This window comes from Streptomyces sp. NPDC002130 (genome assembly GCF_040296465.1).
Classification (GTDB): domain Bacteria; phylum Actinomycetota; class Actinomycetes; order Streptomycetales; family Streptomycetaceae; genus Streptomyces.
On record NZ_JBEOXI010000005.1, the window covers coordinates 1 to 57,671 of the forward strand.

42 protein-coding genes, 1 tRNA gene and 2 pseudogenes (1 of these 45 running past the window's edge) are annotated in these 57,671 nt (G+C 71.1%); 23 read left to right on the forward strand and 22 right to left on the reverse strand.

Going from position 1 to position 57,671, the window contains the following annotated elements; all coding sequences use genetic code 11:
* The 4 genes and pseudogenes from ABT116_RS01620 to lgt form a co-directional block, all read left to right on the forward strand.
* Positions 1–94: pseudogene (locus tag ABT116_RS01620) on the forward strand (phosphoribosylaminoimidazolesuccinocarboxamide synthase); the annotation flags it as partial.
* A gap of 2 nt (positions 95–96) precedes the next feature.
* Positions 97–594, forward strand: a pseudogene (gene trpA / locus ABT116_RS01625) (tryptophan synthase subunit alpha); the annotation flags it as partial.
* Between the two features lie 86 nt (positions 595–680).
* Entirely contained in the window at positions 681–1,457 is a 777-nt protein-coding gene (locus ABT116_RS01630) for a DsbA family protein (RefSeq protein WP_351626276.1), read from the forward strand.
* Between the two features lie 84 nt (positions 1,458–1,541).
* Complete coding sequence (gene lgt / locus ABT116_RS01635) at positions 1,542–2,510, forward strand: prolipoprotein diacylglyceryl transferase (RefSeq protein ID WP_351626279.1); 969 nt, start codon at positions 1,542–1,544, stop codon at positions 2,508–2,510.
* Positions 2,511–2,571: 61 nt separating this feature from the next.
* Here lgt and ABT116_RS01640 read toward each other — a convergent pair whose 3' ends face one another.
* From ABT116_RS01640 to ABT116_RS01665, 6 genes are read right to left on the reverse strand one after another with little or no spacing between them, the layout of a single operon-like run.
* Complete coding sequence (locus ABT116_RS01640) at positions 2,572–3,384, reverse strand: HpcH/HpaI aldolase/citrate lyase family protein (RefSeq protein WP_351626282.1); 813 nt, start codon at positions 3,382–3,384, stop codon at positions 2,572–2,574.
* A complete protein-coding gene (locus ABT116_RS01645; protein WP_351626284.1) occupies positions 3,381–4,580 on the reverse strand; it encodes a CaiB/BaiF CoA transferase family protein in 1,200 nt (399 codons plus the stop codon). The genes ABT116_RS01640 and ABT116_RS01645 overlap by 4 nt, the downstream gene beginning before the upstream one ends.
* Positions 4,577–5,938, reverse strand: a complete 1,362-nt coding sequence (locus ABT116_RS01650) for an ADP-ribosylglycohydrolase family protein (RefSeq protein ID WP_351626286.1) — start codon at positions 5,936–5,938, stop codon at positions 4,577–4,579. The genes ABT116_RS01645 and ABT116_RS01650 overlap by 4 nt, the downstream gene beginning before the upstream one ends.
* Positions 5,926–7,095: an ADP-ribosylglycohydrolase family protein gene (locus ABT116_RS01655; protein ID WP_351626288.1), complete on the reverse strand. Its 1,170-nt coding sequence runs from the start codon at positions 7,093–7,095 to the stop codon at positions 5,926–5,928. Before ABT116_RS01655 ends, ABT116_RS01650 begins: the two co-directional genes overlap by 13 nt.
* 7 nt (positions 7,096–7,102) lie before the next feature.
* The gene (locus ABT116_RS01660) at positions 7,103–8,341 is read right to left on the reverse strand and encodes an ADP-ribosylglycohydrolase family protein (RefSeq protein WP_351626291.1); all 1,239 of its coding nucleotides are present in this window, start codon (positions 8,339–8,341) and stop codon (positions 7,103–7,105) included.
* On the reverse strand, positions 8,338–9,363 hold the full coding sequence (locus tag ABT116_RS01665; RefSeq protein WP_351626293.1) for an ADP-ribosylglycohydrolase family protein: 1,026 nt from the start codon (positions 9,361–9,363) through the stop codon (positions 8,338–8,340). Before ABT116_RS01665 ends, ABT116_RS01660 begins: the two co-directional genes overlap by 4 nt.
* Before the next feature lie 226 nt (positions 9,364–9,589).
* Here ABT116_RS01665 and ABT116_RS01670 point away from each other — a divergent pair, with 226 nt between their 5' ends.
* The 3 genes from ABT116_RS01670 (at position 9,590) to ABT116_RS01680 (ending at position 16,756) form a co-directional block, all read left to right on the forward strand.
* Positions 9,590–10,321 carry a VIT1/CCC1 transporter family protein gene (locus tag ABT116_RS01670; RefSeq protein WP_351626294.1) on the forward strand — a complete coding sequence of 244 codons (732 nt, stop codon included), beginning with the start codon at positions 9,590–9,592 and terminating at the stop codon, positions 10,319–10,321.
* A gap of 380 nt (positions 10,322–10,701) precedes the next feature.
* Complete coding sequence (gene gltB, locus ABT116_RS01675) at positions 10,702–15,300, forward strand: glutamate synthase large subunit (RefSeq protein ID WP_351626297.1); 4,599 nt, start codon at positions 10,702–10,704, stop codon at positions 15,298–15,300.
* On the forward strand, positions 15,293–16,756 hold the full coding sequence (locus tag ABT116_RS01680; RefSeq protein ID WP_351626300.1) for a glutamate synthase subunit beta: 1,464 nt from the start codon (positions 15,293–15,295) through the stop codon (positions 16,754–16,756). The genes gltB and ABT116_RS01680 overlap by 8 nt, the downstream gene beginning before the upstream one ends.
* Before the next feature lie 103 nt (positions 16,757–16,859).
* On the opposite strand, the gene ABT116_RS01685 is transcribed toward ABT116_RS01680, so the two are convergent.
* Positions 16,860–17,228, reverse strand: coding sequence for a hypothetical protein (locus ABT116_RS01685; RefSeq protein ID WP_351626303.1), 369 nt, complete (start codon positions 17,226–17,228; stop codon positions 16,860–16,862).
* Positions 17,229–17,502: 274 nt separating this feature from the next.
* Between ABT116_RS01685 and ABT116_RS01690 the strand changes: the two genes are divergently transcribed.
* Together ABT116_RS01690 and qcrB are read left to right on the forward strand one after the other, a co-directional pair.
* Positions 17,503–18,243, forward strand: a complete 741-nt coding sequence (locus ABT116_RS01690) for a vWA domain-containing protein (protein WP_351626304.1) — start codon at positions 17,503–17,505, stop codon at positions 18,241–18,243.
* 101 nt (positions 18,244–18,344) lie between these two features.
* A complete protein-coding gene (qcrB, locus tag ABT116_RS01695) occupies positions 18,345–20,000 on the forward strand; it encodes a cytochrome bc1 complex cytochrome b subunit (protein ID WP_351626307.1) in 1,656 nt (551 codons plus the stop codon).
* 54 nt (positions 20,001–20,054) lie between these two features.
* Here qcrB and ABT116_RS01700 read toward each other — a convergent pair whose 3' ends face one another.
* Complete coding sequence (locus ABT116_RS01700) at positions 20,055–20,942, reverse strand: hypothetical protein (RefSeq protein ID WP_351626310.1); 888 nt, start codon at positions 20,940–20,942, stop codon at positions 20,055–20,057.
* A gap of 176 nt (positions 20,943–21,118) precedes the next feature.
* On the opposite strand from ABT116_RS01700, the gene ABT116_RS01705 reads away from it, so the two are divergent.
* The 5 genes from ABT116_RS01705 (at position 21,119) to ABT116_RS01725 (ending at position 28,476) form a co-directional block, all read left to right on the forward strand.
* Complete coding sequence (locus ABT116_RS01705) at positions 21,119–21,469, forward strand: chorismate mutase (RefSeq protein ID WP_351626312.1); 351 nt, start codon at positions 21,119–21,121, stop codon at positions 21,467–21,469.
* 137 nt (positions 21,470–21,606) lie between these two features.
* The gene (locus tag ABT116_RS01710) at positions 21,607–22,158 is read left to right on the forward strand and encodes a response regulator (protein WP_351626313.1); all 552 of its coding nucleotides are present in this window, start codon (positions 21,607–21,609) and stop codon (positions 22,156–22,158) included.
* Between the two features lie 67 nt (positions 22,159–22,225).
* On the forward strand, positions 22,226–24,718 hold the full coding sequence (gene pepN, locus ABT116_RS01715) for an aminopeptidase N (RefSeq protein WP_351626315.1): 2,493 nt from the start codon (positions 22,226–22,228) through the stop codon (positions 24,716–24,718).
* A gap of 954 nt (positions 24,719–25,672) precedes the next feature.
* Positions 25,673–27,067, forward strand: coding sequence for a pyridoxal phosphate-dependent decarboxylase family protein (locus tag ABT116_RS01720; RefSeq protein ID WP_351626317.1), 1,395 nt, complete (start codon positions 25,673–25,675; stop codon positions 27,065–27,067).
* Positions 27,064–28,476, forward strand: coding sequence for a lysine N(6)-hydroxylase/L-ornithine N(5)-oxygenase family protein (locus tag ABT116_RS01725; protein WP_351626319.1), 1,413 nt, complete (start codon positions 27,064–27,066; stop codon positions 28,474–28,476). Before ABT116_RS01720 ends, ABT116_RS01725 begins: the two co-directional genes overlap by 4 nt.
* Positions 28,477–28,489: 13 nt before the next feature.
* Here the strand turns inward: ABT116_RS01725 and ABT116_RS01730 are convergent, their stop codons facing one another.
* On the reverse strand, positions 28,490–30,286 hold the full coding sequence (locus ABT116_RS01730) for a bifunctional metallophosphatase/5'-nucleotidase (protein ID WP_351626322.1): 1,797 nt from the start codon (positions 30,284–30,286) through the stop codon (positions 28,490–28,492).
* A gap of 161 nt (positions 30,287–30,447) precedes the next feature.
* Between ABT116_RS01730 and ABT116_RS01735 the strand changes: the two genes are divergently transcribed.
* Both ABT116_RS01735 and pyk read left to right on the forward strand, forming a co-directional pair.
* A complete protein-coding gene (locus ABT116_RS01735; protein WP_351626333.1) occupies positions 30,448–31,164 on the forward strand; it encodes an SIMPL domain-containing protein in 717 nt (238 codons plus the stop codon).
* Positions 31,165–31,328: 164 nt separating this feature from the next.
* Positions 31,329–32,750 carry a pyruvate kinase gene (gene pyk / locus ABT116_RS01740; RefSeq protein WP_351626338.1) on the forward strand — a complete coding sequence of 474 codons (1,422 nt, stop codon included), beginning with the start codon at positions 31,329–31,331 and terminating at the stop codon, positions 32,748–32,750.
* Between the two features lie 5 nt (positions 32,751–32,755).
* On the opposite strand, the gene ABT116_RS01745 is transcribed toward pyk, so the two are convergent.
* The gene (locus ABT116_RS01745; protein WP_351626345.1) at positions 32,756–33,502 is read right to left on the reverse strand and encodes a helix-turn-helix domain-containing protein; all 747 of its coding nucleotides are present in this window, start codon (positions 33,500–33,502) and stop codon (positions 32,756–32,758) included.
* 106 nt (positions 33,503–33,608) lie between these two features.
* Positions 33,609–33,683: transfer RNA gene (locus ABT116_RS01750), tRNA-Leu, on the reverse strand.
* Between the two features lie 102 nt (positions 33,684–33,785).
* Here ABT116_RS01750 and ABT116_RS01755 point away from each other — a divergent pair.
* Positions 33,786–34,442 carry an ANTAR domain-containing response regulator gene (locus ABT116_RS01755; RefSeq protein WP_351626347.1) on the forward strand — a complete coding sequence of 219 codons (657 nt, stop codon included), beginning with the start codon at positions 33,786–33,788 and terminating at the stop codon, positions 34,440–34,442.
* A gap of 69 nt (positions 34,443–34,511) precedes the next feature.
* Here the strand turns inward: ABT116_RS01755 and ABT116_RS01760 are convergent, their stop codons facing one another.
* From ABT116_RS01760 to ABT116_RS01795, 8 genes are all read right to left on the reverse strand, one after another.
* The gene (locus ABT116_RS01760; protein ID WP_351626350.1) at positions 34,512–35,228 is read right to left on the reverse strand and encodes an ABC transporter ATP-binding protein; all 717 of its coding nucleotides are present in this window, start codon (positions 35,226–35,228) and stop codon (positions 34,512–34,514) included.
* Positions 35,225–36,088, reverse strand: a complete 864-nt coding sequence (locus ABT116_RS01765; RefSeq protein WP_351626353.1) for an ABC transporter ATP-binding protein — start codon at positions 36,086–36,088, stop codon at positions 35,225–35,227. Before ABT116_RS01765 ends, ABT116_RS01760 begins: the two co-directional genes overlap by 4 nt.
* A gap of 5 nt (positions 36,089–36,093) precedes the next feature.
* Positions 36,094–37,908 (reverse strand): branched-chain amino acid ABC transporter permease, encoded by a 1,815-nt coding sequence (locus tag ABT116_RS01770; RefSeq protein ID WP_351626355.1) that lies wholly within the window; start codon positions 37,906–37,908, stop codon positions 36,094–36,096.
* 4 nt (positions 37,909–37,912) lie between these two features.
* Positions 37,913–38,842 carry a branched-chain amino acid ABC transporter permease gene (locus ABT116_RS01775; protein ID WP_184564175.1) on the reverse strand — a complete coding sequence of 310 codons (930 nt, stop codon included), beginning with the start codon at positions 38,840–38,842 and terminating at the stop codon, positions 37,913–37,915.
* 139 nt (positions 38,843–38,981) lie between these two features.
* Positions 38,982–40,211: a branched-chain amino acid ABC transporter substrate-binding protein gene (locus ABT116_RS01780; protein WP_351626436.1), complete on the reverse strand. Its 1,230-nt coding sequence runs from the start codon at positions 40,209–40,211 to the stop codon at positions 38,982–38,984.
* Positions 40,212–41,008: 797 nt separating this feature from the next.
* Entirely contained in the window at positions 41,009–41,881 is an 873-nt protein-coding gene (locus ABT116_RS01785; RefSeq protein WP_351626359.1) for a trypsin-like serine protease, read from the reverse strand.
* Between the two features lie 169 nt (positions 41,882–42,050).
* Complete coding sequence (locus tag ABT116_RS01790; protein ID WP_306924122.1) at positions 42,051–42,539, reverse strand: PaaI family thioesterase; 489 nt, start codon at positions 42,537–42,539, stop codon at positions 42,051–42,053.
* 56 nt (positions 42,540–42,595) lie between these two features.
* On the reverse strand, positions 42,596–44,875 hold the full coding sequence (locus tag ABT116_RS01795; protein ID WP_351626363.1) for an FdhF/YdeP family oxidoreductase: 2,280 nt from the start codon (positions 44,873–44,875) through the stop codon (positions 42,596–42,598).
* A 189-nt stretch (positions 44,876–45,064) separates the two neighbouring features.
* Here ABT116_RS01795 and polA point away from each other — a divergent pair, with 189 nt between their 5' ends.
* Together polA and ABT116_RS01805 are read left to right on the forward strand one after the other, a co-directional pair.
* Positions 45,065–47,791 carry a DNA polymerase I gene (gene polA, locus ABT116_RS01800; RefSeq protein WP_351626366.1) on the forward strand — a complete coding sequence of 909 codons (2,727 nt, stop codon included), beginning with the start codon at positions 45,065–45,067 and terminating at the stop codon, positions 47,789–47,791.
* Between the two features lie 322 nt (positions 47,792–48,113).
* The gene (locus ABT116_RS01805) at positions 48,114–48,746 is read left to right on the forward strand and encodes a hypothetical protein (protein ID WP_351626369.1); all 633 of its coding nucleotides are present in this window, start codon (positions 48,114–48,116) and stop codon (positions 48,744–48,746) included.
* Here ABT116_RS01805 and ABT116_RS01810 read toward each other — a convergent pair.
* Positions 48,715–49,572, reverse strand: coding sequence for a DUF4184 family protein (locus ABT116_RS01810; RefSeq protein ID WP_351626372.1), 858 nt, complete (start codon positions 49,570–49,572; stop codon positions 48,715–48,717). The genes ABT116_RS01805 and ABT116_RS01810 overlap by 32 nt on opposite strands.
* A 341-nt stretch (positions 49,573–49,913) precedes the next feature.
* On the opposite strand from ABT116_RS01810, the gene ABT116_RS01815 reads away from it, so the two are divergent.
* The 3 genes from ABT116_RS01815 (at position 49,914) to pgfA (ending at position 52,971) form a co-directional block, all read left to right on the forward strand.
* Complete coding sequence (locus ABT116_RS01815) at positions 49,914–51,668, forward strand: lytic transglycosylase domain-containing protein (protein ID WP_351626375.1); 1,755 nt, start codon at positions 49,914–49,916, stop codon at positions 51,666–51,668.
* Between the two features lie 150 nt (positions 51,669–51,818).
* Positions 51,819–51,953: an SPW_0924 family protein gene (locus tag ABT116_RS01820; RefSeq protein WP_351626377.1), complete on the forward strand. Its 135-nt coding sequence runs from the start codon at positions 51,819–51,821 to the stop codon at positions 51,951–51,953.
* Positions 51,954–51,978: 25 nt separating this feature from the next.
* Entirely contained in the window at positions 51,979–52,971 is a 993-nt protein-coding gene (gene pgfA, locus ABT116_RS01825) for a cell envelope lipid trafficking protein PgfA (RefSeq protein WP_351626380.1), read from the forward strand.
* On the opposite strand, the gene hrpB is transcribed toward pgfA, so the two are convergent.
* Both hrpB and ABT116_RS01835 read right to left on the reverse strand, forming a co-directional pair.
* The gene (hrpB, locus tag ABT116_RS01830; RefSeq protein ID WP_351626383.1) at positions 52,961–55,501 is read right to left on the reverse strand and encodes an ATP-dependent helicase HrpB; all 2,541 of its coding nucleotides are present in this window, start codon (positions 55,499–55,501) and stop codon (positions 52,961–52,963) included. The two genes, pgfA and hrpB, sit on opposite strands and share 11 nt — an antisense overlap.
* A 117-nt stretch (positions 55,502–55,618) precedes the next feature.
* Positions 55,619–56,605, reverse strand: coding sequence for a class I SAM-dependent methyltransferase (locus ABT116_RS01835; protein WP_351626386.1), 987 nt, complete (start codon positions 56,603–56,605; stop codon positions 55,619–55,621).
* Positions 56,606–56,828: 223 nt separating this feature from the next.
* Between ABT116_RS01835 and rpsA the strand changes: the two genes are divergently transcribed.
* A protein-coding gene (gene rpsA / locus ABT116_RS01840) for a 30S ribosomal protein S1 (RefSeq protein ID WP_161368364.1) crosses the window boundary here: on the forward strand, positions 56,829–57,671 show its 5' portion. 654 nt of this gene lie beyond the right edge of the window; the window shows 843 of its 1,497 coding nt (coding positions 1–843); the start codon lies at positions 56,829–56,831; the stop codon falls past the right edge of the window.

Consider the following 57,671-nt stretch of genomic DNA (forward strand, 5'->3'; position numbering starts at 1 on the left):
CACCGTCTGCGGCCTCGCCCTGCCGGAAGGCCTGACCGACGGCAGTGAACTGCCCGCCCCGATCTTCACCCCGGCCACCAAGGCCGAGGTCGGCGCCCCATCGACCGCTACGGCGTCGAGCGGTTCACCGCCGAGCTCGCCGAGGCGGGCGGCGCCGGGTGCATCCTGCCCGACCTGCCCGTGCAGGAGTCGGCACTGTGGAGGGAGCACGCCGAGAAGCACGGTCTCGCCACCGTCTTCGTCGTCGCGCCCAGCAGCCAGGACGAGCGGCTCGCGCAGATCACCGCGGCGGGCAGCGGCTTCGTCTACGCCGCCTCCCTCATGGGCGTCACCGGCACCCGCGCAACCGTCAGCTCGCAGGCCCAGGGCTTGGTGGAACGCACCCGGACCACGCGCGCCGACCTGCCCGTCTGCGTCGGGCTCGGCGTCTCCGACGCCACCCAGGCCGCCGAGGTCGCCGGCTTCGCCGACGGCGTGATCGTCGGCTCGGCCTTCGTCAAGGCGATGCTGGACGCCCCGGACGACGCGGCCGGCCTGGAAGCCGTGCGCGCGCTCGCGGGCGACCTCGCCAAGGGCGTGCGCCGACAGGCGTAAGAAACCAGGAAGTCATACAGGTCCCTCGTACGGGTGGACCTGGGGCCGGGGAGGCGCGGTGCGCCTCCCCGGTTCGTTTCCGGGGTGTGAGCGAGAAGAACCATGAGGGAAAGCGCACCGCCCGGGAGAAGCTGGCGGTCGAGCGCGAGAAGCAGAAGTCCGCGGACAAGCGCCGGCGCGCGCTGATCGTGGGCGGGGCCGTCGTCGCCGTCCTGGGACTCGCGGCGGTGATCGGCGTCGTCGCGGCCAACGCCGGCAAGGACGACGGCAGCGAGGCCTCGGGCCCGGTGGTGACGCCCTCCGGTGCCCAGGGCAAGGACAGCCTGGCCCTCCCGGTCGGCAAGGACAGCGCCAAGTCCACGCTCACGGTCTGGGAGGACTTCCGCTGCCCCGCGTGCAAGTCCTTCGAGACGGCGTACCGGCCGGTGATCCACGAGCTGACCGACGCCGGCGAGCTGAAGGTCGAGTACCACCTGGTCACCCTGATCGACGGCAACATGCGCGGCACCGGCTCCCGCAACGCCGCCAACGCGGCGGCCTGCGCCCAGGACGCCGGGAAGTTCCCCGCGTACCACGACGTGCTCTTCGACAACCAGCCCTCGGAGGTCGACGACGCCTACGCGGACAACGCCAAGCTGATCGAGCTGGCCGGCAAGGTCGACGGTCTGGACACCCCCGCCTTCCGCACCTGTGTCGAGAAGGGCACGTACAACGGCTGGGTCGCCAAGTCCCACCAGGCGTTCAACAAGGGCGGCTTCTCGGGCACACCGACCGTGCTGTTCGACGGCGAGAACATCTACCAGGACCGGACGATGACGCCGGCCAAGCTGAAGCAGATGGTGCAGGAGGCGAACAAGGGGTGAGGGTCGTTCTCACGCCCCTGTTATGGACCCGTAGCCGGGCCGCCTGCCGCGGGCCCGGTGCGGCACGGTAGCGTCGACCTTGCCATGGAACTTGCCTTCATTCCCAGCCCGTCGCGCGGGGTGCTGTACCTCGGCCCCATTCCGCTGCGCGGCTACGCGTTCTGCATCATCATCGGCGTCTTCGTCGCGGTCTGGCTCGGCAACAAGCGCTGGATCGCCCGGGGCGGGCGGGCCGGCACGGTGGCCGACATCGCGGTCTGGGCCGTGCCGTTCGGCCTGGTCGGCGGCCGGCTCTACCACGTGATCACGGACTACGAGCTGTACTTCAGCGAGGGCCGTGACTGGGTGGACGCCTTCAAGATCTGGGAGGGCGGCCTCGGCATCTGGGGCGCGATCGCGCTGGGTGCGCTGGGCGCATGGATCGGCTGCCGTCGCCGCGGCATCCCGATGCCGGCCTACGCCGACGCCGTCGCCCCGGGCATCGCCTTCGCCCAGGCGATCGGCCGCTGGGGCAACTGGTTCAACCAGGAGCTGTACGGCAAGCCCACCGATCTGCCCTGGGCCCTGGAGATCACCTCCTCGTCGGACGGGCGGGTGCCGGGCACCTACCACCCGACGTTCCTGTACGAGTCGCTGTGGTGCATCGGTGTGGCGCTCCTGGTCATCTGGGCCGACCGCCGCTTCCGGCTCGGACACGGCCGGGCGTTCGCGCTGTACGTCGCCGCGTACTGCGCGGGGCGTGGATGGATCGAGTACATGCGCGTCGACGACGCCCACCACATCCTGGGTGTCCGGCTGAACGTCTGGACCGCGATCCTCGTGTTCCTGCTCGCGGTGACGTACCTGGTGCTGTCGTCGAAGAAGCGGCCCGGCCGGGAGGACGTCGTGGAGCCGGGTGCGGATGCCTCCGGCGGCGAGACCGACAGTGCCGAGTCGGCCGATGCGGCGGGCAAGGCCGACCGGGCCGAGGACGCCGGTGAGGACGACGAGCCCGCGGGCGAGGCCGAGGCGGACGGTTTCAGGAACGAGGCCGGGTCGGGGAAGAAGGCCTGACGGTCCGCCGCATGTGACGCACCGAGGGCGCCCGGGACTTTCCCCGGGCGCCCTCGGTGCGTCAGTGGTGGCGGGTCATGGACAGGGTGCGTCGGGCCGCCGTGACCATCGCCGCGTCGATGAAGCGGCCGTCCGGCAGGGCCTGGGCGCCCTGCTCGGTTGCGGCCGCCTTGAGGACCGTTTCCGCCTGCTCGATCTCCTCCTCACCGGGCAGATAGGCCCGCTCGATCACCGGCAGCTGGCGGGGGTGGATCGCGGCCCGGCCAAGAAAGCCCAGGGCGCGGCCGTGCGCGCAGGACGCGGCCAGGCCCTCCTGGTCGTGGATGTCCGGGTGGACCGACTGGGCCGGTGGCGGCAGGCCCGCCGCGCGGGCGGCCACGACCACCCGGGAGCGGGACCAGTCCAGGCCCGTGCCGTCGCGAACGCCGAGGTCGGCACAGAGGTCGGCCTCCCCGAGGGAGATGCCCCGCAGACGGGGGTGGGCGGTGGCGACGGCGTAGGCCTGCTCCACACCGAGGGCCGTCTCCAGGAGCGCGTACAGGTCGGTCCGGGCCGCGCGGCGGGCCACCTGGACGATCTCGGCTGCCGAGGTCACCTTGGGCAGCCGCAGGCCGGACAGGCCCGGCGCTCCCACGAGGGCGGCGATGTCCTGCTCGCCCCAGCCGCCCGGCGCGTTGACGCGGACGTGGACCGGCACCGGGGGCCGGTCCGTGAGCAGCTCCGCGGTGGCGGCGCGGGCGTAGGCCTTGCGGTCCGGGGGGACCGCGTCCTCCAGGTCGATGACGACGACGTCGGCGCCGCTGGTGAGGGCCTTCGCCACCACGTGGGGGCGGTCGCCCGGGGCGTAGAGCCAGGTGAGCGGGTACGCCGTCACAGGGCGCCCTCCGCGCGCAGCGCCGCGAGGTCGTCCGCGGTCAGGCCCAGTTCGGTGAGGACCTCCTCGGTGTCGGCGCCGTGCGGGCGGCCGGCCCAGCGGATCGCGCCGGGCGTGGCGGAGAGCCGGAAGAGGACGTTCTGCATGCGCAGCGGGCCGAGTTCGGGGTCGTCGACGGTGGTGATGGTGTCCAGGGCCTGGTACTGCGGGTCCGCCATCACGTCCCGGATGTCCTGGACCGGGGCCACCGCCGCCTCGGCCTTCTCGAACGCGGCCAGGACGTCGGTGCGGGTGTGTGCGGCGATCCAGCCGCCGACCGCCTCGTCCAGGACGTCGGCGTGGCGGGCGCGGTCGGCGCCCGTGGCGAACCAGGGCTCGTCGATCAGTTCCGGGCGGCCGACCAGGTGCATCACGCGTTCCGCGACCGACTGGGCCGAGGTCGAGACGGCGACCCAGGTGCCGTCCGCGGTGCGGTAGACGCCCCGCGGGGCGTTGTTGGGGGAGCGGTTGCCGGTGCGGGGCTGGACGTGCCCGAGCTGGTCGTACCAGAGGGGCTGGGGGCCGAGGGCGGCCAGGATCGGCTCGATCAGGGCCGTGTCGACGACCTGGCCCTCGCCGGTGCGCTCGCGGGCGGCGAGCGCGGTCAGCACGGCGTACGCCGTCGTCAGGCCCGCGATGGAGTCGGCCAGGCCGAACGGCGGGAGGGTCGGGGGCGCGTCCGGTTCGCCGGTGATCGCGGCGAAGCCGCTCATCGCCTCGGCCAGGGTGCCGAAGCCGGGCCGGTGGGCGTAGGGGCCGAACTGGCCGAAGCCGGTGACGCGGGCCAGGACCAGGCGGGGGTTGGCCGCCGACAGCTCCGGCCAGCCGAGGTCCCACTTCTCCAGGGTGCCGGGGCGGAAGTTCTCGATGATCACGTCGGTGCGGGCGGCCAGGCGCAGGAGGGTGGCGCGGCCGCCGGGCTTCGACAGGTCGAGGGTCATGGTCCGCTTGTTGCGGCCGAGCATCTTCCACCACAGGCCCACGCCGTCCTTGGACGGTCCGTGGCCGCGGGAGGGGTCCGGCTTCCTCGGATGCTCGATCTTGACGACCTCGGCTCCGAAGTCGCCCAGCAGGGTGGCGGCCATCGGGCCGGCGAAGAGGGTGGCGAGGTCGAGGACGCGGAGGCCGGTGAGGGGCGCGGTCGTGGACGCGGTCATGGGCGGCGGGTCTCCCGGTGCGTGAGGTGGGCGAGGGTGTCGAAGCCGATGCCGTTGAAGTCGCCGATGGATGTGGCCAGCCGGTTCTTCAGGGGGGCCGTCCAGCGGTCGGGGAGCGCCGCGGGGTGTCCGGCGAGCAGTCCGGTGATGCTGCCGGCCGTCGCACCGTTTGAGTCGGTGTCCCAGCCGCCGCTCACCGCGCGGCAGACGGAGCCGGTGAAGTCGCCGTTCGCGTGGGTGAGGGCGGCGGCGATCAGAGCGGTGTTGGGGACGGCGTGCACCCAGTGTTGGGTGGCGGCGTGGGTGGCGTGGAGCGCGTCGACGACGGTGTCGAAGTCCTCGTGCTCGTGCGCGATTCGGACCGCTTCGCGGACGGCCCGGGCGAGGCGGGAGCGTGGGGGCACGACGGTGAGGCCGGTGCGCACACAGGTGTGGATGTCGTGGTCGCCGGCCGCGGCCGTCGCGATGGTGGCCGCCGTGAACATCGCGGCGTAGACGCCGTTGGCGGTGTGCGTGAGGGTGGCGTCCCGGTGGGCCTGCTCGGCCGCCGCGGCCGGGTCGCCGGGGTTGGTCCAGCCGTGGACGTCGGCGCGGATCAGGGCACCGATCCATTCGCGGAACGGGTTGCGGTGGCGGGCGGTGTGCGGGGGCTCCAGGCCGGTCAGGAGGTTGCGGTAGGCGACGCGTTCCGCGGTGAAGGTGCGGCCGGCGGGGAGTTCGTCGAGCCAGGTCCGGGCCACGTCCGTGGTGGTGAAGGCCCTGCCGTGCCGCTGGAGCAGGACGAGGTTGAGCAGGGGGTAGTCGAGGTCGTCGTCCTCGGGCATGCCGTCGATGTTCTCGGCGAGGGAGGTGGCTGCCGAGCGGCGGTTCCAGGGATGCCGTTCGAGGAGTTCCGCCGGGACGCCCCGGGCGGTGAAGTAGGTGGTGAGCGGCCAGTTGCCGGTGGAGCGGGCGAGTTCGCGGATGGCGTCGAGGGGGAGCTTCTCGACCGGCTTGCCCAGGAGGCAGCCGGCGGCGCGGCCGAGCCAGGCGGCTTCAAGGTGGTGCGGCGTGGTGGCCGGGGTGCCCACGGGCTCGGGCCAGTCGGGGCATGCGGACCTGATGCTCTCCAGGTCCGTGGGTTCGTCGTCGGACAAGGTGCTGGGAAGGTCCGCCAGTTCGTCCAGGAGGTCTGCGGCCAGCCGGCGCAGGTAGCGGGACGCGGGGGTGGGGGACGCGCCCGCGGTGGCCGGGGCGTCCGGGCCGCCCGCCGCTCGCCAGCGGGCCGCGACCGCTCTCGGCTCGCGTCCGTCCAGGGCCGCCTGGCGGAGTTCGTGGCCGATCAGGTCCTCCGGCTGGACCCAGGTCAGTCGGAGCATTCCCGGCCTCCGAGGGACGCGAAGGCCTGCTCGTGGGCACGGCGGCGGGACAGGTCCCGGGTGAAGATCTCGCGGGTCACGGCCGTGAGGGTGGCCGCCGGTTCCCAGAGGTCCAGTCGGCTCGCCTCCGCGACCGTCTTGGCCCAGTCCTCCGGGACCGGTGAGCCCAGGGCACCCGCCAGGGCGCCGGCCATCGTGGCGATGGAGTCGCAGTCGCGGCCGTAGTTCACCGCGCCGAGGACCGCGTGGCGGTAGTCGCCGCGTGCCACCAGCAGCATGCCCAGCGCGATGGGCAGTTCCTCGATCGCGTGCAGGCGGGACGGGCGGCGGGCGCCGAGTGACGGGGCGCGGTAGTCGGCGCCCACCGTGTCGTAGGGGGCCACCGCCTCGCGCAGCGGCCGCAGTGCCGACTCGAAGTCCGTGTGGCGGGAGGCCTCCTCGCAGACGCGCTCGATCGCGGCCCGGGTGCCGTCCTTCGCGAGGGAGAGGCACGCGGAGACGACCGAGTCCGGGGTCGCGCCGGGCGTGCACGCCGCCGCCACGGCCGCGGCCAGGACGCCCGCCGCCTCACGGCCGTACGACGACTGGTGTGCGCCGGCGATGTCGAGGGCCTCGGCGTAGGCCGCACGCGGGTCGGCCGCGTTGACCAGTCCGACCGGGGCCATGTACATCGCCGCCCCGCAGTTGACGATGTTGCCGGTGCCGGCCTCGCGCGGGTCGGCGTGGCCGTAGTGGATCCTGGTCACCAGCCACTTCTCCGCCAGGAAGATCCGCTGGAGGGGGAGTGCCTCGGTCTCCAGTTCCGGGATCCAGCGGGGCTCCGTCATCAGGTCCGGGACCAGGTGGTCGGCGATCGCGTAGGCGTCGAGGTGGTCGCGGACCCGGGCGTAGACGCGGACCAGGGCGTGGGTCATCAAGGTGTCGTCGGTGACGTGGCCGTCGCCCTTGTGGTACGGGGCGAGGGGGCGGGCGGTGCGCCAGTCGTCGCCGTGCCAGGGGCCGACGACGCCGTGGACGCGGCCGCCGTGGCGTTCGAGGATCTGCTCGGGCGAGTAGCCCTCGACGGGGCCGCCGAGAGCGTCACCGACCGCCGCCCCGACCAGGGCTCCGGTGATGCGCTCGTCCAGAGGGGCGTTTTGATGGGTTTTGGGCTGCATGGCCGCATCATCCACCCGGACGGGCCGGTTGTACGGCTTCCAGGAGTTCGGCGAGTTCGACGAGGTCCGTGCCGGTGAGGCGGGGCAGGACGCAGCCGGAGAGGGTGCGGCAGGTCTCCCTCCAGGACTCGGGGACGGACGCGCCGCCGCCCAGCGCGCCGGTGAGGGCGCCCGCCAGGGCCGGGGCTGAGTCCGCGACGCGGGACAGGCAGGCCGCCGCGGGGATCGCCTCCGCGATGCGGCCGCGGGCGGCGACGGCCAGGGCGAGGGCGACCGGGACGGTCTCGGCGGCGGCGATGCCGTAGCTGTAGACGTGGTCGACGATCTGGTGCTCCAGGGGTGGGACCAGGGCGAAGGCGCTGTCCGCGGCGGCGGCGAGCCGCAGGGCGTGCCGGGCGTTGCGGCCGATCTCCGTCTCCTCGGGGAGTTCGGCGAGAGCCGCGGTGACGCAGGCGTCGACGTCCGCGCCGGCCAGGGCGAGGGCGAGCGCGGCCGCCATCGCGCGGGCGCCGTGGACGCCGTCGTCGTCCTGGGTGTAGCGGGCGTCGAACTCCGCGAGGTCGGCGGCGCGCCGGGGGTCGCCGGGGTGGGCCACGGCCAGGACGCAGGCGCGTACGCAGGCGGCGTCGTCGAAGTAGTGCGGGTTGTCGTGGCCGGTGGCGGGCGGGCGCAGGCCGGTGGCGAGGTTGCCGAGGCCGGCGCGGACGGAGATACGGGCGCGCAGGGGCAGGACGGCGGATTCGATCTCGGGGGCGCGGTCCGCCGCGGCGGCGACCTCGGCGGCGAGGGCGTTCCAGGTGAGGTCGATGGCGGCTCGGGTGCGGCGTTCGCGGCTGAGGTCGTTCAGGACGGTGTCGTCGCCTGCGCGCAGGAGGGCTTCCGCGGCGAAGGCCGCCCATTCGGCGTCGTCGGAGGGGCCGAGGCGGAGGGGCTCGGGGGGCTGGTTCAGGGCGATGGGGACGGGGAGGGTGGTGGTGGCGTTGTGTTCGGCGAAGGTGTCCAGTTCGCGGGTGAGGCGGCGGGTCCAGTCGGGCATGCGGGCGGCTCTGTGCCGGGCTGCGGGCCAGCCGGCGGCGTCGCCGGCGGCCAGTCCGAGCAGCAGGCCTTCGACCTTTCTGGCCGCCTCGGCTTCGCCCTCGGCCCGTTTGTCTCCCGCCCGCGCACCGCCCGTAACCGTCACCCGAGGGGTCCTGGTCTCCCGTGGGGCGCTGTCGCCGTCGGTGGCTGCCCGTGTGTGCGTCGTCATGCAGGGGTCTCCGATCCGTCGCCCGCTGCCAGGGCGAAGTCGCTCGGGCAGGGCCCCTCGCCGGGGTCCGCCGGTGTCAGCAGGTCCGCCACGTCCAGGACGTGGTAGCCGGCCATGGCCGGGAGGCATCTGCCGTGGACCGGGCCGATGGGGGTCGCCCAGGCCTGCGGGATCGCCGACACGCCTCGCGTCGCGCCTGCCAGTGCCCCCGCCACCGCCGCCGTCGTGTCCGCGTCGCGGCCCATGTTCACCGCGGTCAGGACCGACTGCTCGAAGTCGCCGTCGGCCGCCGCGTACGCGCCGAAGGCGAGGGCGACCGCCTCGGGGGCCAGGTCGGTCCAGGGGTAGCCGCCGATGACGACAGCGGAGCGGACCGCGCGTTCGCCGCGGTGGGCGACGGCCACCGCGCGGCGCAGGCTGCGGGCCGTCCAGGAGTCGTCGGGGACGACCGCGAGGGCCGCTGCCACCACCGCGTCCGACGGCGCGCCCGCCATCGCCGCCGCGACGCCCGCGGCCACCGCCCGGCCGCCGTGGATGCCCTCGCCGTCATGGCTCACGGAGCCGTCGATCGCGACCAGCCGCGCCGCCTCCGCCGGGCGGCCCGCCGCGAACACCCCGAAGGGGGCCGCGCGCATGGCCAGGCCGTCGCTCCAGGCGTGCCGGTGCTGGGCGGAGATCGGGGCGGCCAGGCCCCGGCGGAGGTTCTCCAGGGTGCCGCGTTCGCTGAACCCGGCACCCCGGAAGGGGCCCTCGTCTCGGTCGGCGATCCACTCGTGCCAGGCCGCTTCCACATGGCCCGGGGTGAGTGCGGAGCCGTGCCGGGCCAGCAGCAGGCCGGAGAAGATCGCGTACTCGGTGTCGTCCGTGCCCGCCGGGTGCTCGGCGACGTACCCGGTGATCCGGCCCCACCGGGCGCGGATCTCGGAGGGCTTCATGTTCTCGGCCGGGGCCCCGAGCGCGTCCCCGACGGCCAGGCCCAGCAGTGCGCCCCGTGCCCGTGCCCGGAGCCCGATCGATGCCATGGGGGATGTGTCCCACTCCGGTGACTCCGCCGAGCCTCACGAGCCCCAGCATCACCCGGTCGACATCTGCGCGCAGTATTGATCAAGTGAGCGGAAAAGGGTAAAGCCGCAGGTTAGCGCAGCCTTTCCTTGCTGGCGGGGACGGAATTCGGGGCGTAGTTTTGGTGTTGTAAAAGTCTGGAACGTGTCCAAAGACAGTCCGTGGACGGGGAGTGGGGTTCTTTTCATGGCCATCATCGAGACCGAGGCGACGCTGCACGAGGCGCACCGGGACAACCACACGCACCGGGACGTGAACGGCGGCTGGCTGCGTCCCGCGGTGTTCGGTGCGATGGACGGCCTCGTCTCCAACCTCGCCCTGATGACCGGTGTCGCGGGCGGGGCGGTCGGCCAGCACACCGTCGTCCTCAGCGGACTCGCGGGCCTGGCCGCCGGCGCCTTCTCCATGGCCGCCGGCGAATACACCTCCGTCGCCTCGCAGCGCGAGCTCGTCGAGGCCGAGCTGGACGTGGAGCGCCGCCAGCTGCGCAAGCACCCCAAGGACGAGGAGGCCGAGCTCGCCGCGCTCTACGAGTCGAGGGGGGTCGAGCCGCGGCTGGCCCAGGAGGTGGCCCGGCAGCTGTCGAAGGATCCCGAGCAGGCCCTGGAGATCCATGCCCGGGAGGAGCTGGGCATCGACCCCGGCGACCTGCCCTCGCCCACCGTGGCCGCGGTGTCCAGCTTCGGCTCCTTCGCGCTCGGCGCGCTGATTCCCGTCGCGCCCTATCTGCTGGGGGCCAGCAGCATGTGGCCGGCCGTGCTGCTGGCGCTGCTCGGGCTCTTCCTCTGCGGCGCGTTGGTGGCCAGGGTGACGGCACGTACCTGGTGGTACAGCGGGCTGCGGCAGCTGTTCCTGGGAGGCGCGGCGGCCGGTGTGACGTACGCCCTGGGCACCGTGTTCGGAACGGCCGTAGGATAGCGCGGCTCGGACTTATGCAAGGGACTGCATAAGTAGTCGTTACTGGTTGGTTTCGGATGTGCGACCACCGGGCATGAGCCGTAAGCGCTGCGGGCAACGACGCTCGCCGCGCACCCCAGCGGGTCGGGCGAAGACGCCTGCCCCGCTCCTCGGGCCGACGCAGACCGATCTGACCCGATCGTTTCGTGCGGCCCCTCCACAGCTTCCACTGCTGGTGCGGTACCCCCGCCGCGAACCCGCAGTGTCCGCATGCTGGAACGGATTATCCCGGTTCCCGAGAACCGCTCCATCATGTAACCTGCACGAAATTTTGCGATCACGCGAGGGCCAACGTCGTCCCTCGGCACTTGCAATGCCACTTGACGACGACGGGAGAGCCGATGCGTACGCCGCGCCAGCCGTCCCAGCATTCCGCGAATGGCCAGAACTGGTCGTTCATGGATGCTCGCCCTGCTGCGCAGGGTATGTACGACCCCCGCAACGAGCACGACGCCTGCGGCGTCGGCTTCGTCGCCACCCTCACCGGCGAGGCGTCCCACACCCTGGTCGAGCAGGCTCTGACCGTCCTGCGCAACCTCGAACACCGCGGCGCCACCGGCTCCGAGCCCGACTCCGGCGACGGCGCCGGCATCCTCTCGCAGGTCCCGGACGCCTTCTTCCGCGACGTGGCCGCATTCGAACTCCCCGACGCCGGTTCCTACGCCGTCGGCATCGCCTTCCTGCCGGAGGACTCCACCGCCGACGCCGTCTCGCAGATCGAGACGATCGCGGCCGACGAGGGCCTGACCGTCCTCGGCTGGCGCGAGGTGCCGGTCGCGCCCCAGCTGCTGGGCGCCACCGCCCGGTCGACCATGCCGGTCTTCCGCCAGATCTTCGTCAGCGACGGCGTTTCGGAGGGCATCGCCCTCGACCGCAAGGCCTTCGTGCTGCGCAAGCGCGCCGAGCGCGAGGCCGGCGTCTACTTCCCGTCGCTGTCGGCGCGGACCATCGTCTACAAGGGCATGCTGACCACCGGCCAGCTGGAGCCCTTCTTCCCGGACCTGTCCGACCGCCGCTTCGCCTCCGCGATCGCGCTCGTGCACTCCCGGTTCTCGACCAACACCTTCCCGTCGTGGCCGCTGGCCCACCCCTACCGGTTCGTCGCGCACAACGGTGAGATCAACACCGTCAAGGGCAACCGCAACTGGATGGTGGCCCGCGAGTCGCAGCTCGTCTCGGACCTGTTCGGCTCCGACGACAAGGCCATCGACCGGATCTTCCCGGTCTGTACGCCGGACGCCTCCGACTCCGCGTCCTTCGACGAGGTCCTCGAACTCCTGCACCTGGGCGGCCGTTCCCTGCCGCACTCCGTGCTGATGATGATCCCGGAGGCGTGGGAGAACCACGACTCCATGGACCCGGCCCGGCGCGCCTTCTACCAGTTCCACTCCACGATGATGGAGCCCTGGGACGGCCCGGCCTGTGTCACCTTCACCGACGGCACCCAGGTCGGCGCGGTCCTCGACCGCAACGGCCTGCGCCCCGGCCGCTACTGGGTCACCGACGACGGCCTCGTCGTCCTCGGCTCCGAGGTCGGCGTCCTGGACATCGACCCGTCCAAGGTCGTCCGCAAGGGCCGCCTCCAGCCCGGCCGCATGTTCCTCGTCGACACCGCCGAGCACCGCATCATCGAGGACGACGAGATCAAGGCCGAGCTCGCCGCCGAGAACCCCTACGCGGAGTGGCTCGAGGCCGGCGAGATCGAGCTCGAGGACCTGCCCGAGCGCGAGCACATCGTGCACACGCACGCCTCGGTCACCCGCCGCCAGCAGACCTTCGGCTACACCGAGGAGGAGCTGCGCGTCCTCCTCGCGCCGATGGCCAAGGCGGGTGCCGAGCCGATCGGCTCGATGGGCACCGACTCGCCCATCGCCGCGCTGTCGGACCGCCCGCGCCTGCTCTTCGACTACTTCACCCAGCTGTTCGCGCAGGTCACCAACCCGCCGCTGGACGCCATCCGCGAGGAACTGGTCACCTCCCTGCGCTCCTCGCTGGGCCCGCAGGGCAACCTGCTCGACCCGAGCGCGGCCTCCTGCCGCAGCGTCCTGCTGCCCTTCCCGGTCATCGACAACGACGAGCTGGCCAAGCTCATCCACATCAACGCCGACGGCGACATGCCCGGCTTCAAGGCCGCGACGCTCTCCGGCCTGTACCGGGTGCACGGCGGCGGTGACGCGCTGGCCGCGCGCATCGAGGAGATCTGCGCCGAGGCCGACGCCGCCATCGACAACGGCGCCCGCCTGATCGTCCTGTCGGACCGCCACTCCGACGCCGAGCACGCGCCGATCCCCTCGCTGCTGCTCACCGCGGCCGTCCACCACCACCTCATCCGCACCAAGCAGCGCACCCAGGTGGGCCTGCTGGTCGAGGCCGGTGACGTCCGCGAGGTCCACCACGTCGCCCTGCTCATCGGCTACGGCGCCGCCGCCGTCAACCCGTACCTGGCGATGGAGTCCGTCGAGGACCTGGTCCGCGCGGGGACGTTCCTCCCCGGCATCGAGCCCGAGAAGGCCATCCGCAACCTCATCTACGCCCTCGGCAAGGGCGTGCTGAAGGTCATGTCCAAGATGGGCATCTCCACCGTCGCCTCCTACCGCGGGGCCCAGGTCTTCGAGGCCGTCGGTCTCGACGACGCCTTCGTCGAGAAGTACTTCAACGGCACGGCCACCAAGATCGGCGGTGTCGGCATCGACGTCGTCGCCAAGGAGGTCGCCGCCCGGCACGCCAAGGCCTACCCGGCCTCCGGCATCGCCCCGGCGCACCGCGCCCTGGAGATAGGCGGCGAGTACCAGTGGCGCCGCGAGGGCGAGCCGCACCTGTTCGACCCGGAGACGGTCTTCCGCCTCCAGCACTCCACGCGCTCCGGCCGGTACGACATCTTCAAGAAGTACACCGAGCGCGTGAACGAGCAGTCCGAGCGCCTGATGACGCTGCGCGGCCTGTTCGGCTTCAAGTCGGACCGGCAGCCGATCTCCATCGACGAGGTCGAGCCGGTCTCCGAGATCGTCAAGCGCTTCTCGACCGGCGCCATGTCGTACGGCTCCATCTCCCAGGAGGCGCACGAGACCCTCGCCATCGCCATGAACCAGCTGGGCGGCAAGTCCAACACCGGTGAGGGCGGCGAGGACCCGGAGCGTCTCTACGACCCGGCCCGCCGGTCGTCCATCAAGCAGGTCGCCTCCGGCCGCTTCGGTGTGACCTCCGAGTACCTGGTCAACTCCGACGACATCCAGATCAAGATGGCCCAAGGTGCCAAGCCCGGCGAGGGCGGCCAGCTGCCCGGCCACAAGGTCTACCCGTGGGTCGCCAAGACCCGTCACTCGACCCCGGGCGTCGGCCTCATCTCCCCGCCGCCGCACCACGACATCTACTCCATCGAGGACCTGGCCCAGCTGATCCACGACCTGAAGAACGCGAACCCGCAGGCGCGGATTCACGTCAAGCTGGTCTCCGAGGTCGGCGTCGGCACGGTCGCGGCCGGTGTCTCCAAGGCGCACGCGGACGTCGTCCTCATCTCCGGCCACGACGGCGGCACGGGCGCCTCGCCGCTCACCTCGCTGAAGCACGCCGGCGGCCCCTGGGAGCTGGGTCTCGCCGAGACCCAGCAGACCCTGCTGCTCAACGGTCTGCGCGACCGCATCGTCGTCCAGACCGACGGCCAGCTGAAGACCGGCCGTGACGTGGTCATCGCCGCGCTGCTCGGCGCCGAGGAGTTCGGTTTCGCGACCGCGCCGCTCGTCGTCTCCGGCTGCGTCATGATGCGCGTCTGCCACCTCGACACCTGCCCGGTCGGCATCGCCACGCAGAACCCGGTCCTGCGCGAGCGCTACTCCGGCAAGGCCGAGTACGTCGTGAACTTCTTCCAGTACATCGCCGAAGAGGTCCGCGAGATCCTCGCCGAGCTGGGCTTCCGCTCCATCGAGGAGGCCGTCGGCCACGCCGAGACGCTCGACGTGACCCGCGCGGTCGACCACTGGAAGGCACAGGGCCTGGACCTGGAGCCGCTGTTCCACGTGCCCGAGCTGCCCGAGGGCGCGGTCCGCCACCAGCTGATCGCCCAGGACCACGGCCTGGAGAAGGCGCTCGACAACCAGCTGATCAAGCTGGCCTCGGACGCGCTCGCCGCTTCCGGCGCCACCGACGCCCAGCCGGTGCGCGCCCAGGTGCAGATCCGCAACATCAACCGCACGGTCGGCACCATGCTCGGCCACGAGGTGACGAAGAAGTTCGGTGGCGCGGGCCTGCCCGACGACACCATCGACATCACCTTCACCGGCTCCGCGGGCCAGTCCTTCGGCGCCTTCGTGCCCAGCGGTGTCACCCTGCGCCTGGAGGGCGACGCAAACGACTACGTCGGCAAGGGCCTGTCCGGCGGCCGGATCGTCGTCCGCCCGGACCGCGCGGCCGACCACCTCGCCGAGTACAGCGTCATCGCCGGCAACACCATCGGCTACGGCGCCACCGGCGGCGAGATGTTCCTGCGCGGCAAGGTCGGCGAGCGGTTCTGCGTCCGCAACTCCGGCGCGACGGTCGTCTCCGAGGGCGTGGGCGACCACGGCTGCGAGTACATGACCGGCGGTCACGCGGTGGTGCTCGGCGAGACCGGCCGCAACTTCGCGGCCGGCATGTCCGGCGGTATCGCGTACGTGATCGACTTGGACCGCGACAACGTCAACGTCGGCAACCTGGACGCCGTCGAGCCGCTGGACGACACCGACAAGCAGTGGCTGCACGACGTGGTCCGCCGCCACCAGGAGGAGACCGGCTCGACCGTCGCCGAGAAGCTCCTGGGCGAGTGGGACGCCGCCGTCGAGCGCTTCAGCAGGATCATCCCCAGCACGTACAAGGCAGTGCTCGCCGCCAAGGACGCCGCCGAGCGAGCCGGTCTCTCCGAGACCGAGACCCACGAGAAGATGATGGAGGCGGCGATCAATGGCTGACCCGAAGGGCTTCCTGAACCACGGGCGCGAGCTCGCCAAGTCCCGCCCCGTCGAGGAGCGCGTCAAGGACTGGAACGAGGTCTACGTCCCCGGCTCCCTGCTGCCCATCATCAGCAAGCAGGCCAGCCGCTGCATGGACTGCGGCATCCCGTTCTGCCACAACGGCTGTCCGCTGGGGAACCTGATCCCCGAGTGGAACGACTACGCCTACCGCGAGGACTGGGCGGCGGCTTCGGAGCGTCTGCACGCGACGAACAACTTCCCGGAGTTCACGGGCCGCTTGTGCCCCGCTCCCTGTGAGTCGGCGTGTGTGCTCGGCATCAACCAGCCGCCGGTCACCATCAAGAACGTCGAGGTCTCGATCATCGACAAGGCGTGGGAGACCGGGGACGTCGCCCCGCAGATCCCCGAGCGCCTGTCCGGCAAGACCGTCGCCGTCATCGGCTCGGGCCCGGCGGGTCTCGCCGCCGCCCAGCAGCTGACCCGCGCCGGCCACACCGTCGCCGTCTACGAGCGCGCGGACCGCATCGGAGGCCTCCTCCGCTACGGCATCCCCGAGTTCAAGATGGAGAAGCGGCACATCAACCGCCGTATCGAGCAGATGCGCGCGGAGGGCACCCGCTTCCGCACGGGCATCGAGATCGGCCGCGACCTCAAGGCCACGGACCTGAAGAAGCGCTACGACGCGGTCGTCCTGGCCGTCGGCGCCACCACGGCCCGTGACCTGCCGGTGCCCGGCCGCGAGCTCAAGGGCATCTACCAGGCCATGGAGTACCTGCCGCTGGCCAACAAGGTCCAGGAGGGCGACTACGTCACCACTCCGCTGTCGGCCGAGGGCAAGCACGTCGTGGTCATCGGCGGCGGCGACACCGGCGCGGACTGCGTGGGCACCGCCCACCGCCAGGGCGCGGCCTCCGTCACGCAGCTGGAGATCATGCCCCGCCCGGGCGAGGACCGGCACCCGACGAACCAGCCCTGGCCGACCTTCCCCATGCTGTACAAGGTCACCTCGGCGCACGAGGAGGGCGGCGAGCGGGTCTACTCGGTCTCGACGACCCACTTCGAGGGCGACGAGGACGGCAACGTCCAGTGGCTGCACCTCACCGAGGTGGAGTTCATCGACGGCAAGCTGACCCCGAAGCCGGGCTCCGAGCGCAAGATCCCCGCGCAGCTGGTGACCCTCGCCATGGGCTTCACCGGCACCGACCGGGAGAACGGCCTGGTCGAGCAGTTCGGCCTGGAGCTCGACGAACGCGGCAACATCGCCCGCGACGCCGACTTCCAGACCAACGTGCCGGGCGTGTTCGTCGCCGGTGACGCCGGCCGCGGCCAGTCGCTCATCGTCTGGGCCATCGCCGAGGGCCGTTCGGCGGCGCGCGGAGTGGACCGGGCTCTCACGGGCGCGAGCGAGCTGCCGGCGCCGATCCGTCCCACGGACCGCGCGCTGATGGTCTGACCGCACCGCACAAGACGTCCCGTACAAAGGCGTACGGAACACTGACGGCGCCTGCCCCACAGTCCCCGACCGGACGACCGGGCAGGCGCTGTCGCATGTCCGCCTACCTGCCGGGGGTCACCCAGGTGACGATGACGGCGGATGCGACGGAGAGAACCCCGAGCAGGGCGAGCCAGCGGGCCCACTCCACCAGGAGCCAGACCGCCCTGGTCCGCTCCTTCTCGTAGCGCAGCAACCGGCCCGCCTCCAGCAGGATCTCCTCACCGGGCCGCCCGTGCACCGCGATGACGCCCAGCCACGACGCCGTGACGAGGGCGACGAAGCCGGTGATCAGCAGCCCGATCACCCACCAGCGCGGCGTGTCCGCCAGCTTGCTCAGGTCCTCTTGGCCCTTGAGCACGAAGACGGCCGTGAGCAGACCGGTGAGCGAGGCCAGGAAGTTCCGGTACCCCTCCGCTTGCTGTATCGCCATCTGCAACACGAGCGGCCTCCGGCCGGGTCGGAACGGCCCGGTTGCGCATCGGCGGGCAGGATGTGGTCCCGCCCCCTCACCGTCGTGCCGTGACAGGACAGGTAGAGGAACGCGGTGTCGCCGGCCATGCATGTGTCGAAGAACTCCTGGAGCTCGCCCAGCAGTTTGAAGCCACCCGGGTTCATCGCAGAGCAGACATCTTCCGAGTCTCCCTTTGCCGTACTCTCTGGCCCAGCCCCGGGGATCGAGAGCCGGGCGGTAAGGGGACCCCCGCATGGCCGCGATCACGTTCACCAAGGTCCAGGAGACCGCTCCCGCGCTGGTGAACCTCTACAAGAGCGCCGGAGTGTCCCTCGCGAAGCACGGGCTGGACGGGCTGCGGGCCGCGGTCTACCTCGTGGTCGACTACTCCGGCTCGATGAAGCCGTACTACAAGGACGGCAGTGTGCAGGCGCTGGCCGACCGGGTGCTCGGGCTGTCGGCGCACCTGGACGACGACGGCAGCGTGCCGGTCGTGTTCTTCTCCACCGACGTCGACGTCGACGCCGAGACCGAGATCGCCCTGGACGGCCACCAGGGGCGGATCGAGCGGATCGTGGCCGGGCTCGGGCACATGGGGAAGACCAGCTACCACCTGGCGATGGACGCCGTGATCGACCACTACCTCGACAGCGGCTCGACGGAGCCCGCCCTGGTGGTGTTCCAGACCGACGGCGGGCCCATCAACAAGCTCGCCGCGGAACGCTACCTGTGCAAGGCGGCGAAGCTGCCGCTGTTCTGGCAGTTCATCGGGTTCGGTGACCCGGGCAGCAAGCAGTTCGACTTCCTGCGCAAGCTGGACGAGCTGGCCGTGCCGGGCAAGCGGGTCGTCGACAACGCCGGGTTCTTCCACGCGGGGCAGGACCCGCGGAAGGTCCCGGACGCCGAGCTGTACGACCGGCTGGTGGGCGAGTTCCCGAAGTGGCTCGTGGCCGCACGGGCGCAGGGGATCGTGCGGCACCCCGCCGGCCGCTGAACCGGCCGCTGGTCCCCTTGGCCCAACCCTTCCCACGCCCCGTTTGCACGGCCGCGACACCGTGCCACGCTGGGAAGGATCCCACGGGGAGGCGACGACGTATGGGCGACGACGGCGCACGACGGGTGTACGGGACGGACTCCGCCCACCGAAGGCCGCCCGCAGGCAAGGGCGAGAAGCTCGCCGACTGGGCCGACGGACGGCTCGGGCTCTACGCCCTGGCCAAGGCCAACATGCGCAAGGTCTTCCCGGACCACTGGTCCTTCATGCTGGGCGAGGTCACCCTCTACAGCTTCGTCGTGCTGATCCTCACCGGCGTCTACCTCACCCTGTTCTTCGAGCCCAGCATGCACGAGGTCGTCTACGACGGCTCCTACACGGAGCTCAACGGCGTCCTGATGAGCAGGGCGTTCGAGTCCACGCTGGACATCAGCTTCGATGTGCGCGGCGGGCTGCTGATCCGGCAGATCCACCACTGGGCGGCGCTGGTCTTCATCACCGGCATGCTGGTGCACATGATGCGGGTGTTCTTCACCGGAGCCTTCCGCAAGCCGCGCGAACTGAACTGGCTCTTCGGCTGGACCCTGCTGATGCTCGGCATCATCACCGGCCTGACCGGCTACTCCCTCCCCGACGACCTGCTGTCCGGCACCGGCCTCCGCTTCGCGCACGGCGCCATCCTGTCGATCCCGATCGTCGGGACGTACCTGGCGTTCTTCCTCTTCGGCGGGGAGTTCCCGGGCGACGACATCATCTCGCGGCTGTACCCCGTCCACGTCCTGCTGCTGCCCGGGATCATGCTGGGCCTGGTCACCGCCCATCTGATCCTGGTCTTCTACCACAAGCACACCCAGTTCCCGGGCCCCGGCCGCCAGGAGAAGTCGGTCGTCGGGATGCCCTTCCTGCCGGTCTACATGGCCAAGGCCGGCGGCTTCTTCTTCCTCGTCTTCGGCGTCCTGACGGTGATGGGCGCGATCGCCCAGATCAACCCCGTGTGGGCTTTCGGCCCCTACCGCCCCGACCTGGTCACCACCGGCGCCCAGCCCGACTGGTACCTGGGCTTCTCCGAAGGCCTGATCCGGGTGATGCCGGGATGGGAGATCAACCTCTGGGGGCACACCCTCGTCCTCGGCGTGTTCATCCCCTTCTCGCTCTTCCCGCTGATCCTGCTCGCCCTCGGTCTCTACCCCTTCCTCGAGGCGTGGATCACCGGCGACAAACGCGAGCACCACATCCTGGACCGGCCGCGCAACGCACCCGTGCGCACCGGCCTGGGCGTGGCCTGGCTGACCCTGTACGCGGTGCTGCTGATCGGCGGCGGCAACGACATCGTCGCCACCCATCTGCACCTGTCCATCAACGTGATCACCTGGTTCGTGCGGATCGGGGTCTTCGTCCTGCCGGTCGCCGCCTTCATCGTCACGAAGAAGATCTGCATGGGCCTGCAGCGCCGCGACCGCGCCAAGGTGCTGCACGGCAGGGAGAGCGGCACCATCAAACGGCTGCCGACCGGTGAGTACATCGAGCTCCACGAGCCCCTCACCCAGGGCGAGCTGTTCACACTCACCCAGCACGAGCAGAACCCGCCCTACGAGATCGGGCGTGAGGTCGACGCAGGAGGAGTCCGCCGCCGTGTCAAGCGATCCGAGCGGCTGCGCGCCCGGCTCGCGAAGGCCATGTACGGACCCGACGCGCGGATCGAGAAACCTACCGTGGAGCAGTACCGGGAGATCACCAGCGGCGAACACCCGCACTGACGACCGGGGCTGGGCGCCGAAAGCGCAGCTTCCGGGCACGCCCGCGCACACCCCTTACGTATCGCACTCCAGCACGCTCCGGCACAGCGCACACCGCGCCCTGACCCGCCCCCGCACCGGCACCCTGATCCGCTGATGGCACGTGGGGCAGGGGAACGACACCCGCAACCGCCCGCCCCCGTCGGGCGAGAACGCGTACGGCACCCCCGGCTGGGGCGGGCCCGCCGGCGCGTGCCGCCGGTCCCGGGCGTACCGCCGCCGTCCCGCCCACCCCGCCGCCGTCAACGGCGGTTGCTGCTCGTCACGGCGAGCCAGCTCCATCCCCTTCACATACGCCGTGTACGCCTGCGCACTGGTGAACCACACCGCCGGGTCCTCCCCGAAAGCCAGCGCCCGCTTGGCCAGCACGTACCCGAACTCCTCCGGCGTGAGATACCCCAGCTTCTGCGACGACGCCCCGTCCTCGCGGTACGCGTCCAGCAGCAGCCACCCCGCGCCCAGATACGTCGTCACCGTGTCCGTGAGGATCTCGTTGTCCCGCACGCCGGGGAAGGACAGGTCCAGGCGGTGCAGGTACACATGCGTCACCTCGTGCGCGAGGGCCGCCCCGATGTCCCGCCGATGCGTACGGAACCGGTCGTTCAGCTCCACGAAGTACTCCGGCCCGGCCGTGAGCTCCACGTTCGCCGCTTGTCGCATCTCCCGGAAGCTCACGACCAGCCGCGCATCCGGCAGCCGGTAGTGCCGCACCAGCTCGTGCGCCACCCGCTGCGTCCCCAGATACAGGTCGTCGGTGTCGCAGAAGGCCACGTCGACGGGGAGCACACTGGTCGCGAACGTCCGGACGGTGTCGTACGACAGTCGCTTGTACAGCGCCGTGACGGCGGCCCGCACCGTCTCCAGATGCGGGTAGCCGTGCTCGACCGGCCCGTCGTTCGCCACGCCTCACCCCCAAGACGCCCCTGAACCCGGTTCCACTGTACGAGGACGCGCCCCGCCGCGGACGGGCCCGGCACGGCTGCAGCGACACGATCGTCCCCCCGCACAGCCTCCAGGCACCCGCCGAGGGATGAGACGGCCTTCGGCCACCCCACGTGATCCCCGTAGGCTGACGCCCCATGACCACCAGCAACACCGGTTCCCGTGACGTCGACCCCGCCGTCCGTGAAGAGCTCGCCCGGCTGCGCGACAGCATCGACAACATCGACGCCGCCGTCGTCCACATGCTCGCCGAGCGCTTTAAATGCACCCAGCAGGTCGGCCACCTCAAGGCCCGGCACCAGCTGCCGCCCGCCGACCCGGCCCGCGAGGCCCGCCAGATCGCCCGGCTGCGCGCCCTCGCCGAGAACGCCAAACTCGACCCGGCCTTCGCCGAGAAGTTCCTGAACTTCATCGTCGCCGAGGTCATCCGCCACCACGAGCGCATCGCGGACGAAGCGCTCAACGGCGCCGCCCCGGGCGGCAACTGACGTCCCCCGCGCCCCGGGGGAGTGACACGACGGCCCGCTCGGGGCATGCTGCGCTGTACACAGCATGTCAGCTGACGAGCACTGCGCGTCAGCGTCCCGGACTACTCTGGTCCTCCACGAGGGAGGGGCGTGGGGCCATGCCGTCGGATACCAGGATCCTCATCGTCGACGACCATGAGGACACGCTGTACGCGCTCGAAAGCGCCCTGGCCCCGCTGGGCTACCAGCTCGGCCGGGCCACCAGCGGCGACGAGGCACTCAAACAGGTGCTCCGCGGCCAGGTCGGCCTGCTGCTGCTCGACGTACGCATGCCCGGCGTCAGCGGACTGGAGGTCGTGCGCTACATGCGGCGCGTGGAGCAGACCCAGCACATCCCCGTGATCCTCCTCACCGGCTTCGGCGCCGACCACGAACTGACCACCACCGCCTTCCGGCTCGGCGTCGCCGACCTCGTCATGAAGCCCGTCGACCCCTGGGCCCTGCGCACCAAGGTCCGCTACCTCTACGACTCCCACCGGCGCCATCTCGCCCTGCAGAGGGAGGTGCACCGCCTGCGCTCCCTCGCCGGGGAGCACCCCGAGACCGCCGCACACCCCGCGCGCCCCGGACTGCCGCATCCCGACGCGCGCGTGCCCACGCAGCGGCCCATGGGGGCGCACGCCGGGGAGCTCGAAAAGGACCGCACCTAGACAGGACATTGGGCACGTACCGATCCGCCTCTGTGCCTTGTCCACGCCATCAGGCAGCATGTCTCGCATGTCCGTACTGACGCGCGACGAAGCGCAGACCCGAGCAGAGCTCCTCGACGTCCACCACTACACGATCGAACTCGACCTGACCGGCGGCGACGACACCTTCGACTCCCGCACCCTGATCAGGTTCGCTGCCCGCGTGGACGGGGACACCTTCGTCGAGCTCAAGCCCGCCGAGCTGCGCACCGTCACCCTCGACGGGCACCCCCTCGACCCCGAAGCCCTGGACGGCAACCGGCTCGCCCTGCCGAACCTCACCGCCGGCGAGCACGAACTGCGTGTGGACGCCCGGATGCGCTACTCCCGCACCGGCGAGGGCATGCACCGCTTCACCGACCCCACCGACGGCGAGACCTACGTCTACACCCAGTTGTTCATGGACGACGTCCAGCGGGTCTTCGCCGCATTCGACCAGCCCGACCTCAAAGCCGTCTTCGAACTGTCGGTGACGGCCCCCCAGAACTGGACCGTCCTCGCCAACGGCATCACCGAACAGACCGACGGCGTATGGACCGCGGCCCCCACACCGCTCATCTCCACCTACCTCGTCGCCGTCGCCGCAGGCCCCTGGCACTCCGTGCGCACCGAGCACCGCGGCCTGCCCTTCGGCCTGCACTGCCGCCGCTCCCTCGCCCCCTACCTCGAAGCCGACGCCGACGAACTCCTCGACGTCACCCGCGCCTGCTTCGACCGCTACCACGAGAAGTTCGACGAGCCCTACCCCTTCGACTCCTACGACCAGGCCTTCGTCCCCGAGTTCAACGCCGGCGCCATGGAGAACCCGGGCCTGGTCACGTTCCGCGACGAGTTCGTCTACCGCTCCGCCGTCACCGACACCGAACGCCAGACCCGCGCCATGGTCATCGCCCACGAGATGGCCCACATGTGGTTCGGCGACCTCGTCACCCTCAAGTGGTGGGACGACATCTGGCTGAACGAGTCCTTCGCCGAGTACATGGGCTACCAGACCCTCACCGAAGCCACGCGCTTCTCCGACACCTGGACCGACTTCGGCGTCACCCGCAAATCCTGGGGCTACGACGCCGACCAGCGCCCCTCCACCCACCCCGTCGCCCCAGAGGCCGTCGACGACACCGCCTCCGCCCTGCTCAACTTCGACGGCATCTCCTACGCCAAGGGCGCCAGCGCACTGCGGCAACTGGTCGCCTGGCTCGGCGAGAAGGACTTCCTCGCCGGCATCAACGCCCACTTCGCCCGGCACAAGTACGGCAACGCCACCCTCGCCGACTTCATCGACAACCTCGCCGGCGCCACCGACCGCGACGTCCACGCCTGGGCCGACGCCTGGCTGCGCACCACCGGCGTCGACACCCTCACCCCGCGCATCACCCCCGGCGAGCACGGCACCTGCGCCCTCACCGTCGACCGCGCCGGCAGCCGCCCGCACCGCATCGCCGCCGGCCTCTACGATCGCGACCTCGGCGACGACGGCGGCCAGCTCGTGCTGCGCGAACGCCTCCACCTCGACCTCCCGCACACCGAAGCAAACCCCATCGGCAAGCGGCCCGCCCTGCTCCTCCTCAACGACGGCGACCTCACCTACGCCAAGGTCCGCTTCGACCCCGAGTCCTTCGAGACCGTCCGCAAGGAACTGTCCGGACTGCCCGAACCGCTCACCCGCGCGGTCGTCTGGAACGCCCTGCGGGACGCCGTCCGCGACGGCGAACTCGCCCCCGCCGCCTACCTGGAGACCGCCCGCGCCCACCTCCCGCTGGAGACGGACCTCGCCGTCGTCCAGGGCGTGCTCGCCTTCGCCTCCACGTACATCGCCGACCGCTACCTCACCCCCGAGGAGCGGCCCGCCGCCCTCGCCACCCTCTCCGAACTGTGCCGCGACCTCATCCGCCGCACCGAGGACGGCGACAACCCCGGCCTGCGCCTGATCGCCGTACGCCACCGCATCGACGTGGCCGCCCACCCCGACACCATCGCCGCCTGGCTCGCCGACGGCACCGTCCCCGGCGGCCCCGAGCTCGACCCCGAGCTGCGCTGGCGCGTACTCGCCCGGCTCGCCGTCCTCGGCGCGACCGACGAGGCCGCCATCGCCGCCGAACTGGAACGCGACCCGAGCGCCACCGGCCAGGAGGGCGCCGCCCGCTGCCGCGCCGCCCTGCCCGACCCCGAGGCCAAGGCCCGCGCCTGGGAGGCCATGTTCGGCTCCGACGACCTGTCCAACTACCTCTTCACCGCCACCGCCCGCGGCTTCTGGCAGCCCGAACAGGCCGACCTGGTACGCGAGTACGTCGGGCGCTACTACGCCGACGCGGTCGCCGTCGCCGACCGCCGCGGCCCCGCCATCGCCGACGCCGCGGGCCGCTGGGCCTTCCCCGCACACGCCGTCGACGCGGACACCCTCCGCCTCGGCGAGGAATGCCTGCGCGACGCCGACCCGATCCCCGCACTGCACCGCAAGCTGGTCGACCAACTCGACGACCTGGCAAGGGCACTGCGAGTCCAGCGAGCAGGGGAGAAGTAGGGGCGGCGAGAGCCCGCAGCGGCGACAGCTGGCAGCGGCGAGAGCTGGGGGCGGCGGCAGCTGTGGCGGCGTGGGCTGTGGCGAGCGAGGGCTCGGAGCTGCGCGGGCTGTGGCGGACGTGAGCTAGGAGCAGCGAGAGCTGGCGGCGGCGAGAGCTGGGGGCGGCGCGGTTCTGTGTCCGGCGCGAGCTAGGAGCTGCGCGGGCTGGGGCTGGCGAGCGCTAGGAGCTGCGCGGGCTGTGGCGGACGTGAGCTAGGAGCAGCGACAGCTGGCGGCGGCGACAGCTGGGGGCGGCGGCAGCTGTGGCGGCGCGGTTCAGTGTCCGGCGCGAGCTAGGAGCTGCGCGGGCTGGGGCTGGCGAGCGCTAGGAGCCGCGCGGGCTGGGGCCGGCCACAGCTGTGGCGGGCGAGGGCTAGGAGCTGCACGGACCGGGGCGGGCGAGAGCTAGGAGCGGCGAGAGCTGTGGCCGGCGACAGCTGGGGACGCGGGCTGCGGCCGGCGCGAGCCCGGAGTGGCCAGAGCTGGGGACGGCGGCATAGAGCCCCCGACGGGCGACCGGCCGCCTCCGCCGCTGCGGCGGGCGCCCGCCCATCACCGGGCAGTCCCGCCTGTGCATTACCGGGCAGTCCCGCCGCCCATAACGGGCAGTCCCGCCTGTCCATCACCGGGCAGTCCCGCCCGCCCGTCACGGGCAGTCCCGCCCGCCCGTCACGGGGGCAGCACGCCCGCCCGTCACGGGCAGTCCCGCCCGCCCGTCACGGGGGCAGCACGCCCGCCCATCACCGGGCAGCCCCGCACGCCCCTTTGTCGCGGCCGGGAACCACTCCGCCCCATCGGGAACCAAGGCCGGTGGCCGTGCCGCTCAGGCCGGGTTTGCCGTACGGGAGATACCTCCACCCGGGTCGGGTCGTTGAGCCGTACGGGCGTGTCGCCCCGCGCCCCGGAGGTCACCCCATGAGCACGCCGCCCCTCGCCTCAGGCCCCGAAGGCCCCCGTGCCCTGCGCCCGTTGCTCAACACCGTCCTCGAAGCGCTGGACACCGGCGCCCGGGCCCGGGGCGGGCCGCTGCCGACGGGCGGGCCCGACGCGGTCGCCGCCCGCCTGCGGGAAGCGGTGGGGGAGCTCCTGCCCGACCAGGGCGACCCCCACGCCCTGCGCACCCTGGTCCGGGCCTTCACGGAAGGCGCCGCCGACCCGGCCCACCCCCTGTGCGCGGCCCACCTCCACTGCCCGCCCCTCGCCGTCGCCACCGCCGCCGACCTCGCCGCCTCGGCCCTCAACCCGTCCCTGGACTCCTGGGACCAGGCCCCGGCGGCCTCCGAGCTGGAAGCCCTGGCGGCAGGCGTGCTGGCCCGGGAGATCTACCCGGGAAACGGCACGGCCGACGCCCTCGTCACCACCGGCGGCACCGAATCCAACCAACTCGCCCTGCTCCTCGCCCGGGAAGCCCACGGCGGATCCGTACGGCTCGTGTGCGGGGCCAACGCCCACCACTCACTGCCCCGCGCCGCCTGGCTGCTCGGACTGCCCGACCCCGTCGTCGTACCCGCCCCGGGCGGCACGCTCGACCCCGACGCGCTGGACGAAACCCTCACCGGCCTGCCCGGCCCGCTGCTCGTCGCCGCCACCGCCGGCACCACCGACGCCGGACGCATCGACCCGCTGCCCGAGATCGCCGCCCGCTGCGCCGCCCACGGCACCCGGCTGCACATCGACGCCGCCTACGGCGGAGGCCTCCTCTTCAGCGACCGGCACCGCGCACGCCTCACCGGACTCGAAGCCGCCCACACCGTCACCCTCGACCTGCACAAACTCGGCTGGCAACCGGTCGCCGCCGGCCTCCTCGCCGTCCGGGACCCCCGCGACCTCGCCGCCCTGCGGCAGCACGCCGACTACCTCAACGCCGACGACGACACCGAAGCCGGACTCCCCGACCTGCTCGGCCGGTCCCTGCGCACCACCCGCCGCCCCGACGTCCTCAAACTCGCCGTCACCCTCAAGACCCTGGGGCGCAGCGGCCTCGGAGCCCTCGTCGACCAGGTCTGCGCCCACGCCCGGCAGTTCGCCGCCCTCGTCGACGCCCACCCAGGATTCGAGCTGCACGCCCCGCCCGTCATCAGCACCGTGCTGTTCCGGCCCACGGGCGCCACCGACGCCACCGTGGCCGCCGTACGCCGCGCGCTGCTCACCGACGGCCGGGCCGTCCTCGGCCGGGCCCGCCTCGACGGCCGGCTCTGGCTCAAGGCCACCCTCCTCAACCCCGCCACCGGGCCCGACGACCTGGCCACCCTGCTGCACCTCGCGGCAGCGAGCCGAGCGACACTCGTGGAAGGACACACCCCCCGATGAACCCCGCACAGACCCCCGACCCCGACGCCCCCCGCGACCTCGTCGGCATCGGCATCGGCCCCGCCAACCTCTCCCTCGCCGCGCTCGCCCACCCGCTCGGACGCCTCGACACCGTCTTCTACGACCAGAACCCCGCCTTCGGCTGGCACCCCGGCCTGCTCATCGAGGGCGCCACCCTCCAAGTCCCGTTCCTCGCCGACCTGGTCTCCCTCGCCGACCCCACCAGCCCCTGGACCTTCCTCAACTACCTCAGGTCCCGCGAGCGGCTCTTCCCCTTCTACTTCGCCGAGCGCTTCCACATCCAGCGCGCCGAGTACGACGCCTACTGCCGCTGGGTCAGCGAGAACCTCCCCGGGCTCCACTTCGGCCACCAGGTCGACGCCGTCCGCTGGAACCCCGAACGCGACGTCTTCGAGGTCGACTTCACCCAGCTCGACGGCGACGGAGAAGCAGAAGCCCTCGGCCGGACCTACACCCGCGACGTCGTCCTCGGCATCGGAACCGAGCCCTACGTCCCCGACCCCCTCAAGCCCCTGGTCGAGGCACCCGGCGTGCCCGTCGTGCACGCCGCCGACTACCTCGACCACCGTGCCGCCCTGCTCGCCGCCGAACACGTCACCGTCGTCGGCATCGGACAGTCCGGCGCCGAGGTCTTCCTCGACCTGCTGCGCAACCGGCCCGCCGGCCGCGAGAAACTGCACTGGCTGGGCCGTACCGAGGCCTTCGCGCCCATGGAGTACTCCAAGCTCGGCCTGGAGCACTTCACCCCCGACCACACCCGCTACTTCCACGCGCTGCCCGAATCCACCCGCGACCGGCTCGTCGAGGGCCAGTGGCAGCTGCACAAAGGCATCGACGCCGCCACCATCGCCGCCGTCCACGACGAGCTCTACCGCCGCACCCTGCACGGCGGCTGGCCCGACGCCGTCCTCACACCCGGTGTGCGGGTCCGCACCGCCGGCCGGGTCGCCACGACCAAGGTGGAACTGCACCTGGAGCACGACCTGCAGAACACCCGCTCCCGCCTCACCACCGACGCCGTCGTCCTCGCCACCGGCTACCGCGAACGCCCCCTCGACCGGATCCTCGCGGGCCTCGACCCCTACATGCGCCGCGACAACCAGGAGCGGCCCCGCATCGACGAGGACCACCAGCTCGTCCTCGACCCGTCCGTCACCGGCACGGTCTTCGTCCAGAACGCCGAAACCCACACCCACGGCGTCGGCGCCCCCGACCTCGGCCTCGCCGCCTGGCGCGGCGCGGTCATCCTCAACACCCTGACGGGCGGGGAGGCCTACCCACTCCCCGCCCGCACCGCCTTCACCACCTTCGGCCTCACCCGGCGGGCGCACGTCCCGCCGCCCCGCGAGGCACCGGCACTGACCCCGCTCGTCGACGACCGAAGGTGACGAAGCGCGCGGCTCAGAAGACGGGCGTGCCGTTCCGCGTGAGCTTCCAGTCCACCCCCGCGAAGGCGGCCGGGTCGATCGACCCCTTCGCCTTCACCCAGGCGATCATGGTGTTGCGGATCTCGTCCGAGTTCGACCACAGCATCCGGGCCGCGGCGACGTGCGGGAAGTTCCCGCCGCCGTTGGCCCGGTAGTTGTTCACCGCGAACACGAACTGCGCGTCGTCCGCGAGCGGCTGTCCCTCGAACCGCACGTTCGTCACCCGCGACCCGGCCGGCTTCGCGATGTCGATCTCGTACGCCAGACCGCTCACCACGTCGTAGTTGTAGTCCGGCGTGCCGTTCGCGTTCGTCAGCTTCGCCGGATCCACCGGGGCATCCGGGGCGGTCTGCACGAAGTAGTTCGCCGAGTACTCCAGATACGCCTTCATCTGCGCACCCGTCATCAGACGCGCCTCCAGGGTGTTCTCGAAGACGTACAGACCGGCCACGTCCCGGATCGTCACCTGGCCCGCCGGGATCCGCGCGCTGCGCGAGAAACACGCCGCCTGCGACAGCACCGGCAGCGCGGCGTGCTCCGTGCCCGCCAGCGCCTGCTTCACCGTGTCCGCCTGGATGTGGTTGATCAGATCGATGATCGGCACGTCCTTGTACGGCGCCTCGGCCGACGTCATCTCCGCCGCGTTCGTGCCGATGACCTGGTTGACGTACGCCACGACCTTCTCGTGCTCGTCCCCGAGCAGCTTCGTGATCTTCGGGTCCTCCTCCACCGTGTTGGAGTTGAGGACCTTCGCGCCGACCTTCTCGACCTTCCAGCAGCCCTTCTCCCAGACCAGCTCGAAGTCGAACAGCGTCAGCCGCTGCCCCCACTTCAGCGGCTCGGACAGCACGACCTTCTTGTCCGTCTTCTTGTTCGCGACGAAGTACTCGGGGATCTCCGTGTGCGCGTGCCCGACCAGGATCGCGTCGATGCCCGGCACCTGCTCGGCCACCAGAGCGGCCGCGTTCTCGATGTACGGCAGCTGGTCACCGTAGGACGACGTCCCCGACGAACCGCTGTGCGCCGACACGATGACCACGTCCGCGCCCATCGACCGCAGCTTCGGCACCCACTTCGCCGCCTGCTCCTCCAGACCCGGGAACGTCATCTTCCCCTGCACGTTCGCCTTGTCCCAGATCGCGATGCCCGGGTTCGTCAGCCCCAGCACCGCCACCTTTACATCCCGCCCGTGCGGCGTGCGCAGCCGGTGCATGCTGTACGGCGCGAACGCCGGCCGCAGCGTCTTCGCGTCCAGCGCGTTGGCGCCCAGCAGCGGGAAACGGCACTGCTGCTCGAACTTCCGCAGCACCGGAATGCCGTAGTTGAACTCGTGGTTGCCGAGCGCCGCCGCGTCGTACTCCATGGCGTTCATCGCCTGCGCCATCGGGTGCACCGGGCCGCCCTGGGCCGTGATCGGGTCGACCTTGGCGTAGTAGTACGACAACTGCGTGCCCTGGATGGTGTCGCCCGCGTCGATGAGCAGCGTGTTGCGGCGGCCCTTCTCCTCGCGGACCCGGTTCACCAGCGTAGAGACCTTCGCGAGGCCGACGTCGTTGTGGTCCTTGTCGTCGAACTCCTTGTCCGTGAAGTAGTCCCAGTTGAAGACGTTGCCGTGCAGGTCCGTCGTCCCCAGCACGGTGAACGCGTACCGCTTGGCGCCCCGCTTCGCCTCGGCCGCCTGCGCACCCGGCGCCGAGACCGCACCGGCCAGCGCCACCCCCGCTCCGGTCACGGCGGACTTCTCCAGGAACTTCCGGCGGTTCAACGGCATGTCTGGCTCCTCGCGGAATCTGTGAACGACGCGCGTAGATAACGCGCGTAGATTCTGACCCGTCCATGACCGGCCGCAACAGACCCGCCAGGTTGCGATCTGATGACTCGGCCCCCCGATCCCGGACCGCCAACCAGACCGGACATGACAGAGTGGGGCGTATGACCGCGGCCACCCCAGACGCCTCCCAGCCCGCCGTCCCCTACGGCACGCCCGAGGCCCCCCGCATCGCCGTCCGCGGCGAGGCCCGCCTCGAAGTCGACCCCGAGATCGCCCGCATCGGCATCACCGTCGCCGCCCGCGGCCGCGACCGCCGCTCCGCCCTCGACGACCTCACCCGCCGCAACGCCGGCGTCCTCGACCTCGTCAAGTCCTACGGCGACGCCGTCGAACGCCTGGAGACCGGCGCCTTCTCCATCACGCCGGAACTCACCAAACACGGCCGCGGCGAACGCGTCCGCACCTACCACGGCAGCGTCCGCGTCACCGCCGAACTCACCGACTTCACCTCCCTGGGTGAACTCACCACCCGCCTCGCCGACCTCGAACTCACCCGCGTCGACGGCCCTTGGTGGACCCTGCGCCCCGACTCACCCGCCCACCGCGAAGCCCGCAAGAAGGCCGTGCACGAAGCCGTCCAACGCGCCCGCGAGTACGCCGACGCCCTCGGAACCACCCTCTCCGCCCTGGTCGAACTCGCCGACATCGGCGCCGAGAGCGCCCCGCCGGCCTACCCCCCTGCCCCCGGCCGCATGCGCTCCGCGGCCTTCGCCGGCGCCGCCGAGGACACCCCCGCCCCCCTCGACCTCGAACCCCAGCGCCAACGCGTCCACGCCCAGATCAACGCCCGCTTCACGATGGTGCCGCCCCGGCTGTAAGCACCCCCGCGGGCCCATTCCGAAAATGCGACCGAATTCCAGGGGTGCTCATCGGAGCACCCCTCCGCGCAATTCAGCACTTGTCAATAACGCTTCACGCAAAGTCTGTTGAGCGGCCATGCCCGGCCAATTCACTACCGGTCGGTAGCTCATAGGCTCCTTTCATGCGCCGAGCCAAAATCGTCTGCACCCTGGGACCCGCCACCGACTCGTACGACCGGATCAAAGACCTGGTCGACGCCGGAATGGATGTAGCCCGCTTCAACCTCAGCCACGGCGGCCACGCCGAACACGAGGAGCGCTACCACCGGGTCCGCAAAGCAGCCGACGAGACCGGCCGCAGCGTCGGCCTCCTCGCCGACCTCCAAGGCCCCAAAATCAGGCTCGGCCACTTCACCGAAGGCCCCGTACTCCTCGAACGCGGCGACACCTTCACCATCACCGTCGAAGAAGGCGTCGAAGGCGACCGCGACATCTGCGGCACCACCTACGCCGGCCTCGCCGCCGACGTCACCACCGGCGAACGCATCCTCGTCGACGACGGCAAGGTCTGCCTCAAGGTCACCTCCGTCGACGGCCCCCGCATCCACACCACCGTCCTCGAAGGCGGCGTGATCAGCGACCACAAGGGCCTCAACCTCCCCGGCGTCGCCGTCTCCGTCCCCGCCCTCTCCAAGAAGGACGAGGACGACCTCCGCTGGGCCCTGCGCACCGGCTTCGACGTCATCGCCCTCTCCTTCGTCCGCTCCGGGCGCGACATCCAGGACGTCCACCGCATCATGGACGAGGAAGGCCGCCGCCTCCCCGTCATCGCCAAAATCGAAAAACCCCAGGCCGTCGAAACCATCGACGACATCGTCGCCGCCTTCGACGGCATCATGGTGGCCCGCGGGGACCTCGGCGTCGAAATGCCACTCGAACAGGTCCCGATCGTCCAGAAGCGCGCCATCAAACTGGCCAAACGCAACGCCAAGCCGGTCATCGTCGCCACCCAGATGCTCGACTCGATGATCGAAAACGCCCGCCCGACCCGCGCCGAAGCCTCCGACGTCGCCAACGCCGTCATCGACGGCACCGACGCGGTGATGCTCTCCGGCGAAACGAGCGTCGGCAAACACCCCATCGAAACCGTCCGCACGATGGCCCGCATCGTCGCGGCAGCGGAGGAAGACATCCTGGCGAAGGGCCTCCCGCCGCTGACCGAGCGCAACAAGCCCCGCACCCAGGGCGGCGCGGTGGCCCGGGCGGCAGCCGAGATGGGCGACTTCCTGGGCGCTCGCTTCCTGGTCGCCTTCACCCAGTCGGGCGACACCGCCCGCCGCCTCTCCCGCTACCGCTCCCCGATCCCCCTCCTCGCCTTCACCCCCGACCAGGCGACCCGCTCCCAGCTCAGCCTCACCTGGGGCGTCGAGACCTTCCTCGGCCCGTGCGTCGACACCACCGATGCGATGGTCGACCAGGTCGACGAACTCCTGCTCCGCTACGGCCGCTGCAGCCCAGGCGACACGGTCGTCATCACATCCGGCTCCCCGCCCGGCGTCTCCGGCTCGACGAACATGGTCAGGGTCCACCACATCGGGGAGTAGTCGCGTCAGTACTTGGGTCCGACGTGGGCGTCCATGAGGGCTACGGAGGCTTTGCGGGCGACGGAGATGTTGCGCGCGTTCGCCTTTTTCCATTCGACGCCCACTTGGTCAAGCGCTGTGGTGAAGAGACGAATGATGTCGGCCGAGAGGTTGGTGAGGAAGTACCGGGGATATTCGTAGCGCTTCTGCTCACCGCCGACGAGGCGGGTCGTCCAGTTGGTGATCCGGCAGCCGTCGGAGTGGATGAGACCGCGGATGAACTCCCAGGGGTACGCGTCGACGATGGCTTGCTGCCAGGGTTCGAGAGCGATACGGCGTTCGTGCTTCTTGCCGGGTCCGTGCTGGGGGAAGAGGTGCGGCCAGTGCCTGCTGTAGCTGATCACCGAGACGTATCCCTGCGCCTGAGTGCGAGAGGCACACCCGGTCGGGTTGATGGCGCGCATGGCAATCTCGCATGCTTCGATCAGACCGGGCCACGAGTTCGCGCACGCGATTCTCAGGTAATAGCCGGTGCCGCGTGGGTGGCCGCTGATGCAGCCATCGCCGAGATAGAGCCCCAGCAGGTAGGCGTACGTGCACTCGTCGGCGGGCGGTCCGGGGTCCGGTGGCGCCAAACGGGGCAACGGTTCCAGGCGGTTCTGCCAGCTGCGGATCGCGGCCCGTGAGATGCCCGTTTCACGGCTCACCGAATTCAGGCTGCGGCCCTGGGCCACCAGTGCGAGTGCTCGCTTGCGTGTGCTGAGGTCGTACATGGGGTCACTGTGGAACTGTGATCACCTCGACACGCAGCAAAAAGCGGATGTTCACGAGAACGTGGACATCCGCTTCGAAGTGGTGACCTTGGAAACCAAGGAAAAGTGCCCCGGGTCGGACTCGAACCGACACTGTATGGGTTTTGAATCCATTGCCTGCTGCCAATTGGGCTACCGGGGCCCGGTGAATCCAAGGTTGACCTCGACCCACTGCCTGACCACCATACCGCAGCTAGGTACGCTCTTGGGAGCAGTACCGGCCTGCCCCTACCAAGGAGCCCACGTGAGTGCCCCCGAGTCGCCCCAGCCTGTTGACGTGCCTGAAGAGGACAAGTCGCACGTGCCTCCGTTGACGACGCGGGTCGTCATCGCCGAGGACGAGGCGCTGATCCGGCTCGATCTCAAAGAGATGCTGGAGGAGGAGGGGTACACCGTCGTCGGTGAGGCCGGTGACGGTGAGCAGGCGGTGGAGCTGGCTCGTGAGCACCGCCCCGACCTTGTCATTCTCGATGTGAAGATGCCGAAGCTGGACGGTATCTCGGCGGCGGAGAAGATCGCGGAGGAGAGCATCGCGCCGGTGCTGATGCTGACCGCGTTCTCGCAGCGGGATCTGGTGGAGCGGGCCCGGGACGCGGGTGCGATGGCGTATCTGGTGAAGCCGTTCAGCAAGACGGATGTCGTGCCGGCGATCGAGATGGCCGTCTCGCGGTTCACGGAGCTGAAGGAGCTGGAGAAGGAGGTCGCCGACCTCACGCTCCGGCTGGAGACGCGCAAGCTGGTGGACCGGGCGAAGTCGATCCTGCAGACGGAGTACGGGCTGTCGGAGCCGGCCGCTTTCCGGTGGATCCAGAAGACGTCGATGGACCGGCGGATGTCGATGCAGCAGGTCGCGGAGGCGGTCATTCAGGACGCCGACGAGAAGAAGGCCGGCAAGGGCTGAGAGTCCGACGCGAGAGGCCCGCTTCCCTTCCGGATCGGAGGGGGAGCGGGCCTCTTGGCGTACGGGCCGTCAGTCCTCGCCCAGGTACGCCTTGCGCACCGACTCGTCGTGGAGCAGGTCCTGGCCCGTCCCGGAGAGGACGATGTTGCCGACCTCCATGACGTGGCCCTGGTCCGCCAGGGACAGCGCGGCCTGGGCGTTCTGTTCGACGAGGAGGATCGTCGTGCCCTGGGACTTCAGCTCGGCGATGGTCGCCATGATCTTCTGCATCATGATCGGGGAGAGGCCCATGGAGGGCTCGTCGAGCATGAGCAGCTTGGGCTGGGACATGAGGGCGCGGCCCATGGCGAGCATCTGCTGTTCGCCGCCCGAGAGGGTTCCTGCGGCCTGCTTGCGGCGTTCCCCGAGGATGGGGAAGAGGTCGTAGGCGCGCTGGATGTCCTTCTCGATGCCTTCCTTGTCCTTGCGGAGGAACGCTCCGAGCTGGAGGTTCTCCGCGATGGTGAGGCGGGGGAAGATGTGCCGGCCTTCGGGGGAGTGGGCGAGGCCGAGGGCGACGATCTTGTGGGCGGGGACCCCGCTCAGCGGCTTGCCGTCGAAGAGGATCTTCCCGGATGTCGGCTTCAGCAGGCCTGACAGGGTGCGCAGGGTGGTCGTCTTGCCGGCGCCGTTGGTGCCGATGAGGGTGACGACCTGACCGGCGTCGACGCTGAAGGAGATGCCCTTGACGGCTTCGATCTTGCCGTAGGAGACCCGGAGGTCTTCGACCTCGAGCAGTGCGGTCACTTGGCCTCTCCCTTGGTGCTGCTGGTGGTGCTGGGCGCGTCGGCGGCGGCTTCGGCGGCCTCGACCTCGGCGACTTCCGCTTCGCCGGGGTCGCCTTCGAACGGCTCTCCGAGGTACGCGGCGATGACGCGCTCGTCGGCCTGGACGACGTCGGAGGTGCCTTCGACGAGCTTCTCGCCCTGGACGAGGACGGCGACGCGGTCGGAGAGGTTGAAGACGAAGCGCATGTCGTGCTCGATGAGCAGGACGGCGATGCCCCGGTCGCGGATGGCGAAGACCAGTTCCTCGGTGGCCCGCGTCTCCTGGGGGTTCATGCCGGCGGTGGGCTCGTCGAGGAGCAGCAGGCCGGGCTCGGAGGCCATGGCGCGTGCGATCTCGAGCTTGCGCTGTTCGCCGTAGGGGAGGTTGCGGGCGAGGTGGTCGCGCTTGTGGGCGAGGCCGATGAACTCCAGGAGTTCCATGGCGCGTTCCTCGCTGGCGCGTTCGGCCTTCTTGAAGCCGGGGCCGCGCAGGAGGGCGGACCAGAGGCCTTCCTTGGTGCGGGTGTGGCGGCCGACGAGGACGTTTTCCAGGACCGTCATGTTGGCGAACAGGCGGATGTTCTGGAAGGTGCGGGCGATGCCGGCCTGGGTGACCAGGTGGGGCTTCGGGGGGAGGACGGTGCCCTTGTAGGAGACGGTGCCCTCGGTGGGGACGTAGAGGCCGGTCAGGCAGTTGAAGAAGGTGGTCTTGCCGGCGCCGTTGGGGCCGATGAGACCGACGATTTCGCCGGCGTTGACCGTGAAGTCGACGGAGCGTACGGCGGTGAGGCCGCCGAAGCGCATCGTGACGTCGCGTGCTTCGAGTACAGGTGTGGTCATGTTTCTTACGCCCCCGCCTTGGTGACGGCCGGTTCGTCGGTCAGCGTGGTCTGTTTGGGTACGTCGAGTTGGCCGGTCTCGTGGAATTCGAGCTGGCGTCGGCGGTTGGCGATGATGCCTTCGGGGCGGAAGCGCATCAGGAGGATGAGCGCGATGCCGAAGGCGAGGAGTGACTTCTCCTGGAGGAAGACGAGCTTCTCGGGGAGGAGGTAGAGCAGGGCTGCGCCGAGGAGGGGTCCTGCGACGGTGCCCATGCCGCCGAGGACGACCGCGGCCAGGAGGAACGCGGAGTTGGGCGGGGTGGAGCCGGCGAACTGGTACGGCGTCGGGACGACGCTGTAGGTGACGTGGGCGCTGACGGTGCCGGCGAGGCCGGCGAGGGCGGCGCCGAGGGCGAAGGCGACGAGCTTGACGCGGAAGCCGTTGATGCCCATGGCGGTGGCGGCTGTCTCGTCCTCGCGGATGGCGATCCAGGAGCGGCCGATGCGGGAGTCCGCGGCACGCGTGTAGACCAGCACGACGATGGCCATGATGAGGACCATCAGGAGGTAGTAGTTGGCGAAGCGGCCGAGGGTGAAGCCGCCGATGTCGTGCGCCTCGCCGAAGTTGAAGCCGAGGAGCTTCAGGTCGGGGATGGACGGGATGCCGTTGGGGCCGTTGGTGACGTCGGGTCCGGACTGGCCGTCCATGTTGTTGACGGCGATGCGGAAGATCTCACCGAAGCCGAGGGTGACGATGGCGAGGTAGTCGCCGCGCAGTCGCAGGGTCGGGGCGCCGATGAGGACGCCGAAGACCAGGGAGGCGGCGGCGCCGGCCAGGGCGGAGGCCCAGAAGGGCAGGTGGACGCCGGAGATGGTGGAGAACTCGGAGCCGGAGACGAGGGCGGCGGTGTAGGCGCCGACGCCGAGGAAGGCGACGTATCCGAGGTCGAGGAGTCCGGCGAGGCCGACGACGATGTTGAGGCCGAGGGCCACGGTCCCGAAGATCAGGATGTTGACGCCGATGTTGGCGTAGTGGTCGTCGGTCTGGGTGAAGGGGAAGGCGATGGCCGCGGCGAAGCCCATGGCGAGGGTGAAGCTGCGGTTGGCGGCGACCTGTGCGGAGAAGCGGTCGAGGAGGCCTGCGGTGTGCAGGGCCCAGATCGCGAAGGTGACGACGAAGAGGTAGCCGATGAAGAGTTCGCCGTACTCGGTGTCGATGCCGTAGGTGAAGACGCCGAGCCCGATGATGGTGACCACGGTGATGACGGCCCGCTGGACCCAGGGCGCGGTGGCCTGGGGGGCGGGGATGCGCTCGGGCTTGGCGATGTAGGCCTTGACGGCTTCCTTGGTGCCCCTGGTGCCGGTGCGCTCCTGGGGGAGGGCGAAGGCGCCGATGACGGGCAGCAGGGAGGCCACGGCCGCGATCCAGCCGCCGGGTTCGAGGTTGACGACGCCGCCGAGTTCGGTGCTGATGGCGATGACGGTGAACCAGGTGACGGCGAAGCCGCCGAGGGCGGTGAGGGCGAGCGGTGCGTTGTTGCGGGCGGGCAGCAGCCAGCCGAGTCCGCGGACGCCGTAGGAGGCGAGGGCGAACAGGGCGGTGAGGACACCGGCGGTGAAGGTCAGCCACTGCAGGCCGCCGGGGTAGCCGTTGAAGGTGAGGTCGCCGGGGAATTCGGCGGTCCAGGTCCAGGCGAGGAACGCGGAGGCGGCGGTGGCGATGCCGCCGGCGAGCAGCAGGGCGCGGGCGGCCGCGGCGGGCAGCGGGATGAGACCGTGCGGTGCGGGCGTCGGGGTGGGGGCGGCGTCCGGCGCTGGGGTCTTGGTCGTCTCGGTCATGTGATCACGCCCTGTCCGCGACGCGCTCGCCGAGCAGGCCCTGCGGCCTGAAGAGGAGCACGAGGATGAGGAGGCAGAAGGCCCAGACGTTGGCCCAGCTCTGACCGCCGAGCTGGCTCATGCCGGGGATCTCGTCGATGTAGGCGGAGGCGAGGGTTTCGGCGACGCCGAGGACGACGCCGCCGAGCATGGCGCCGTAGATGTTGCCGATGCCGCCGAGGACGGCCGCGGTGAAGGCCTTGAGGCCCATCAGGAAGCCCATGCGGTAGTCGACGTTGCCGTACTTGAGTCCGTAGGCGACGGCGGCGACGGCGGCGAAGAAGCCGCCGATGGCGAAGGCGATGACGATGATGCGGTTGGTGTCGATGCCCATGAGCTGTGCGGTGTCGGGGTCCTGCGCGGTGGCCTGCATGGCGCGGCCGGTGCGGCTGCGGCGCACGAAGAAGGCGAGGGCGGCCATGCAGAGGACGGCGGCGAGGATGAGGAAGATGTCGGCGTCCTTGATGGTGACGGAGCCGATGTCGTGGGTGGCGTCGAGGCCGGGGAAGGCGCGGGCGCGGTCGGCGCCGGGGTAGAAGTTGCGCACGACCTCCTGGAGGGCCAGGGAGAGGCCGATGGCGGTGATGAGCGGTGCCAGGCGTGGTGCTCCGCGCAGTGGTCGGTAGGCGAACCGTTCCGCTCCGACGGCTATGAGGATGGCGACGATGGCTCCGCCGAGGAGCATGAGGGGTACGGCGAGGGCCATCGAGGTGCCGTCGGGGAGGATGTAGAAGTAGACCGTGAGGGCGCCGAAGGCCCCGGTCATGAAGATCTCGCCGTGCGCGAAGTTGATGAGCTGGACGATGCCGTACACCATCGTGTAGCCGATGGCGATCAGCCCGTACATCGAGCCGAGAAGCAGCCCGTTGGCCAGCTGCTGCGGCAGGGTGTTCACCGCATGGCCTCCATGTCGCTGGTGGTCGTGTGCACTGGATGTGTGCGTGGTCGTGTGCTGTGTGGGGGTGTGGAAACGGGCCGCGCGGTCGGGGTCCTCCTTCCGCGCGGCCCGTGGTGCGGCGTTGTGGCGGGCCGGGTTACTTCAGGTCGGCGGTGCCGGTCTCCACGTCCTTCCAGGCACCCTTCTCGACCTGGTAGACCGTCAGCTGCTTGTTGGTGGTGTCGCCGTACTCGTCGAAGGAGATCTTGCCGGTGAGGCCTTCGAAGTCGGACTTCTGGACACCGTCGACGACTTTGGAGCGCAGGTCGTTGATGTCGGTGGGCACCTTGCCGCCGTTGGCGTCGGCCGCGGCCTTGACGGCCTTGATGATGGCGGTGGTGGCGTCGTAGGCGTAGGCGCCGTACGCGCCGTAGTCGCCCTTGTAACCCTTGTCCTTGTACGTCTGGATGAACGTCTTGGCCGCGGGCAGGGTGTCGGCGGGGACACCGATGGCGGTGGCGAGGTCGCCCTCGGAGGACTTGCCGGCGGCCTCGATGTAGGTGGTGGCGAACATGCCGTCGCCGCCGAACAGCGGGATCTTGACGCCGGCGTCCTTGAGCTGCTTGGTGATCAGCGCGGACTCGTCGTACTGGCCGCCGTAGTAGAGCAGGTCGGCACCGGAGTTCTTGATCTTGGTGACGAGGGAGCCGAAGTCCTTGTCGCCGGTGTTGACGTGGTCGGTGCCGACGACCTTGCCGCCGAGCTTCTTGTACTGCTCGTTGAAGATCTTCGCGAGGCCGGCGCCGTACGTCTGCTTGTCGTCGACGACGAAGGCCTTCTTCTTCTTGAGGCCGTTGTACGCGTAGCCGGCCGCGAAGCTGCCCTGCAGTTCGTCGGTGGTGGCGGTGCGGAAGTACGTCTTGAACGGGCGCTTCTTGTCCGTCTGCCAGTTCTTGCCCTGGGTCAGCTCGGGGGCCGTGTTCGCGGGGGAGATCTGGACCATGTTGGCCGAGGCGAACACCTGCTGCATCGTCTGGGCGACGCCGGAGTTCAGCGGGCCGACGGCGCCGACGGCGGTCTTGTCGCCGACGATGCTGGTGGCGTTGGTCTGGCCGGTGGCGGGCTGCGCCTTGTCGTCCAGGGGCTTGAGCTTGAACTTCACGCCCGGGACCCAGTTGTTCTTGTTGGCGTCGTCGACGGCGATCTGGGCGCCGTACTGGATGCCGAGGCCGGTGGTGGAGTTCTCACCGGAGAGGGGGGCGTCGACGCCGATGGTCAGCGTGGTGCCGCTCCCGTTGTCTCCGCCCTTGTCACCGCTGTCGTCTCGGGAGCCGCAGGCGGTGAGAGTCAGAGCTCCGGTCGTGAGAACGGAGGTAAGAATCACCAAGGAACGCTGTCGCACAATCAGTCCTTTCACAGGCAGGCCCCGCCCTGGTCGGGGGGTGAGTGCCGCGCTGGTACCGAACTCCCGATGGAGGCGGTGACTGGCCGTGACTCTAAGCCCGGGGTAAGGGCAGGGTCAGCGGCGCGGGCTCGCTTGTGACTTTCTTGTTATGACGGGGTGGATGCCCGGTCTCGGCGGTGGGCCCTCTCGACGGGTTTGGTGGATTTTCGCCGAGGTCCGCATTCTGAGAAGCCGCACTTCCGGTTGGCCATGGCTGAGATCATGCGGTGCTCGGACGGCATGCGGCCCGGAGGAGATCGGAAAGGCCCCGGGCGTGAGTGCGGCCGGACCGTGAAACTGTGGTGGTGTATTGCGCGCGCGTTACGGAGCGTTACGCCGAGAAAAGGGATGGTCGGCATCCGGGGGATGTGCCGAGTCATCGGAAACGGCGATTTCCACAGTGATGCGGAGGGGCGTGCGGGCCGGTCCGGTGAGGGGCGGGGGCGGGGGCGGGGGCGGCGCGGGTGAGGCCGGGACACCGGTCGGGTGCGAGAGTCTGCGGCAGGGCTACGGCTGCGGTGGCGAGCACGGCTGCGGCGACCGCCGTTCTTCGCCGGGGCGGCAGCCGGTTCCAGCAGTCGGCGAGCCGCTGTGACGGGCGTGCGGCGTGCTGCCGACGGCGCTCAACTCTGCTCAGCCCTGGCCGAGTTGGCGAGTGCGAGAGGGGGCGAAGACGTACGATGCCCCGCCGCTTCGGCGGGTGCGCGATGCGGCGGGGCCTCGGGTTGCTTCGGTACGGGTTACGGCAGCTTCACGAACGGCGAGAGGAAGGCACGGGCGCCGGGGGTGTCCAGGCGGTACGTCACGTTGGTCGCGTAGCAGGGGGTGTCGCCGGTGATGGTGGTGGCGGCGAGGATCCTCTTGCCGCCGATCACGGCGAAGTTGGGTCCGCCCGAATCGCCGTAGCAGGCGCCACCGTTGCCCTGGGGTGCGGTCATCGCGAGCCGCGCCCAGGAGTCGTTGAGGGCGTTGAAGGTGACGGGTGCCTTCATCCGGACGCCGCCGCCGGGGTGGGTCTGGCCGCCGGGGCCGTTGACGGCCTCCTGGGTGCCGTATCCGGCGACGAGCCAGTCGGTGTCGTTCAGGCCCTGCGGGCCGAGTCTGCCGAGCTGGTTCGCGGTGGGCAGGGTCGCCGGAGTGAAGCTCCAGCGGGCCTTGACCTGGGCGGCGGGCAGCTGGATCACCGCGATGTCGTGGGTGTCGGAGGCGGGCCCCGGATATGCGGGGTGGGTGTGGGCGGTGCCCGGGACGGCGACGGCGGCGGCCTGCGCGGCCGGGTCGCCCGGGTACTTCTTCGCCGCCGCGTCGAGCCCGGACTGCACGTCCTGGTCGAGGGAGACGTAGAACCGCACGTTGTCGGGCCAGTCCGAGGTGCAGTGCGCGGCGGTCAGGAAGGTGTCCGCGTCGATCATGGTGCCGGAGCAGACCCAGTCGACGCGGTCGGGGGTCGCGGGGTCACCGTCGTCGTCCCAGGTGGCCACGAGCGCGCCGACCTCGGTGCGTTCGGGGGCGGGGGTGGCGTTGTAGGAGTTGATGGCGGAGGACGGCAGCGCGGTGGCGAGCACGGTGGCACAGGCCGCTGCGGTGACGGCGAAGGCGCGTACGGAGGTCAAGAGAAACCCTTCTGCGGGTGGGACGGGTCTTCTCCTGTGGGGGTGGGCGCCAGTGAAATGCCCGGAGGGCGGGCGCGACAAGAGCGCGCCCGCCTCTCCAGGGTTTTCCCTACGTCGGGCAGTGGATACGTCGGGCAGTGGATCAGTGAGTGTGCCGACCGATGCTCGGTCAGTTCGCGGCGCGGATGAGTTCCTCGTCGGCCGGCTTGACGTCGCGCAGGAGGCAGGTCAGTCGGGCCGTGCACACCCTTTTGTCGTTTTCGTCCGTGATGACGATTTCGTACGTGGCGGTCGACCGCCCCCGGTGCACGGGCGTGGCCACACCGGTGACCAGCCCGGAGCGCACCCCGCGGTGGTGGGTGCAGTTCAGGTCGACGCCCACGGCGATCTTGGAGCTGCCGCCGTGCAGCATCGAACCGATCGAGCCGAGCGTCTCGGCCAGCACCGCGGAGGCCCCGCCGTGCAGCAGCCCGTAGGGCTGGGTGTTGCCCTCCACCGGCATCGTCCCGACGACCCGGTCCGCCGACGCCTCGGAGATCTGGACGCCCATCCGGTTGCCGAGGTGGCCCGCGGAGAACAGGGCCAGGAGGTCCACGCCGAGAGCGGCGTACTCGTCGATGACTTCTTGCGGGAACTTCACATGCTGCTGCTCACCCATCGGGCCCGGCTCCGTTCGTCCTCGTCACTCGGCTGCCTGTGTCACTGAGCGAACGCTCAGTCGGTCGCCGATTGTTCCAGACGCACCACGACGGACTTGCTGGCCGGGGTGTTGCTGGTGTCCGCCGTCGCGTCCAGCGGCACCAGGACGTTGGTCTCCGGGTAGTACGCGGCCGCGCAGCCCCGGGCCGTCGGGTAGTGCACGACACGGAAACCCGGCGCCCTGCGCTCCACACCGTCCTTCCACTCGCTCACCAGGTCCACGTACGACCCGTCCGCCACCTTCAGGGCCCGGGCGTCCTCGGGGTTGACCAGCACCACCCGGCGGCCGTTCCTGATGCCCCGGTAGCGGTCGTCGAGGCCGTAGATCGTGGTGTTGTACTGGTCGTGCGAGCGCAGCGTCTGCAGCAGCAGGCGGCCCTCGGGCAGCCGCGGGTACTCCACGGGCGCGGCCGTGAAGTTGGCCTTGCCGGTGGCGGTGGGGAAGCGGCGCTCGTCGCGTGGGGCATGGGGGAGCGCGAAGCCGCCGGGGCGGGCCACGCGCGCGTTGAAGTCCTCGAAGCCCGGGATGACGCGCGCGATGCGGTCCCGGATCGTCGCGTAGTCCTTCTCGAACTCCTCCCACGGCGTGCGGCTGTCCTCGCCGAGCACGCGGCGGGCCAGCCGGCTGACGATGGCCGGCTCCGACAGCAGGTGCCGGCTCGCGGGCTCCAGGCGCCCCCGGGAGGCGTGCACCATGCCCATCGAGTCCTCGACCGTCACGAACTGCTCGCCGCCGCCCTGCAGATCGCGCTCGGTACGGCCGAGCGTCGGCAGGATCAGGGCACGCGCGCCCGTGACCGCATGCGAGCGGTTCAGCTTCGTCGACACGTGCACGGTCAGCCGGGCCCGTCGCATCGCCGCCTCGGTGACGTCCGTGTCGGGGGACGCCGAGACGAAGTTGCCGCCCATGGCGAAGAAGACCTTCGCCTCGCCGTCACGCAGGGCGCGGATCGCGCGCACGACGTCATAGCCGTGTTCGCGCGGGGGCGCGAAGCCGAACTCCTTCTCCAGGGCGTCCAGGAACGCCGGGGCGGGCCGCTCGAAGATGCCCATCGTGCGGTCGCCCTGCACGTTCGAATGCCCGCGCACCGGGCACACGCCCGCACCCGGGCGGCCGATGTTGCCGCGCAGCAGGAGGAAGTTGACGACCTCCCGGATCGTGGGGACGGAGTGCTTGTGCTGGGTGAGGCCCATCGCCCAGCACACGATGGTGCGCTGCGAGCCGAGAACCATCCCCAGGGCCTTCTCGATCTCCCCCCGGCTCAGACCGGTCGCGGTGAGCGTCTCGTCCCAGTCGGCGGCGCGGGCGGCCTCGGCGAACTGCTCGTAGCCGTGCGTGTGCTCCCGCACGAACGCCTCGTCGACCGCGCCGTCCGTCTGCAGGATCAGCTTGTTCAGCAGGCGGAACAGCGCCTGGTCGCCGCCGATGCGGATCTGCAGGAACAGATCGGTGAGCGCCGCCCCCTTGAGCATGCCCTGCGGGGTCTGCGGGTTCTTGAAGCGCTCCAGGCCCGCCTCGGGCAGCGGGTTGACGCTGATGATCTTCGCGCCGCCCGCCTTGGCCTTCTCCAGCGCGGACAGCATGCGCGGGTGGTTCGTCCCCGGGTTCTGCCCCGCGACGATGATCAGGTCGGCCTTGTAGAGGTCCTCCAGCAGAACGCTGCCCTTGCCGATGCCGATCGTCTCCGACAGGGCCGAACCGGACGACTCGTGGCACATGTTCGAGCAGTCGGGCAGGTTGTTCGTGCCGAACTCGCGCGCGAACAGCTGGTAGAGGAACGCGGCCTCGTTGCTGGTGCGGCCTGAGGTGTAGAAGACGGCCTCGTCCGGGGAGGCGAGCGCGTCGATCTCCTCGCCGATGATGTCGAAGGCCCGCTCCCAGGTGACCGGCTCGTAGTGCGAGCCTCCCTCGGGGAGGTACACGGGGTGGGTGAGCCGGCCCTGCTGTCCCAGCCAGTAGCCGCTGCGGCCGGCCAGGTCGGCGACCGGGTGCGCGGCGAAGAACTCGGGCGTGACCCGGCGCAGCGTGGCCTCCTCGGCCACGGCCTTCGCGCCGTTCTCGCAGAACTCCGCCTTGTGCCGGTGCTCCGGCTCGGGCCAGGCGCAGCCGGGGCAGTCGAAGCCGTCCTTCTGGTTCACGCTCAGCAGCGTCAGCGCGGTGCGCTTCACACCCATCTGCTGCTGGGCGATCCGCAGCGTGTGCCCGATCGCCGGGAGCCCCGCGGCCGCGTGCTTCGGCCCGGCGACCTGCGGCGCGTCCTGAACCGGATCACTCTTGGGCGGCTTCGACGCCATCGCACACTCCCCTTCGACTGCGCTGTGAGGTAGGCCTCCGAATCCTCGCACGCGGGAGTGACAGCGATCGCGGGCGGGCCGGGCGGGTGGCGACGGCACAGGGTGAGCGGTGTCCATGCTGGGTGGGTCCGAGCCCGGCACCAGCGGGGCCGGGGCGGACTGTCAGTGGGGCGTGGCAGGATCGGGGGCGTGGCAGAGACAGCATCGAAGACGACCGACCAGACCTCCGGCGGCAGCCGGCCGCGACTGATGCTCATGGACGGGCACTCGCTGGCCTACCGCGCGTTCTTCGCGCTGCCCGCGGAGAACTTCACCACCGCGACGGGCCAGCCGACGAACGCGATCTACGGCTTCGCGTCGATGCTCGCCAACACGCTGCGCGACGAGGCGCCCACGCACTTCGCGGTCGCCTTCGACGTCTCCCGCAAGACCTGGCGGTCCCAGGAGTTCACGGAGTACAAGGCGAACCGCTCCAAGACCCCCGACGAGTTCAAGGGCCAGGTCGAGCTGATCGGCGAGCTCCTGGACGCGATGGGCGCCCAGCGCTTCGCGGTGGACGGCTTCGAGGCGGACGACGTCATCGCCACGCTCGCCACCCAGGCCGAGGCCGAGGGCTTCGAGGTGCTGATCGTGACCGGCGACCGCGACTCCTTCCAGCTGGTCAGCGAGCACACCACGGTGCTGTACCCGACCAAGGGCGTCTCCGAGCTGACCCGCTTCACCCCGGAGAAGGTCTTCGAGAAGTACGGGTTGACGCCCGCGCAGTACCCCGACTTCGCGGCCCTGCGCGGCGACCCCTCCGACAACCTGCCCGGCATCCCCGGCGTGGGCGAGAAGACCGCGGCGAAGTGGATCAACCAGTTCGGTTCCTTCGCGGAGCTCGTCGAGCGCGTCGAGGAGGTCAAGGGCAAGGCCGGCCAGAACCTCCGCGACCACCTGGAATCCGTCAAGCTCAACCGCCGGCTCACCGAGCTGGAGCGCCGGGTGGAGCTGCCCAAGGGTGTCACCGAGCTGGAGCGCGCGGCCTACGACCGCAAGGCCGTCGCGATGATCCTGGACACCCTGGAGATCCGCAACCCGTCGCTGCGCGAGCGGCTCTTCGCCGTCGACCCCGGCGCCGAGGAGGCCGAGACCACCCCGGTCAGCACCGAAGGCGTGGAGCTGGACGGCACGGTGCTCTCCACCGGCGAGCTGCCCGCCTGGCTCACCGAGCACGGCACCCAGCCCCTCGGTGTCGCCACGGTCGACAGCTGGGCCCTCGGCACCGGCTCCGTCGCCGAGGTCGCCCTCGCCGCGCCCGGAGGGCCCGCCGCCTGGTTCGACCCCTCCCAGCTGGACGAGGCCGACGAGCGGGCCTTCGCGGCCTGGCTCGCCGACGCCGAGCGGCCCAAGGTCTTCCACAACGCCAAGGGCGCCATGCGTGTCTTCGCCGAGCACGGCTGGAGCGTCGAGGGCGTGCGCATGGACACCGCGCTCGCCGCGTACCTGGTCAAGCCGGGCCGCCGCTCCTTCGACCTGGACGCGCTGTCCCTCGAGTACCTGCACCGCGAGCTGACCCCGGCCGCCGCGGCCGACGGCCAGCTCGCCTTCGGAGCGGACGACGCCGCCGAGGCCGAGGCCCTGATGATCCAGGCCCGCGCCGTCCTCGACCTGGGCCAGGCCTTCGAGAGCCGTCTGGAGGAGGTCGGCGCCGCCGACCTGCTGCGCGACATGGAGCTGCCCACGTCCGCGCTGCTCGCCCGCATGGAGCGGCACGGCATCGCGGCCGACCGGCCCCACCTGGAGGCCATGGAGCAGATGTTCGCCGGGGCCGTGCAGCAGGCGGTCAAGGAGGCCCATGCGGCCGCCGGGCACGAGTTCAACCTGGGCTCGCCCAAGCAGCTCCAGGAGGTCCTCTTCGGCGAGCTGGCCCTACCCAAGACCAAGCGGACCAAGACCGGCTACACCACGGACGCCGACGCCCTCGCCTGGCTCGCCACGCAGACGGACAACGAGCTCCCGGTGATCATGCTCCGCCACCGCGAGCAGGCCAAGCTCCGCGTCACCGTCGAGGGCCTGATCAAGACGATCGCCGCGGACGGCCGCATCCACACCACGTTCAACCAGACCGTCGCCGCCACCGGCCGCCTGTCCTCGACCGACCCGAACCTGCAGAACATCCCGGTCCGCACCGACGAGGGCCGCGCCATCCGCCGCGGCTTCGTCGTCGGCGAGGGCTTCGAGTCGCTGATGACGGCCGACTACAGCCAGATCGAGCTGCGCGTGATGGCCCACCTCTCCGAGGACGAGGGCCTGATCGAGGCGTTCACCTCCGGCGAGGACCTGCACACCACGGCCGCCTCCCAGGTCTTCGCGGTCGAGCCGACCGCGGTCGACGCAGAGATGCGCCGCAAGATCAAGGCCATGTCGTACGGCCTGGCGTACGGCCTCTCCGCCTTCGGTCTCTCCCAGCAGCTGAACATCGAGGCGGCCGAGGCCCGCGCCCTGATGGATGCGTACTTCGAGCGGTTCGGCGGCGTACGGGACTATCTGCGCCGGGCGGTCGACGAGGCCCGGGCCACGGGATACACGGCGACGCTCTTCGGTCGCCGCCGCTACCTGCCCGACCTCAACAGCGACAACCGCCAGCGTCGGGAGGCCGCCGAGCGGATGGCTCTCAACGCGCCGATCCAGGGCACGGCGGCCGACATCGTCAAGATCGCCATGCTCAAGGTCGACGACGCCCTGAAGGACGCCGGCCTCGCCTCCCGCATGCTCCTCCAGGTCCACGACGAAATCGTGCTGGAGATCGCCCCCGGGGAGCGGTCCGCCGCCGAGGAACTGGTCCGCAGGGAGATGGCGAACGCCGTCGACCTCCGCGTCCCCCTGGGCGTCTCGGTGGGCTCGGGCGCGGACTGGGAGTCGGCAGCACACTAGGCGCGGCTCGGCCCTGCCGGGGGAGGTGCGAGGGCCCGGGCAGGGTTGCCGGACGTGGTCGGAGCGGGCTGGGGGGAGTCACTCACCCAGTCCGGGCCCCCCGGACCGGCGTTGCGGGTCTCCTGCCTCGGCCGTTGCGCCCGAGTCCTGCCTCGCCCGGGGCCTTTCGGGGTGCCGTCTTCGCTGGGCGCGGGGGTTCCTGCCAAGCCGGGGATCCGGGTGCCCCGGCCACCCGCCGGCCCAGCCCCCTCCCACGGAAACCGTCACTCGCGTGGCCCCCGAGAAGGCGCCCCCGCCCCCGCTGGTCGCAAAGATGCGGGGCATGGGTATACGCACGTTCCTCAGCCGCACGGGCCCAGGCGTGGCACTGCAGCCGGTCCCGGCGTTCGAGGCCGCCGCGAGTACGGTTCGCGTCCCCGTCACCTTCAGCACGGCCCTGCGCCAAGCGACGGCGGGCCTCCGGCAGCGTCTGGCCGTCGGCGGACGGCGGTCCGCCGCCTCCGCCGACCTGGCTGCCCCCAAGGCTCTCCCGGGGGCAGGTGGCCTGACCGCCGCTCCCGCCCTCACCGGTACCGACCCTCTGACCGCCCTGACCGGTCTCGTCGGCATCGACGCCGTGGCTGCCCTGACCCGTCTCGTCGGCACCGAGGTCGTGGCGGACCTCGCCGGCGCCGTCGATCTGGCCGCTCTGACCGGCCTCGTCGGCGCCGGCACCGCGTCGGCCGGTAGCGGCCCGCGCCCCGTCACCGGCCCCGCACCCATCGAGCTCCGGCTCCCCGGCCCACCCGGCACCCAGGGCAAGCCCTCCCGCCCCTGGGCCCGGCTGGCCCGCGACTATCTGACCCTCGTCCTCACGCTGCTCCCACGTCCCCGCCCCGCGCACACCACCATCACCGTGTACATCACGACGGCCGACGGCGTCGTCAGCGAGCGGCCGGGCGGCTCGGCTCCGTAGCGGCGGCAGAGGCAGGACGGACCGAAACCGGAACCGGACGCCGCACCCGAACCCCCACGGCGTAGAGCAGCAGCGCCGGGACGAGTCCCGCGCCCGCCCCGAAGCACACCGTCGGAATGATCTCCCACGGTTTCGCGGCCGAGCCCCAGTACGCCCACCACCGCGACGCCCGCTGCACCGCCCCCACCACCGCGAAGCCGCAGATCACGGCGGCGGCAGCCCACCGGTCCCGTACCGTCAGCACGGGGACCCCCAACGGCTCGCCCCCGGGCGCCCGCCGCAACGCGTGCGCCACGAACACGGCGATCACGACCGCGGCCACCGCCGAACCGCCGTACTGCAGGTACCAGTACAGCGGTGAGCCCGCCACCTCCCGGCCCAGCACCGGAAACAGCCGCATGCCCCATCGGTCGAGATGCGTGAACGCGTCCCACACCACATGGGTCGACGCGCCGAGCACCGCGGAGGCGTACCACCGCGCCACCAGCGAGGGTCGCACCCGCGCGCGCGGCGCCCCGCACCGCAGCAGGGCCGCCACCCGCCCCTGCCGGGCCCGCGGCAGCAACGCGACGAGCGGTTCACGCACCAGCAGCCACAACCCCACCAGCGCCCAGGCGATGAGCACATCGACCGTGAACACGCCCGGGAACCCGTGCGTGACGTCACCGAACTCCATCGCCCCGGCAAAGACACTTGCCGCGTAGTAGGTCATGTCGGGCGCGAAGGAACCCGCCACGAGCACGGCGGGCACCAGCGGGCCCCGGCCGGTACCGTCGGTGCGGACGGCGGGCAGTACGGCTGCCGCATGGCTCAGCGTGAACGGCAACTCGGCTCCTCGCGACGGTCGTTGCACCAAGGCCGGGGTGCCCGGCGGTGAGTGGCCCAGTATGCGGGATGCCGCCCTGCCGACGACGTCACGAGCCCCCGTGACCAACTGGTGAAAAGCGGTCACGAACGGGTGCCCGCGCAAAAGAAGTTGTCGTAGGGTCGCCAGAGTCGTCGCGCGGGGAGCGCGTCGAATGCGCGACCGCGGTAAAGAGCAGAGCACGCACGAGAACAGAGTTGTGGCTGTCGGAGGGCAACCCCTCGGGCGGTTGGATCGTCACAACAGGGCGAACACTGCAGACGTAGACGGACGCTCGGGCGTCCACGGGAGGGGTTCACTCTATGGCGGCGCAATTCGGCAGGAGGCTGCGCAAGGGGGCGGCGACGACAGCCGTGGCCGCGGTAGCGGTCGCGGCCCTGTCCGCCTCCCAGGCACCGGGCGTGAACGACCACGGCAGACAGACCGCCGCCGACGCCACTCCCGCACCTGAAGCGAATGCCTCCAACGGCAGCGCCACCGGCAACTCGCCGTACTACACGGACCTGCCCCCGCTGAAGAGCCCGAACCCGTCACCGACCACGGGCCCCGGCCCGACCGGCACGGGCACGACGGAAGCCGGCATCCCCGCGACCGTCCTCGACGCCTACAAGAAGGCGGAGACGGCGCTGCGCGAGGCCAAGCCCGGCTGCAACCTGCCCTGGCAACTCCTCGCCGCCATCGGCCGGGTGGAGTCGGGACAGGCCCGTGGCGGCCAGGTCAGGGACGACGGCACCACCATCAAGCCGATCCTGGGCCCGCAGCTCGACGGCAACGGCTTCGCCCTCATCAAGGACACCGACGGCGGCGCGTACGACGGCAACAGCACGTACGACTCGGCCGTCGGCCCCATGCAGTTCATCCCCTCCACCTGGGCCTGGGCCGGCCGCGACGGCAACGCCGACGGCAAGAAGGACCCCAACAACATCTACGACGCCGCGCTCGCCGCCGGCCACTACCTGTGCCGCAACAACTGGGATCTGTCCCAGCAGCGCGACCTCGACCGGGCGATCCTCAGCTACAACAACTCGCGCGACTACCTCAACCTCGTCATGAGGTGGCTGGAGTACTACCGCAAGGGCACCCACGAGGTCCCGGACGGCACCGGCACGCTGCCCGACAACCGCAGCGACGACGGGGCGGGCGCGAGCCCGACGCCCACCACGCCGGGCGCCACCACACCGGGCACCACCCCTCCCGGCAGCACGGCGCCCAAGCCCGGCCCCAAACCCGAAAGGCCCGAGAAGCCGGGCGGCGGTACGACGACCCCGAAGCCGCCCACCACACCGCCCGCCGACACCCCGTCGTCACCGCCCGCGACGCCCCCCACCCCCACCGACACGGTGGACCACCTGGAGGACGCCGGCACCGGAAAGCTCACCGCCATGGCCGGCGACGCGTTCGACCGGCGGATCAGCACCCGCGCCGAGACCGAGGCGGGCAAGGCCGTCGCCAAGGTCAGGGTGCGCTTCACCATCGTCGGTGACACGGACACCACCTTCACCGGCGGCGAGAGTGTTGCCACGGTCGCCACCAACAGCTCCGGCGTGGCCGTGGCGCCCGCCCTCGAAGCGGGGGAGAAGACCGGCGCCGTCACCGTCCGCGCCACCGTGGTGGGGCGTGCGCTCCCGGGCCTCGACTACAAGGCCACCGTGACCGAGCGCGCGGCCGACGCCCTCGTCCGTACCGGTGACGCCGCGCTGACCTGTGCCCCCGGCGGCCAGTTCGCGAACCAGGTCGAGGTGAAGGCCACCTACAAGGGCGCCGTCGCCGACGGCGTCGCGGCCACCGCCACGCTGATCAAGTCGGCGGACGACCCGACCGCCAACGACAAGGGCCCCTACTTCAAGGGCGCCGACGGCAAGGCCGTCCGCACCCTCACGGGTCTGAAGACGGACGCGAAGGGCCTGCTGAAGCTGCCCGGGCTGTACGCCGACGACACGGCCGGCACGTTCCTGCTCCGCATCACCACGGCAGGCGGGGCGACCCTCACGGTCGAGCTGACCGTGGCCGCGGCCGGGACGTCCGCGCCGAGCCCGTCGGCCGACCCGAGCGCGTAGCTCTCAAGTACGACAGGCGACGCCCCTCTTGGTAAGGAGGGGCGTCGTTGTGTGTGCAACGTGTTCTCATCTCCGTCGCGCGTTGCTACGGTGCCGAGGAACCTGACGGTGCATCAGTTAAGTCCGTCGCGACCCGTGGGGAGGTTCCGCATGCGCGCTCTCATCGCCGCCGCCACCGGTCTGGCCCTCGCGCTCGCCGTGGTCCTGACGCTGACCGCCCTCGGCTCCCCGTCGGGCGGGACGTCCCCGAAACCGCTGCTGACGACCGTGCCCGCACACCCCTGACCGCCCGCCCGGGAGGGAGGCCGAGATGCGCCGCAAGGCCGGCCTGGTCCTGCTCGCCCTCGCCGTGTTCTTCGCGGCCCTGTCCCCGTTGCTGCGCTGGTACGCCTTCCCGCGCCTGGCCAAGGTTCCCGCGAACCAGTACCAGGACATGGTCCTGGAGGCGAAGAACGCCACCCTCCTCGACTACGGCACGATGAAGGCGAAGAAGGTCTCCAAGGTCACCATCGTCCAGACCCTCAAGGGCAACGTGGAGGCCTCCGAACGGATCGAGGAGTCGGCGGGCCGGGACGTCGTCGTCTGGGACGGCCTGTCCTACGTCGTCGGCCCCGACGGCGCGATGGTCTCCAAGATGCCCGAGCGCTACATCTTCGACGCCCACACCCAGGAGCCCGTCCACGCCACCGGCGAGATGGTCGACGGCGACCCGGTGCGCCGCCGGGGCATCGAGTTCAAATGGCCCTTCCTGACCGAGAAACGGGACTACGAGTACTTCGACGCCCAGGCCCGCGTCACCGCGCCCATCGCGTACAAGGGCACCCGTGACTTCCGCGGCCTGGAGGTCTACTACTTCGAGCAGACCATCCCCTGGACCGAGGTGAAGATCCCCAAGACCCTGCCAGTCAAGGGCCTCACCCCCGAGGCGGTGGCGCAGACCGGCACGACCCGCTGGTACACCACGGTCCGCAAGTTCTGGGTCGAACCCCTCACCGGCGCCCCCGTGTACGGAGAGGAGATCCACCGCGAGGAACTGCGCGGCGGCACCCTCCTCGGCGACCGCGGCAAGGTGACCGCGTTCGCCGGCCACGTGAAGATGCGCGAGGACTACCTCACGCACACGGTCGACCTGGTGAAGTCCCAGCGGCTGCTCGTCCTGCTCATGACGTCCTACCTGCCGTGGGGCTTCCTCGGCCTGGGCGTCCTCCTGCTGGTCCTCGCGCTCTACCTGGAGGCCCGCGGCCGCCGCCCCTCCGGCCCGGCCTCCACGGCGGCCGAGGAACCGTCGTCGGTCAGCGCCTGAGCCGCGCGTTGGTGTGCCGCGTCGGCTCGGCCGTCGCCGGGTCCTCGGGCCACGGATGCTTCGGATACCGCCCCCGCAGCTCCGCCCGTACCCCCTTGTAGCCGTCCCGCCAGAACGAGGCGAGGTCGGCGGTGACGGCGGCCGGCCGCCCGGCCGGGGACAGCAGATGCACGAGCAACGGCACCCCGGCCACCCGGGGCGACTCCTGGAGCCCGAACATCTCCTGCAACTTCACCGCCAGCACCGGCTGCTCTGGCCGGGACCAGTCGATCCGGATCCTCGACCCGCTCGGCACCGTCAACCGCTCCGGGGCCAGCTCGTCGAGCCGCCCCGCCTGACCGGAGGCCCAGGGCAGCAGCCGGGCGAGCGCCTCCCCGGCGTCGATCCGCGCCAGATCGGCCCGCCGCCGTGCCCGGCCGAGCTCCGGCTCCAGCCACTCCGCCACGCGCGCGTGCAGCGCCTCGTCGGACACGTCCGGCCAGGGCTCACCGAGATGCAGCCGCAGGAACGCGAGCCGCTGCCGCAGAACGCCGGCATCGGCCGACCACCGCAGCAGCCCGAACCCCTCCCGCCGCAACCCGTCGAGCAACGCGCCGCGCACGAGGCCCGGATCGGCGTCCCGCAACGCCCGCGCGGTCAGCTCAACGGCTCCCAGCCGCTCCACCCGCCGCGCCACGACGTCCCCGCCGTCCCACCCGACCTCGTCCCGCTCCTCCAGCAGGGCCCCCGCGGCGAGCCGGGCCACGTCCTCGTCGACCACGGCCCCGAGCCGCACCCGCGCGTGCCCCTTCCCGACGGGCCGGTCGGCGACGGCGGAAGCGATCCAGGCGACACCCCGCAGCGCGCTTCCGTCCCCGACCTCGGCGCGCGTCCCGGAGACCAAGAGGTACGACCCACCGTCACTCCTGGCGACGCGCTCGGGAAAGGCGAGAGCGGCGACGACCCCGACCTGACGCTCTTCCGGGGAGCCCGTCCAGGCCCCGACGCCGGCATCTTGCGGCCGGTCACCGGTGGGAGGGCTGGAAACTCCGGAAACGACGGCCCGCAGCCGCCGAACCTCACTCCGCCACCGCGAGGAATAGGCGTCGCCCCCACGCCGGGCACGACGCAACGCACCCGCCAGATCATCGCCGTACTCCCGCGGAGGCTCCTCGCTCAGGAGGGCGACAACCTCAGAAGCCCGCTCGACCCCGACAAGGGGCGCGGAGTCGAGCAGTGCCCGCCCCAGCCGGGGATGCACCCCCACCCGGCTCAGCCGGACTCCCCGCTCAGTGGCGCGCCCGGTGGAGTCGACCGCCCCCACAGCCGCCAGGACCTCACGCGCCGCCGCCATGGCCCCACTCGGCGGCCCGTCCAGCAGCGCCAAACCGGATGCGTCCGGATCGCCCCAGCACGCCACCTGCAGCGCGAACGCCGTCAGGTCGGCCACCTTGATCTCCGGCGACGGATAACGCGGCAGACGCGCGTCCTCGGCCTCCGCCCAGCAGCGGTACACCGCTCCCGGTGCCTCACGCCCGGCCCGCCCCGCCCGCTGCCGCCCGGCGGCCTGCGACGCCCTCACGGTCGTCAGCGCGCTCAACCCGCGCGCGTGGTCCACCCTCGGCTCGCGCGCCAGCCCCGCGTCCACCACCACCCGCACCCCGGGCACGGTCAGCGACGACTCCGCGACGGACGTGGCCAGCACGACCCGCCGCCGCTCCCCGGGCGCCAGCACCGCGTCCTGCACCGCGGCCGGCGCCCTCCCGTGCACCTGGAGCACCTCGACGTCCCCGAGCCCCCCGAGCTGCCCGGCGACCCGGGCGATCTCGCCCACGCCCGGCAGGAAACACAGCACGTCGCCGTCCCGCTCGGCCAGTGCCCGGCGGACCACGGACGCCACGTGCGTCAGCAACGCCGGATCGACCCGCATCCCGTGCGGCGGGCGTACGGGATGCGCCGGCGGCGCCCACACGGTCTCCACGGGATGAGCGGCCCCCTGCGCCTCGACCACCGGTGCCCCGCCCAGCAGCCGCGCCCACCCCTGCGCGTCGGTCGTCGCCGAGGCGGCCACCAGCCGCAGCTCCGGCCGCAGCGTCTGCCGTACGTCCCACAGGAACGCCGCCGCCGTGTCCGCGTCCAGGTGCCGCTCGTGACACTCGTCGAGCACCACCACGTCGGTACCGGCCAGCTCCTGGTCCCGTTGCAGCCGCTGCACCAGCACACCGGTCGTGACGACCTCCACGCGCGTGTGCCGCCCGACGACGCGCTCCCCGCGCACGGTGTAGCCGACGCTCTGCCCGAGCTTCTCGCCCAGCAGCCACGCCATCCGCCGCGCCGCCGCCCGGGCCGCGATCCGCCGCGGCTCGGCCACGATCACCCGCCTCCCGGGCCCCTCTCCGAGCAGCCCCGCCAGCGCCAGTGGCACCAGGGTCGTCTTGCCGGTGCCGGGCGGCGCCACGAGGACGGCGGTGCCGTGCCCGTCGAGGGCTTCGCGCAGGGCGGGCAGGGCACCGCGTACGGGCAGGGAGGCCAGGGCGTCGTCACGGATCACGCCATCAGTGTCGTACGCCCGGGGAGAGGTCCTGCGCGCGTGGGCCGGTCCTGGCTGCTCATCACCTGCATGACCCTCTCGAGAGAGGCCCCGCCCGGGCGCGCTTCAGTCCCTCCCTCAGCCTTCGGCCGGGGGTGCCCCCATGTCGCTTCGCTCGCAGACGAAGATCGCCGTGCCGGGGATCAGGTTCCCGCGCAGCGGCGACCAGCCGCCCCACTCCGCGGTGTTCCAGGCGGGCCATTCCGGCTCCACCAGGTCGACCAGGCGGAAGCCCGACGCCACGACGTCCCGGACACGGTCGCCGAGGGTGCGGTGGTGCTCGACGTAGACCGCCCGGCCCTCCTCGTCCTGCTCGACGTACGGCGTGCGGTCGAAGTACGAGGCCGACACCGACAGCCCCTCCGGCCCCGGCTCGTCCGGGAAGGCCCAGCGGATGGGGTGCGTCACCGAGAAGACCAGCCGTCCCCGGGGCCGCAGCACCCGGCGCACCTCGCGCAGGACCTGACGCGGGTCGGCGACGAAGGGCAGCGCCCCATAGGCCGAGCAGGCCAGGTCGAACGAACCATCGGCGAAGGGGAGCGCACCCGCGTCGGCGCAGACCAGGGGGAAGGAACCGCCGATGCGCAGGGCGTGCTGGAGCTGCCGGTGCGAGATGTCCAGGGCGACCGGCCGCGCTCCCTGGGCGGTCAGCCAGCGCGAGCACTGGGCGGCGCCGGCGCCGATCTCCAGGACGTCCCGGCCCTTCAGCTCCTCCGGCGGGCCGAGCAGTTCGGCCTCCACCTCGTCCAGCCCCTCGGGACCCCACACGAAGCGGTCGTCGCCGAGGAAGGTGCCGTGCTCGGTCTGGTACTCGTCCGCGTTGCGGTCCCACCAGCCACGATTGGCCCGGGAGCTTTCCGTGACGTCGGCATCGCGCCGGGTGGCCTCGGGTTCGGACGCTTCGGACTCTTGGATGATCGGCTCCCTCGTACTAGTGTGCGGGCTCTTCCGTCCGGCCGGTCCTGACGGTGCCGTAAAGGGGGCGTCGCGCGCCGCGCGTGGCCTCGAACGACACGACTTGTGCCGGATATGCGGCGTTCGCCCCGCGTGGGCGGCTTCGCGCATTGACCCTGCCCGGCTGCCCCCGTATGCTACAAGTTGCGCTGCGGGCCTGCGCACCTCAGACGTAGCAGGCTGCGCTCGCATCTGTATGTATGTCCCCTCGGTTGTCGAGGCGTCACCATTTCTGAGTGGCGCTTCCTTGGCTGTCCGGCTTCTGCAGAGCGAAACGGGCTCCCGGCGTAGCAGTACCTACGACTTCAATGTCCGTACCGGAGCCCTTTCCCACATGACGAGCAGCACCGAGACCACCGCCACCACCCCGCAGGTAGCGGTCAACGACATCGGTAACGAGGAAGCCTTCCTCGCCGCGATCGACGAGACGATCAAGTACTTCAACGACGGCGACATCGTCGACGGCGTCATCGTGAAGGTCGACCGGGACGAGGTCCTGCTCGACATCGGTTACAAGACCGAAGGTGTGATCCCGAGCCGCGAGCTCTCGATCAAGCACGACGTCGACCCCAACGAGGTCGTCGCCGTCGGTGACGAGATCGAGGCCCTTGTTCTCCAGAAGGAGGACAAGGAAGGCCGCCTGATCCTCTCGAAGAAGCGCGCCCAGTACGAGCGTGCCTGGGGCACCATCGAGAAGATCAAGGAAGAGGACGGGATCGTCACCGGTACCGTCATCGAGGTCGTCAAGGGTGGTCTCATCCTCGACATCGGCCTCCGTGGCTTCCTCCCGGCCTCCCTGGTCGAGATGCGCCGCGTTCGCGACCTCCAGCCCTACGTGGGCAAGGAGCTCGAGGCCAAGATCATCGAGCTGGACAAGAACCGCAACAACGTGGTCCTGTCCCGCCGTGCCTGGCTGGAGCAGACCCAGTCCGAGGTCCGCCAGACGTTCCTCACGACCCTCCAGAAGGGTCAGGTCCGTTCCGGCGTCGTCTCCTCGATCGTCAACTTCGGTGCCTTCGTGGACCTGGGTGGCGTCGACGGTCTGGTCCACGTCTCCGAGCTCTCCTGGAAGCACATCGACCACCCGTCCGAGGTTGTCGAGGTCGGCCAGGAAGTCACCGTCGAGGTCCTCGACGTCGACATGGACCGCGAGCGTGTCTCCCTGTCGCTGAAGGCG

Coding starts and splice junctions, on each gene's coding strand:
- lgt (WP_351626279.1), top strand. CDS start 1,542: ATGGAACTTGCCTTCATTCCCAGCCCGTCGCGCGGGGTGCTGTACCTC.
- ABT116_RS01645 (WP_351626284.1), bottom strand. CDS start 4,580: ATGACCGCGTCCACGACCGCGCCCCTCACCGGCCTCCGCGTCCTCGAC.
- ABT116_RS01650 (WP_351626286.1), bottom strand. CDS start 5,938: ATGCTCCGACTGACCTGGGTCCAGCCGGAGGACCTGATCGGCCACGAA.
- ABT116_RS01655 (WP_351626288.1), bottom strand. CDS start 7,095: ATGCAGCCCAAAACCCATCAAAACGCCCCTCTGGACGAGCGCATCACC.
- ABT116_RS01660 (WP_351626291.1), bottom strand. CDS start 8,341: ATGACGACGCACACACGGGCAGCCACCGACGGCGACAGCGCCCCACGG.
- ABT116_RS01665 (WP_351626293.1), bottom strand. CDS start 9,363: ATGGCATCGATCGGGCTCCGGGCACGGGCACGGGGCGCACTGCTGGGC.
- ABT116_RS01670 (WP_351626294.1), top strand. CDS start 9,590: ATGGCCATCATCGAGACCGAGGCGACGCTGCACGAGGCGCACCGGGAC.
- gltB (WP_351626297.1), top strand. CDS start 10,702: ATGCGTACGCCGCGCCAGCCGTCCCAGCATTCCGCGAATGGCCAGAAC.
- ABT116_RS01680 (WP_351626300.1), top strand. CDS start 15,293: ATGGCTGACCCGAAGGGCTTCCTGAACCACGGGCGCGAGCTCGCCAAG.
- ABT116_RS01685 (WP_351626303.1), bottom strand. CDS start 17,228: ATGGCGATACAGCAAGCGGAGGGGTACCGGAACTTCCTGGCCTCGCTC.
- ABT116_RS01690 (WP_351626304.1), top strand. CDS start 17,503: ATGGCCGCGATCACGTTCACCAAGGTCCAGGAGACCGCTCCCGCGCTG.
- qcrB (WP_351626307.1), top strand. CDS start 18,345: ATGGGCGACGACGGCGCACGACGGGTGTACGGGACGGACTCCGCCCAC.
- ABT116_RS01705 (WP_351626312.1), top strand. CDS start 21,119: ATGACCACCAGCAACACCGGTTCCCGTGACGTCGACCCCGCCGTCCGT.
- ABT116_RS01710 (WP_351626313.1), top strand. CDS start 21,607: ATGCCGTCGGATACCAGGATCCTCATCGTCGACGACCATGAGGACACG.
- pepN (WP_351626315.1), top strand. CDS start 22,226: ATGTCCGTACTGACGCGCGACGAAGCGCAGACCCGAGCAGAGCTCCTC.
- ABT116_RS01720 (WP_351626317.1), top strand. CDS start 25,673: ATGAGCACGCCGCCCCTCGCCTCAGGCCCCGAAGGCCCCCGTGCCCTG.
- ABT116_RS01725 (WP_351626319.1), top strand. CDS start 27,064: ATGAACCCCGCACAGACCCCCGACCCCGACGCCCCCCGCGACCTCGTC.
- ABT116_RS01730 (WP_351626322.1), bottom strand. CDS start 30,286: ATGCCGTTGAACCGCCGGAAGTTCCTGGAGAAGTCCGCCGTGACCGGA.
- ABT116_RS01735 (WP_351626333.1), top strand. CDS start 30,448: ATGACCGCGGCCACCCCAGACGCCTCCCAGCCCGCCGTCCCCTACGGC.
- pyk (WP_351626338.1), top strand. CDS start 31,329: ATGCGCCGAGCCAAAATCGTCTGCACCCTGGGACCCGCCACCGACTCG.
- ABT116_RS01745 (WP_351626345.1), bottom strand. CDS start 33,502: ATGTACGACCTCAGCACACGCAAGCGAGCACTCGCACTGGTGGCCCAG.
- ABT116_RS01765 (WP_351626353.1), bottom strand. CDS start 36,088: ATGACCACACCTGTACTCGAAGCACGCGACGTCACGATGCGCTTCGGC.
- ABT116_RS01770 (WP_351626355.1), bottom strand. CDS start 37,908: ATGACCGAGACGACCAAGACCCCAGCGCCGGACGCCGCCCCCACCCCG.
- ABT116_RS01790 (WP_306924122.1), bottom strand. CDS start 42,539: ATGGGTGAGCAGCAGCATGTGAAGTTCCCGCAAGAAGTCATCGACGAG.
- ABT116_RS01795 (WP_351626363.1), bottom strand. CDS start 44,875: ATGGCGTCGAAGCCGCCCAAGAGTGATCCGGTTCAGGACGCGCCGCAG.
- ABT116_RS01805 (WP_351626369.1), top strand. CDS start 48,114: ATGGGTATACGCACGTTCCTCAGCCGCACGGGCCCAGGCGTGGCACTG.
- ABT116_RS01815 (WP_351626375.1), top strand. CDS start 49,914: ATGGCGGCGCAATTCGGCAGGAGGCTGCGCAAGGGGGCGGCGACGACA.
- ABT116_RS01820 (WP_351626377.1), top strand. CDS start 51,819: ATGCGCGCTCTCATCGCCGCCGCCACCGGTCTGGCCCTCGCGCTCGCC.
- pgfA (WP_351626380.1), top strand. CDS start 51,979: ATGCGCCGCAAGGCCGGCCTGGTCCTGCTCGCCCTCGCCGTGTTCTTC.
- ABT116_RS01835 (WP_351626386.1), bottom strand. CDS start 56,605: ATGCGCGAAGCCGCCCACGCGGGGCGAACGCCGCATATCCGGCACAAG.